This window comes from Flavobacterium sp. ov086 (assembly GCF_900187965.1).
Classification (GTDB): domain Bacteria; phylum Bacteroidota; class Bacteroidia; order Flavobacteriales; family Flavobacteriaceae; genus Flavobacterium.
In genome coordinates this window covers 368997-421735 of sequence record NZ_FZNL01000003.1, presented here as the reverse complement: position 1 = coordinate 421735, position 52739 = coordinate 368997, and the positions used below count along the sequence as shown (strand labels likewise).

The window sequence follows — 52739 nt, the reverse complement described above, 5'->3', positions numbered from 1 at the left end:
AAAAATACCAGATAATACAAATTTAATACTTCATTCAGACCAAGGCTGGCAATACCAAATGAATCATTACCAACTTTTATTAAAACAAAAAGGAATCAAACAAAGCATGTCAAGAAAAGGAAACTGCCTAGATAATGCAATTATTGAAAACTTCTTTGGAATATTAAAATCTGAAATGTTTTATACCCAAAAATTTAAATCAATAGAACAATTAAAAAAAGAAATTAATAAGTATATAATATATTACAATAACGAAAGAATTAAATCAAATTTAAACAAAATGAGCCCGATAAAATATCGAGCTCATTATTATCAAACTTAATTATAAATTTGTCTAAACTTTTGGGTGCAGTCTAATTTCTAAGATGGCTTTTGAAACTGTGTTTACTTGGAGAATTTTTTAGTTTTCATTCGTAGCAACTACAAACTTCGAATGAAAATGTACAATTATAATTAAATAATGATTCGAAGAACTTCTCCATTTTTATTTATCATTTCAAGACGTATACTTTGTCCTTCGTCTTTTTTACTTAAAAGTTTAGAAACGCTTTCAATATTTGTTGCTTTAACATTATCGATACTTAAAATAATATTGCCTTGTAATTCATTTTGATATTGCATCAGGTTTTCATTATTGATGTTTTTGATTTTTACACCATAATCAATTCTGAATTTCTTTTTATCGGTAGCATCGATATTTTCTAATTCGATTCCTTTAAATTCAGTACTATAAAACTCGTTTTTACTTAAAGTTACCGGAACTGTTTTAGTTTTCCCATCTTTAACATAAGTTACTTTAATAACATCATTTGGGCGTTTTGTATTAATGTATCCAGAAAGATCTGCATAAGTTGCGATATTTTGTTCATCAAGTTTTACAATAATATCTCCTTTGGCAAGACCTGCTTTTTCGGCCCCTGAATTTTTAGAAACTTTACTAATATAAAAACCTTGTGTTTCAGTAATTCCTAATTCTTTTGAAGCAGTACTGTTTAATTCACCACCTTCAACACCCAGAATTCCTCTCTGAACATTACCAAATTCCATAATATCTTCGATTATTTTTCGAGCGATATTAGAAGGAACAGCAAACGAATATCCAACATAAGAACCTGTCATTGACGAAATCATAGTATTAATACCGATTAATTCTCCCCTTGCATTTACCAAAGCACCACCACTGTTTCCAGGATTTACCGCAGCATCAGTTTGAATAAAAGACTGAATTCCCTTTGTGTCTAAATTTCTGGCTTTCGCCGAAACAATTCCCGCAGTTACAGTCGAAGTCAAATTGTATGGATTACCAACAGCCAAAACCCATTCGCCCACTTTTACGTTATCAGAATTGGCAAAAGCAGTGTAAGGAAGTTTTTCGTCGGCATTAATTTTTAGTAATGCAATATCCATTTTAGAATCTGTACCAATAAGTTTTGCCGGATATGATTTTTTATTGTTTAATGTAATTTCAATCTCGGTCGCATCCTTAATTACGTGATTATTGGTTACGATATATCCATCTTCAGAAATGATGACTCCAGATCCCGTACCAACCTGCTCTTGTTGTTGCGCACCTCCATAACCATAGAAAAATTCCATCATAGGATTACTGACTGTTCTGCGCGAAACATTTTTTACGTGAACAACCGTATGAACTGTTTTGTCTGCGGCAGCTGTAAAATCAACAGTTTCGGCAGCTAATCCAACATTTTTACTGAATGAATTGGGGGCAAGAGTAACAACAGAATTTCCTCTTCCAAAAAAAGAATTGTTGCTGTCAAATAATAACTTGTAAGCACCAAGGGTAGTTGCACCACTAAGGAGTGAAACTAAAAATAAGGTTGAAAATCTTTTCATGATTATAATTTATGTTTAAGTTATTTAAGGTAAAAATAATTCAAAAATTTAACAGGTAAAATGGTTTAACTCTCTTTAACATTGATTAACATTTCATTAATTATTTGTTCGTACTTTTGTGTTTCTTAATGTAAAAAAAATGCAAATAGAATTTTATAAATATCAAGGTACGGGAAACGATTTTGTAATGATTGATAATCGTTCAAATTTCTTTCCAAAAGAAGACATTAAATTAATTGAACGTCTATGTGACAGACGTTTCGGCATTGGAGCAGACGGACTTATTTTGCTGGAAAATGATACTGAAACAGACTTCAAAATGGTCTATTATAATTCAGATGGAAATCAGAGTTCGATGTGCGGAAATGGCGGTCGTTGTCTGGTTGCTTTTGCCAATCAATTGGGAGTAATTGAGAACAAAACTACCTTTATTGCAACAGATGGTTTGCATCATGCCTCAGTAGGAGGTGATGCTATAATTTCGTTGCAGATGATCGATGTTGATGAAGTACAAAAGAAAGATTCGTATACATTTTTAAATACCGGTTCACCACATCATGTTCAAATTGTTGAAGATTTAGAACATTATAATGTAAAAGATAATGGCGCCGCAATTCGTTATGGCGAATTATATGGTGAAAAAGGAAGTAATGTTAATTTTGTAAAAAAGATTGATGATAGCACTTTTTCACTTCGTACTTATGAAAGAGGTGTTGAAGACGAAACTCTGGCTTGCGGAACTGGCGCAACAGCGGTTGCGATCGCTATGAATGCAATTGGTGAAACGGATAAAACTTCAATTAATTTAAATGTTGAAGGAGGAAAACTTGTAGTTTCTTTTGATAAAATGGGAGATCATTTTACTAATGTTTTCCTGACTGGTCCTGCTAAATTTGTTTTTAAAGGAACAATAGAGATATAATGTTCAATTCTTAAATTGCTTCGCCTGTTCGCTAGTGCTCGAGTCCAAATTCCAAAAACTACGTTATAAAAACTAAAATTAAAAATGATAACACTCAAAGGTGATTCTGTTTATTTGCGTGCTTTAGAGCCCAATGATTTAGAGTTTGTCTATGCAATGGAAAATGACGAAAGTATTTGGGAGGTTAGTAACACTCAAACACCTTATAGTCGTTTTCTGGTTCGTCAATATCTCGAAAATGCGCAGCAGGATATTTATGAGGCCAAACAATTGCGTTTAGCGATTTGTCAGGATCAGGATTTTCCCGCCATTGGATTGATTGATTTATTTGAATTTGATCCTAAAAATAATAGGGCAGGTATTGGAATTGTTATTCAAAAAGAAGAAAATAAAAGGCAAAATGTAGGTTCTGAGGCATTAGAACTTCTAATTAAGTATTCTTTTCATAATTTAAATTTACATCAATTATATGCAAATATTGCTGTAGGAAATGTAGCAAGTATAGCTCTTTTTACTAAATTTGGCTTTGAGAAAATAGGAATTAAAAAAGATTGGATTTTGCTAAATAACCACTATCAAGACGAAGCAATATTTCAATTAATTAACAAACAAATTTAAACTTTATACTTTGAGCCTAAAAAAAATAATCACAATAACAGCTGTTGCCATAATTTCAGCTTTAATGGTTTACGGATTTGTTTTAATTAGCAAAATCTTCAGCGCAAATACTAAATTCGAAGAAAAAGAATTGTACGTATATGTTCCAACTGGAGCCAATTATACCGATGTTAAAAAGATATTAGAACCTTACATCAAGAATTTCGACAATTTTGAAATGGTGGCAAATAAAAGAGGCTATCCTGAAAATGTGAAATCTGGGCGTTTCTTACTTAAAAAAGATATGAATAATATCGATTTGGTTCGTGCAATGCGCTCAAATGTTCCTGTAAAATTAGCCTTTAACAATCAGGAGCGCTTAGAGAACTTTGCCGGAAGAGTTGGTTCAGAAATCGAAGCAGACAGTTTATCATTGATGAAAGCTATTAAAGATTCAACTTTCTTAAAAGAAAATGGTTTCAATGAAGACAATGTTTTTGCGATGTTTATTCCAAATACTTATGAGATTTATTGGAATACTTCTGCAGAGAAGTTTCGTGATAAAATGATCAAAGAATATCATAATTTCTGGACTCCTGAAAGAATTGAAAAAGCTAAAAAGCAAGGTTTAACACCAGTTCAGGCTACAATTTTGGCTTCTATTGTTCATAAAGAATCAGTAAAGAAAGATGAAAGACCTCGTATTGCCGGAGTTTATTTGAATCGTTTACGTTTAGAAATGCCATTACAAGCAGATCCAACAGTTATTTATGCTTTAAAATTAAGAGACAACAATTTTGATCAGGTTATTAAAAGAGTTTTTTATAATGATTTGATTATGAAATCTCCATATAACACTTACGTGAATGTTGGACTTCCTCCAGGACCAATTGCAATGCCTGATATCACAGCTGTGGATGCGGTTTTAAATCCTGAAAAAAACGATTATATTTATTTCTGTGCAAGTATCGATCGTTTTGGATATCATGAATTTGCATCAACTTATGAGCAACATCAAATAAATGCAAAAAAATATTCTGACTGGATCGCCACTCAAGGAGTGACAAGATGATTTTTTGAGTATTAATTGATTAAAATAGAACAAAAAAACCGAAGCTTTAAGCTTCGGTTTTTTTGTTCTATTTATTATTTTAATTTTCTACAAATTCGAAAGGATTATTTAATTGAATGTTTTACCCATTTTTCGTTCCCATTCTAAATAATAATCAAAAAAATACGTATTACAATTCTCTAATTTATTTCATCTGAAAAAATGAAATTTACAAAAGATTATATTTTAGTTTACATAAATTTAATGATAAAAACAAATTTTTACGACATAAATTTTGTTTAAAAATCTTGAACATTTGGTAGGTTTAATCCTGCTATTTTAACTAAATTGCTAAAAATTTGATAAAAATTGCATTTTTTAAATTTATATTTTGGTGGTTTTATAGTAAAATCAAAGTCTTTGATTACCGCTCGAAAACTGCATCAATAAAGGGATTGAAGCATATATTTGTAATCTTTAAATTATGTAAAGCGTTGATTTTCAGTGTTATTTTGTATTTCTTATCTTTGCACCGTAGAAATTTCAAGAGGGTGACAGCGTTTTGAAGAAAAACAATTTATGATAAAGAAATGGTATTTTTATGCGAGTTTGATCGTTATTATTACATTTTTAAGTTTGGGTTTTAAACCCTTTAATCTAGAAACCAAACCTTGGTTTTTAATAGAAAAAACAGATGGGTCTGAATACTTGTTTCCATCGCTCGAAGAGGATGATTATCCTACTTTACACAAGTTAAATGCCCCATTTACAGGAAAACGTCTTATAGGTTTTAAAGAAGCAGTTGCCTTTAAAGAATCACAAGGAAAATACCGATTGGTAAATTCACTTGGTTACATGGGAAAATATCAATTTGGGACTCAAGCCCTGAAATCTATTGGTATTCAAAATAAGAAAGCATTTTTAAAAGATCCTGCCTTACAAGAAAAAGCATTTATTGCGTTGTTATCCAAGAATAAATGGATTTTACGTAATGAAATTGAAAGGTATGAAGGAAAAGTTATCAATGGTATTGCAATTACCGAATCAGGAATTTTAGCCGCCGCACATCTTGGAGGCGCTGGTTCAGTTAAAAACTTTTTCAAAAACAAAGGAAGTAGACATTTTAGAGACGCTTATGGAACTTCATTAAAAAGTTACCTAAGAGCCTTTGGAGGTTATGATCTTTCTTATATTGTAGCAGACAGTAATGCTACGATACACGATTAAGTATCGAAAGAAAACAAAAAAAATCCCGATAATTCGGGATTTTTTTATGCTCTTTTTTAGTCAATTAGAATTTCAAGGATTTTAATAGCTGCTTCACTGATTTTAGTTCCGGGACCAAAAACGGCTACTGCTCCGGCATCAAATAGAAATTGATAGTCTTGCGCCGGAATAACACCACCTACAATAACCATAATATCTTCGCGACCGTGTTTTTTAAGTTCTTCAATAACTTGTGGGACTAATGTTTTATGTCCTGCCGCCAATGAAGAAACACCTAATATATGTACATCATTTTCAACAGCTTGTTTTGCTGCTTCTGCCGGAGTTTGAAAAAGTGGGCCGATATCTACATCAAAACCTACATCGGCATAACCGGTTGCGACTACTTTCGCACCACGATCATGTCCGTCTTGTCCCATTTTGGCAATCATAATTCTAGGACGTCTTCCTTCTTGTTTTGCAAAGGCGTCTGCTAATTGTTTTGCCTTTTCAAAGTTCTCGTCGTTTTTTATTGCTGCACTATACACACCGCTAAAGGATTTAATTTGCGCTTTGAATCTGCCAAAAATACTTTCCAGAGCATCACTAATTTCGCCTAATGTTGCTCTGTTTCGAGCGGCTTCAACAGCAATTTCAAGTAAGTTTCCTTGTCCGGTTTTTGCGCAAAGTATTAGTTTTTCCAGTGATTGATTTACTTTTTCAGTATCTCTTGTTGCTTTTATATGTTCAATTTGCTCTAATTGTTGCTTACGAACCATTTGGTTGTCAACATCTAAGATATGCAACGGATCTTCTTTTTCTAATCTAAATTGATTTACACCCACAATAATATCTTGCCCGCTATCAATACGGGCTTGTTTTCTTGCCGCAGCTTCTTCAATTCTTAATTTAGGAATTCCTGCTTCAATAGCTTTGGTCATTCCGCCTAATTCTTCAACTTCTTCGATCAGTTTCCAAGTGCTTTTAAGAATTTCATTCGTCAGGCTTTCAACATAATAACTTCCTCCCCAAGGATCAACAGTTTTAGTAATTTTAGTTTCTTCTTGTAAAAAGATTTGTGTATTACGTGCAATTCTTGCCGAAAAGTCTGTTGGTAAAGCAATAGCTTCGTCAAGTGCGTTGGTATGCAAAGATTGAGTTCCGCCAAAAGCTGCAGCAGTTGCTTCAATACAAGTTCTCGCTACATTATTGAACGGATCTTGTTCTGTTAAACTCCAGCCACTAGTTTGACAATGTGTTCTTAAAGCTAACGATTTATCACTTTTAGGATTGAATTGCTGTACTAATTTTGCCCAAATCATTCGACCTGCACGCATTTTAGCGATTTCCATAAAATGATTCATTCCAATTGCCCAAAAGAAAGAGAGACGAGGAGCAAATTCATCAATCGTCATTCCTGTAGAAAGTCCGGTTCTGATGTATTCTAAACCATCCGCCAAAGTATAAGCCAATTCAATATCGGCGGTTGCTCCGGCTTCCTGCATGTGATATCCTGAAATCGAGATAGAATTGAATTTTGGCATTTTCTTGCTCGTAAATTCAAAAATATCTGCAATGATTTTCATCGAAGGAGTTGGTGGATATATATAAGTATTACGAACCATAAACTCTTTCAGAATGTCATTTTGGATTGTTCCTGAGAGTTTTCCAATCGCAACACCTTGTTCTTCGGCTGCAACAATATAAAAAGCCATAATAGGTAAAACGGCACCGTTCATGGTCATTGAAACCGACATTTCATCTAATGGAATCTGATCGAACAATATTTTCATGTCTTCAACAGAATCTATTGCAACTCCGGCTTTTCCAACATCTCCAACAACTCTTTCATGATCAGAGTCGTAACCGCGATGCGTTGGTAAATCAAAAGCGATTGAAAGCCCTTTTTGTCCAGCAGCTAAATTTCTTCTGTAAAAGGCATTGCTTTCTTCTGCGGTAGAAAATCCTGCATATTGGCGAATTGTCCATGGACGTCTTACGTACATTGTGGCATAAGGTCCGCGTAAGTTTGGTGCAAATCCAGCTCCAAACTCAAGAAACTCCAAATCTTCAATATCTTTTTCAGAATAGGTTTCTTTTAATTCGATTCCTTCTGCTGTGAAGAAGTTTTGAGTTATAGGTTCAGAATTATTCATCAGTTCATCTGACGCTTCACTTTTAACTTCTAACTTTATATGTTTAAGGTCTTTTCTCAATTGTGAAAAATGTTATTTAAAATAAATTTAATTCGCTGTTTCTGGATGTGTGAAAAATGGATTTTATTACGATACAGTTTTCATAAATAGAATAATGTATTGCATATGGAAAAGTTTTAAAAAATATGATTCTAATAGTATCATATTTAATTTGGAATAATAATGGATCTTTCTTAATAATAGCTAAACTTTTTTTAAATGAATCATTAAACCTAATGGCTAATTTTGGATGTATATTTTTATAATAGAGAAGTGATTTTTTATAATCAATTTTAGCTTCTTCAACAATTACTATTTTATAAATCATTTTCGATTTCTTTTAAAAAATCATCAATGTCAGTAACATTTTTTGGATTTTTTAAATAAGTCTCTGTTCTTTCTCTAACTTGATCAATTTGCCATTGCGGAATTTTATATTCATCATTTTGAATAGGTAAAATAATTACTTCTACTTCATCTGCTGTAAAATCGTCTGGCAGAATAACTGTTACAGAGCGGTTTTTCACGGATATTATTTGTCTAATTGCTTCCATAATTATTTTAGATTTATATTTAAATATAGCTATTCGATATCAATATTATTCAAGTTCAAGCCTTTCCTGCTCCAGTTTTTCGGCTAATCTTTTTTCGATTATTGGTGTAATTAATGTTTTTCTTGGTTTGATTTTTACAAAAGGAAACAATTCTAAATCGTGTTTCATTTTGTCATCTTTGTTCGGATATTTATTCGTTCCTAATAAAACTTCTTTTCTTGAGTCAAATAGTTCCTGTTCTTTAGTGGCGCTTTCCTGGATTTTCTTTTTGATGGTTCCATCATTCAAAAGTTTCAGAAATCCGCCGTTGGCTTCAATATCTTTAAAAAGAGTCAAACTTTTTTCTGCCAATTGCATGGTCAGACTCTCAATATAATAACTTCCGTCAGCAGGATTGTTTACTTTATCAAAATAGCTCTCGTGTTTTAAAACCAACAATTGATTTCTTGCAATTCGGTCGCCAAATTCATTGTCTTTATGGTATAAAGCATCATAAGGCAAATTGGCAACAGCATCTGCACCACCTAAAATAGCTGACATACATTCGGTTGTGGTTCGAAGCATGTTTACGTTGTAATCGTATATTGTTTTATTGCGTTTGGTTGGCGTTACCAAAAAGTGACATTCTAAATCTGGATTATATTCTGAAGCTATTAATTTAAAAAGCATTCGTAAAGCACGAAGTTTTGCAATTTCAAAGAAATAATTGGTTCCAACCGAAATTTGAAAAACAATTGGTTTCGATATAGTTGGTAAACGATTCAAATATTCGTTTACATGACCTAAACTATACGCAATTTGTTGTGTAATATTGGCACCTGAATTTTGGTATAAACCTAAATCTACACTTAAAAGAGAAAGATTTGTGGTTGCTTTTGAAATGTTTTCTATCGTTTCAAAATTATTTTTGTCTGATGTTGGAAACCAATTTCCTTCTCTGGCAAAATGTCCAATTGGATCAATATTGCAATAAAAAACAGCTTTTTTCTGGATTGAAATGGTGTTTAATAGTTTTACGAAATCGATTGAAATGAAATTCAAATTAAAGTAAACGATTCTATTCTCTAAAGGAAGAGTTTCTAATAATTTTTGAGCATCTATTTTTTCGTTTTCAATAGTAAAACGTAAACTTTCTGCACCTCTTTCAATAGTATTTATCGCTCTTTGAACCGATTTTTCGATATCGTATACAAAGATGTTTTGACAAATTTTGAAATTTGAAGCGTTGGTTTTTACTGGTGCCGATTTTGAAAATTCGTCTATATGATAAAAAGGTTTTACCTGAATATCTTCTGGAGAGTTCCAGATTATGGTTTCGTTATAATCAGCGCCATCTAATTCAAACTGAATTTTTTGTTTCCATTGTTTGGATGAAATCGGATTAAAATCGTCGAATAGGGTAGTGGCCATTGGGTGCTTTTTTCTGATTATTCTTTAGTATCTTGAATGGTGTCTCCTTCAAATTGGATGATGTAAATATCTTCGCTGTCTTTTTTCATAAAGTACTTTTCGCGAGCATATTTTTCTATTTGTTCAGGATTTTTAAGTTGTTTGATCTGTTCTTGATCTTTTTTTATTTCGTCCTGATAATATTTTTTATTGTCTTGTAATTCTTCTATTTGATTGTCTAAAAAACGATGATCAAAATAGGAGTAATTGTCTAAAAATAACATCCATACTACGAAAAAGAGTAGTACCCAAACATATTTGTTGCTTAGGAGTTTAAACCATCTTTTGTCTTTATATGGGTTTTTCATTTTCATTTTTTATTTAACCGATTACTTCTTTTAATTTCGATTGGTGTTCTAGCCCCGATGGAGCCGGTATCCTTTTTATGTCTGCCGCGGCGGACATAAAAAGATAAAGGCGAGAGCGGGAAATAGCTCCTAATTTTAATGCAATAAATTTACGATAAAAATTATGAAATTCGTTGATTAATTACGGCACGAACTACATCAATTGCCACGGTATTATATTTGTCGTTAGGGATAATAATATCTGCAAAAGCTTTTGATGGCTCGATAAATTGCTCGTGCATAGGTTTTAAAGTGTTTTGATAACGTGTTAAAACCTCGTCGATATCACGTCCGCGTTCTGAAATATCTCTTTTTAAACGACGAATTAATCTTTCGTCAGAATCTGCGTGAACAAAAATTTTGATATCGCAAAGATCGCGTAGCTCTGGATTTGTTAAAATTAAGATTCCTTCAACAATCATAACTTTTCTTGGGTGTGTCGCCACAGTATCGTCAGTTCTGTTGTGCTGAATGAAAGAATATACAGGCTGATCTATCGTTTCGCCTTCTTTTAATGCTTTTAGGTGTTTTACCAATAGTTCAAAATCGATTGCACGTGGGTGATCAAAATTGATTAATGCTCTTTCGTCAAATGACAAATTGGTTGTTTCTTTATAGTACGAATCCTGAGAAATTACACCCACTTCAGTGTCTGGTAATTCGTTCATGATTTGGTGTACTACTGTCGTTTTTCCACTTCCTGTTCCTCCTGCAAGTCCAATAATGAGCATATATTTTTTGTTTGATATTTGTTTGGCAAAAATAATAATTTAAGTGGATTGATAATTGAATCCGAACTTTAAAATTGAATTTATAATAAGAAGTTTAAATAACATTCAAGATACAATAACAGAATTACGAATTGTTTAAACTTAAAGGATGAATTTTTACCATATAAGTTATGTAAGTTCATTTAATTTTTTACGTAAATAGTACGTACACTTATATTTACTTATACCACTTATATGGTAAAAAAATATTTGTATGTTAAAATAAAAAAAATCCCGACAGCTATGCTATCGGGATTGGTGCAATCAGTATAGTTTTAATAAAATATTCTGAATTTAGTAAGCACTTGTAATTATTTATTCTTTTTTGCTTTTATCATCATTTCAAGCTGATCCCAAAGTTCTTCCGGAATTGCTTCTAATAAGTTGAATTGTCCTGCACCTTTTAACCATTCACCACCATCAATTGTGATAACGTCTCCGTTTACATAAGCTGAAAAATCAGAAACCAAATAAGCCGCTAAATTGGCTAATTCCTGGTGATCACCAACACGTTTTAAAGGCACTTTTTTTGCCATATCAAATTTTTCGGCAAGATCTCCGGGTAACAATCTGTCCCAAGCACCTTTTGTTGGGAATGGTCCCGGTGCAATTGCGTTAGAACGAATTCCGTATTTTGCCCATTCTACAGCTAAACTGCGTGTCATAGCAAGAACTCCGGCTTTTGCAGTTGCACTTGGCACCACATAAGCAGATCCTGTCCAGGCATAAGTTGTTACAATATTTAAAATTGTTGCTGATGTTTGTTTGGTATCGATCCAGTGTTTTCCAAAAGCAAGCGTACAGTTTTTTGAACCTTTTAATACGATATCTATAACAGTATCAAATGCATTTGCAGATAAACGCTCTGTTGGAGAAATAAAATTTCCGGCAGCATTGTTCAAAAGAACATCCACTTTTCCAAAAGTTTTTAAAACTTCCTGAAGCATATTTTCTACTTCTTCATAATGACGAACGTCACATTGAAGTGGTAAACATTTTCCGCCGGTTTCAGCTTCAAGTTCTGTAGCAGTGTTTTTAAGTTTTTCTAAATCTCTTGAAGTAATTGCTACCTGAGCTCCTAATTCTAAGAAGTATTTGGTCATAGCTTTGCCTAAACCACTTCCACCACCTGTAACAACAATGACCTTACCTTTTAAAGCGTCATCTCTTAACATTTTATCTGTATAGCTCATATTTTTTTCTTTTTATTACAATATTAAATAAATAAATAGGATGCACGCATAATAATGTTATAAAATTTTGATAAACTTTATATATCACATAATTTTTTTGCTGCAGATTCTAATGTGAAGCCGTCTTTGGCGAAGCAAAAACGTATTAATTTTTGGTCTTTATGGTCAGAATAAAAGGTAGAAATAGGAATTGCAGCAACGCCATGATCTGTAATTAGTTTTTTGCAAAATGTCACGTCGTCGTCATCTGAAATATTAGCATAAGAAGCTACTTGAAAATAAGTTCCTTCGCAAGGTTTTAATTCGAATCGGCTGTTTTGAAGGAGTTTTTGAAAATAATCTCGTTTTTCCTGATAGAATTTTCCAAGTAGATTCACATCAACAACATTTAAATACTCGCTGATAGCAAATTGGGAGATACTATTTACACTAAAAACCAAAAACTGATGTACTTTTTTAATTTCTTTCATTAAATGTTCCGGTGCCACAGTATAACCAATTTTCCAACCGGTTATGTGAAATGATTTTCCAAAAGAAGAAACCATAATGCATCGGTCTAAAAGAAAATCTTTTGTGTGTGCCGAAATATGTTTTTCTTCGAAAGTGATGTATTCATAAACTTCATCAGATAAAACCAAAATGTCAGGATATTTTGAAAGTAATTTTTCCAGTTGAAGAAAATCGTCTTCCGTTAAAATTTTCCCAGTTGGATTATGCGGATTATTAATGATAATCATCTTGGTTTTTGATGAACACGCTTTTTCAATCGTTTCCCAATTTGGTGTATAATCGTCGTTTAAAGCAACGCGAATGGGTTTTGCATTACACAATAATACAGGAGATTCATACGAATCATAACTTGGATCCAGAATAATTACTTCGTCTGCCGTTTTTATTAAAGCTAAAATTGTGGTAAAAATTCCCTGAGTTGCTCCGGCAGTAACCAGAATTTCGGTTTCAGGAACAATTGTTCTATTGTAGGAACTTTGAACCAATTTTGCAATTTGATTCATCAATGGCGGAAAACCTGCCATTGGTGTATATTGGTGTACATTTTCTTTAGCTAATCTTGCAATAATATTAGTTAATCTTTCGTCAACGGGGAAATTTGGAAATCCTTGCGAAAGGTTAATCGCATTATATTCGGCTGCCATTTTTGACATTACCGTAAAGATGCTTGTTGTTATATTTGGAAGTTTACTCATATAAAAGTCTGATTTTGGGAAAACTTGTGAGTAATTATTTTGTAGAATTATTTACAGAAATTGGCATAGAAAAAAGAACCCTAACTAATTTGTTGTCTTTTTTTCCGGGTGTCCATTTCGGAGAAGTCTTTAAAACGCGAATAGCTTCCGCTCCCGTTTCATATCCAATATCTTTCAAAACTCTAAAGTCACTTAATGAGCCGTCTTTTTCAACTATAAAAACTACATAAATTTTTCCTTTTAATGCAGGATTGTTATTTGGAATTTTAAAATTCTTCTCAATAAATTTATCAAATACCAGCATACCTCCAGGAAACTCAGGTCTGACGTCTATTCCTGCTGTATTGTAAACACTATTATCATTATTAGGAATAGTGCCTTGTGGCGGAATTGTCTCATCGATACTAATAGTGGGGGTTGCATCTATGAGAAGTTTGTCACTTCCTTTGGTGGTTTCTGGAAATACATTTTGAGAGAAAATATTTTGTACCGAACAAATCAAAATCAGAATTAAAAACTTTTTCATTTTAGATGCTTTAGATGTTAGTTTTACATTTTATGAATAATGAAAATTGTCGGTCGATTATGAAGATCAACTTTCAATTTTTTCCAATCTGCAACACGCAATGTTTTAATAAATTCTGTTGGTAGTGTAATATCAGTTGCAATACAAAGATGTGTTGAAGGATTTACAATTTGCAGAATATCTTCGACCAATTTATTATTTCTATATGGAGTTTCAATAAAAATTTGAGATTGATTTTTATCCTGAGATAATTTCTCAAAATGTTTCAAAGCTGATTTCTTTTCGTCTTTATCAATTGGCAAATATCCGTTGAAAGTAAAACTTTGACCATTCATTCCCGAAGCCATCATGGCTAATAGGATAGAAGATGGACCAACCAAAGGTACAACCTGAATTCCTTTTTCGTGCGCCAATTTTACAATCACAGCACCTGGATCGGCAACGCCCGGACAACCGGCTTCGCTCATTAAACCTACATTTTTTCCTTCTAATAAAGGTTTTATAAAGTCTAAATGTTCACTTGGTTCAGTGCGTTTATTTAGTGTGAAAAGTATAAGTTCTGATTGTTTTTTTTCTGGAGAAACTGCTTTTATTGATTTTCTGGCTGTTTTTTCGTTTTCAACAATATAATGATCTATAAAATCAATACTTCTTTTTACTGTTTGCGGCAAAACATCCATTGGATCGCTTTCGCCCATTGTTGTTGGAATTAAATATAGTTTTCCTAGAAGTTTCATTTTATGATATTTTAGAGTTTAAACAAAAAAGTATTTTAATTATCAGTGAAGTAATTAAAATACAAATTAAGTTATGAATGTTTTTCGATAAGTTTTTGTGCAATGATATCAGCGACTTCATCCAGCATTTGATAAACAGTATCAAATCCATTTGTTGATCCGTAGTAAGGATCTGGAACATCTACATTTTCATCCGGAAATAATTCGTTTAAAATAAGATGAACTTTGTTTTTATGTTCTGAAGTTTTAGCCAGATGTATGACGTCGCGGTAATTGGAATTATCCATGACATAGATATAATCGAATTCATCAAAATCTGAAGTTTGAAATTGTCTTCCTTTTTGACCGTCAATACATAAACCGTTTTTTTGGGCAACATCAATAGAACGTTTGTCTGGTGCGTGACCAATATGCCAGGATCCTGTTCCGGCTGAATCAACCGTAAATTTGTCCTGAGGTAATTTTGAAGCTAAAATCCCTTCCGCTAAAGGTGATCTGCAAATATTTCCCAAGCAAACCATTAAAACTTTTACTGGCATGATGCGCGTTTATAGCGTTAATTTTTTGTTGATGTCCTCGACAAATTTCTTGAATTGTTTGTCTGTAGAAACTAAATTGTCTACAGTTTTACAAGCATGCAATACGGTTGCGTGATCGCGATCTCCAATTTGTGAACCAATGTTTGCCAAAGAAGCTTTAGTAAATTTCTTTGCAAAAAACATGGCCAATTGTCTCGCCTGAACAACATGCCTCTTTCTGGTTTTAGATTGAAGGGTTTCAATATCCAACTGAAAATAATCAGACACAATTTTTTGAATATAATCGATAGAGATTTCTCTCTTTACATTTTTAACAAATTTCTCTACAACGCTTTTTGCTAACTCAATTGTAACTTCTTTTTTGTTGAAAGAAGATTGTGCGATTAACGAAATAATAGCGCCTTCAAGTTCTCTTACATTAGATTTGATATTGCGGGCAACATATTCAATAATGTCGTCGGGCATTTCAACACCATCACGATACAGAATGTTTTTTAAGATCGAAATTCTGGTTTCGTAATCTGGCTGGTGTAATTCAGCAGATAATCCCCATTTAAAACGAGATAATAAACGTTGTTCAATATCCTGCATGTCAACTGGTGCTTTGTCCGAAGTCAAAATTACCTGTTTGCCATTTTGGTGTAAATAGTTAAAAATATGGAAAAATACGTCTTGAGTTCCTGATTTTCCAGATAAAAACTGAACGTCATCAATTATTAAAACATCGATCAATTGGTAAAAGTGAATGAAATCATTACGATTATTCTTTTTTACAGAATCGATATATTGTTGTGTGAAAATTTCGGCAGAAATATATAAAACCGTTTTTTCAGGATATTTATCTTTTACCTCTACACCAATAGCGTGTGCTAAGTGGGTTTTTCCTAAACCAACTCCACCAAAAATCAATAAAGGATTAAATGATGTTCCTCCAGGTTTATTAGCAACAGCCATACCTGCAGAACGAGCCAAACGATTTGAATCTCCTTCTAAGAAATTGTCAAAACTGTAATTTGCATTTAATTGCGATTCAATTTTTAGATTTCTAATTCCAGGAATTACAAAAGGATTTTTAAGTTCAGGATTTAAGTTTTTAAACGGAGCATCAACCTCTTGCGGTTTCATAGGCACTCTGTTGGCACTTGGCAACTGTTCGGTAAATGGTTGTTTATTGCCATAAGTGTTCTCCATTTTAATTTTATAGAGTAACTTTGCGTTTTTTCCCAGTTCTTTGGTAAGCGCAACTTTCAATAATTTTACGTAATGCTCTTCGAGCCATTCGTAGAAAAATTTACTTGGTACTTGAATATATAACGCGTTGTCGGTTAGCTCAACTGATTTGATTGGTTCGAACCAAGTTTTATATGCTTGATCTTGAATATTGTCCTTTATAAAAGACAAACAGTTTTCCCATACCGATTGAGCAGTTTTAGTCATAGATTCAGATAAATTTTTTATTATTGATAAAGATTCTCCTAATAAAAAAGGAGCAATTTTATTCCGTATTTCGGGATAACAAATATGTGAACAAATTTCTGTAAAAAAAAATATTTTGGACTCTAATTTTATAAAAAAAAGTTGTAAGTAAACTTTTTGAAGTTAATTTTTTTTAATCAATAAATAATGAAAAATCATCAAACGCAAGTGCGTGTTCGTTACTCAGAAACGGATCAAATGGGAGTTGTTTATCACGGGAATTATGTCCCGTATTTTGAGATAGGACGCGTGGAATGGCTTAGGAACAAAGGGATTTCGTATAAAAGTATGGAAGAAAGCGGAATCGGATTGCCAATTGTTTCTATGCAAATAAATTATAAAAAATCAGCGCGTTACGATGAGCTGTTAACGATTCATACAACTTTCAAAAGTCAATCATCTGTTAAGATCGAATTTGACTGCGAGATCTATAACGAGGCAAATGAGTTATTAACAACTGCAGTGTTTATTTTAGTATTTATTTCGTTAAAAACGGGTCGACCAACAGCACCTCCGGATTATATTTTAGAATTGTTTAAAACTCTTGTATAATTGTTAAAACGAGGTACGTTTTAATGTTAATTCATATAATTTTAATATCGATTTCAAACATTAAATCAAAAATGTCGAATATAGATTCGGCATTTTTTTTGCGTGTTTTTGTCGATATTTTACCAATCGGAAGACCGGAATCTTCATTAATTTCCATTTCCTGAGACGTAATTTCTAGTTTTTTTTCTTTAATAACCCTCATTACTTTATTCATGTTTTTATAATCAAAAGAGATTAAAAACTGAATATCAATTGTTTTTTCGACAATTTCGCAAATTTCAAGAGTCATTTGCGCAGTAGTTTTGTAAGCGGCAATCAAACCGCCAACGCCAAGTTTAACGCCTCCAAAAATACGAACTACAACAACTAAGACATTTGTTAGGCCAAAAGATTGAATTTGCCCATAGATTGGTGCACCTGCAGTATTGCTGGGTTCGCCGTCGTCGTTAGCTCGATAAGAGATTTTTGGAGCTGTGCCTAATTGATAAGCATAGCAAAAATGTACCGCATGCGGATGTTGCTTCTTTAGATTTTCGATGATAGGTTTTACTTCCTCTTCATTTTCTATAGGAAAGGCATAGCCGAAGAACTTGCTTCCTTTTTCCTTAAAAAGCACTTCTTCAGATTCAAAAGCAATGGTTTGATACGTATCGTTATATTCCAAAAGTAAATTTCTAAATTATGATTAATGTTTTCTTTGATACAGATTAAAAAGATTAATGTGATTTTTTTTGCCACGAATTTCACGAATCTACACGAATTATTTTATTTTATCACAAAGCTTTGGAATATTGCATCCTTTATAAAAGGTAACAGCTTTGCGTAAACCTTTGCGCTCTTTGCGGTTAAAATACGCCACAATTATAAAATCATTTTAATCTGTGAATCCCGATAGCTATCGGGAGTGGCAGAAACATGCGTTAGTTACAATATTTTTTTATCAAATAAATCAACAACATCTTCCTGACCAACTTGCAAATTCCAAACATGAAGACCTAAAGCAGCGGCAGCATCTGTGTTTTCTTTTTTATCATCCACAAATAAAGTTCGTTTTGGAGATAATTCGTGTTTGTTTATTACATATTGAAAAACATCAGCGTTTGGCTTTCTCATTCCTATCTCAAATGAAAAATATACTTTTTCAAAACATTGATAAAAATCGCTGTAAAATGAAATTCCGCTTTTATTCTCGAAAGTTTCAATATGAATCGAATCGGTATTACTCAATAAAAACAATCGGTATTTTTGAGAAAGCAATTGTAAAAACTCTAATCGATACAACGGGAAATCTGCTAAAATAGCATTCCAGGCTTCAAGGATTTCTTCGATAGAAGCGTTTGGAAGCTCTTTCTGGAAACCTGCCAAAAAATCAGCATGCGAAATATCTCCGGTTTCAAACAAAAGGTTCAAACGATCAAATTCTGAATTCCATTCTGTCATTCCTAATTTCTGCAATCCAGACATAGTTGCTTGTTTGTCTAAATTGATAAAAATATCTCCAAAGTCAAAAATTATAGTATCAATCATGATTTCTAACATTTATTAATTCATCATTTTGAATGTAGGTTTTTGTTACATTTTTCATTTGAAGAATTGGTGCTTTTGTTCCGTTTCCGAAAATTGTTTTTCCAACAAAAATCCGGGCTTCGTCCCAAATATTCTGATCTATAAAAGATTGTAAAGTTTGTAAGCCGCCTTCTATAATAATAGACTGAATCTGATTTTGATATAAAACTGCTAAAATCTGCGGTATTATATTTTCATTAAAATCAATTACTTCAAAGGTAGTGTTTTCTGCTGAAAGGCTAATTTCAGATTTCGTAAATATGATGGTTTTAATGCTGTCATCAAAAATAAAACTGTCTTTTGAGATTCGGTTGTTTTGGTCTAAAACAACTCTCACAGGATTATTTCCGGACCAATCCCTAACATTTAATTTAGGATTGTCGTCAATAACAGTTTTTGTTCCAACTAAAATTGCCTGCTCTTCACTGCGCCATTTATGAACCAATTGTCTGGAATATTGATTGGTAATCCAAACCGGTTTTCGATCCTGATTAGTCTCTTTTTCGGGAGACAAAAAGTCGTCCTGACTTTGAGCCCATTTTAATATGATATAAGGTCTTTTTTGCTGATGAAAAGTAAAGAAGCGTTTGTTGAGTTCATAGCATTCTTTTTCTAAAACACCAACAACAACATTTGCTCCTGAAGCAATTAATTTTTTGATTCCGTTTCCGGCTACTTTTTCATTAGGATCAACGGTTCCAACAACTATATTCGGAATTTTGTGCTCTATAATTAAATCGCAGCAAGGAGGTGTTTTTCCAAAATGACTACACGGTTCTAAACTCACATAAATTGTAGCTTTTTTTAAAAGCGATTTGTCTTTTACAGATCGAACAGCATTGACTTCGGCATGTGGTTCACCGGCTTTCTTGTGCCAGCCTTCACCAATGATTTTGTCTTCATAAACAATTACACTTCCAACCATCGGATTTGGATATGTAGTTCCAAACCCATTTTGTGCCAATTCGATGCAGCGTTTTATATATTTTTCATGTATATTCACGGTACAAAAGTAGTTATTTTTGTTTAGTTCATAATTGTTATTGGAGTAGTTAAGGAACTATCAAAAAAGTATTTTTACTTTTGTATATAAGTCGCACGAATAAAGAAATATGGAAAATTGGATTATTAGAACAATTAAAAAAGAAGACAATCAAGCAGTTGCGAAATTAATACGATCGGTTTTTGACGAAATGGAAATTCCGAAAGTTGGTACAGCATACGAAGATCCGTGTTTAGATTTAATGTTTGAAGAATATTGCAAGCCAAAATCGGCTTATTTTGTAGTAGAAAGCGAAGGTAAAATTGTAGGTTGTGCCGGAATTGCGCCTTTAGAGAATGGAGATCCTAAAATTAGTGAGTTGCAAAAAATGTATTTTTTACCGGAAACCCGCGGTTTAGGAATTGGAAGTAAAATGATGGAAAAATGTTTAGATGAAGCAAGAAATTTTGGTTTCGAAAAATGTTATATCGAAACAATGCCTTTTATGCACGCCGCTCAAAAATTATATAAAAAATCAGGTTTCGAATATTTAGATGCGCCATTAGGAAATACGGGACATTGTTCTTGCCCGGTTTGGATGTTGAAATTGTTGTAAAAGAAAGTGTAACAAACTTGGTTTTATGATACTTATTGGAAATAAATTAACTTTTGCTCAAAAGTAATACTCAAACACACGGAATGAAAATCAAACAATACCGTACTCAATTTATAAAAGAATTATCGCCTTTTTACGATGCATACGAAGCAGAAAGTTTTTTCTATTTAATTTTAGAAGACAAACATCAATTACGACAAATTGATTTGGCTCTAAATCATGAACTGAGTTTTTCTGAAGATGATTTTGTGGTTTGGGATTCATTTTTAGCGCAATTAAAACAAGAAGTTCCGATTCAGTATTTACTTGGGAAAACTAATTTTTATGGATTGGATTTTGAAGTAAATGAGAATGTTTTAATTCCTCGTCCGGAAACAGAAGAATTAGTAGAATGGATTATCAAGGAGAATACCATAAATGATCAATCAAAAAAAATAAAAATTCTGGATATTGGAACGGGTAGTGGATGTATAGCAATTTCATTGGCTAAAAACCTTCCAAATGCTGAAGTTTATGGTTTTGATGTTTCTAAAAAAGCGATCGAAACAGCCAAAAAAAATGCAATAAACAATAAAGTAGATGTTACTTTTATGATTCAGGATATTTTAGAGTTAGAACAATTGAAATATAATTTTGATATTATTGTTTCGAATCCACCTTATGTTCGCAATTTAGAGAAAGAAGAAATCAAAAAGAATGTTCTGGAATATGAGCCACATTTGGCACTTTTTGTAGATGATAATGACGCTCTGATTTTTTATCGAAAAATTGCCGAATTGGCTAAAAATAATTTTGTAGAAAACGGACAATTGTATTTTGAAATTAATCAGTATTTAGGCAAGGAAACAATTGATTTACTTGAAAATATGGATTTCAAAAACATCGAATTAAGAAAAGATATCTACGATAACGACCGTATGATTTCCTGCAAGGTTTAAAAACAATACATTTAAGGAAATTTGAAAAAGCATTTTTGCATTCCGATTTCCTGTGATCCTATTAATTTTTTTTAGGAGCTAATCCCGCACCCGAGCCTGAAAGTGCGAACTGGCGAAGCAATCCGTTTCAATCTTTTATGCCTCCCGAAGCCTCGGGGGGCATAAAAGATTGTAGCGAATAGCAGGAATAAAGTTCTTTATAAATGATTAAGTTCTGCTTCAAATATTTACGATTAAACACTGATAACTGTAACTGAAAACTAAAAATTATTCATAACGTAAAGCTTCAATAGGATCAAGTTTTGAAGCTTTTATTGCAGGATATAATCCAGAAACCAAGGCTACTATAAAACTGGTCGCGAAGGCGGCAAAAATTGCTACCCACGGAATCACAAAAGCAAAATTCATTACTGCTGCAAAAGCTGAACCTACAAGAATTCCAAATACAATTCCGACCAAACCGCCAATTTGTCCAATCAATAAAGTTTCTATAAAAAACTGGACTGAAATCGTGATTTTTGTAGCTCCCAAAGCTTTACGAACACCAATTTCTCTGGTACGTTCCGTTACCGAAACAATCATAATATTCATTAAAGCAATCGATGATCCTAAAATTGTAATAACACTGATGATCCATGCAGCCCAGCCTAAATATTGCGTAATTCCAAGGATTCTGTTAATTAAATCATCGCTTCGGCCAATGCCAAAATTATTATCGCGAACAGGACTCAGTTTACGAACTCTTCGCATGGTACTCGTTGCATTATCAACGGCTTCATCCAAGAGTTCTTTTTTAGAAACCATCACACTCATCGTATAATTGATGTTTGGTGCTGTAAATAAAGATCTTGCTACCTGAATAGGAATCAAAACTCGTAAATCCTGACTGTGACCAAACGTTGAACCTTTTTCTTTAAGAACGCCAATTACTTTAAAACGGGCACCGCGAATCGAAATTATTTTATCAATTGGGTTGACGTCTTTCAGTAAGCCTTTTTCAAAATCAGAACCAACAACACAAGAATAGGTGTTATTGTCAATGTCAAACTGATTGAAGGAACGGCCAGATGTAGTTTCTAAACCTGAGTTTGAAATATAATGTTCGTCGACTCCAAGAATTGTAATTTCCGGATCTGTTTTTTGATCTAAATATTTTACTTCTGCGGTTGATGTTGCAGTAAATGAAAGTGAAGTTTGCGTAAACGGATATTTGTATTTGTTTTTGAAAGCTACAGCTTCAGGATATGAAATGATTGGATTAATGACTTCACGCTCATTTCCGCCACGATTTTTAACCGTATTTTCGTATTGATTGATATTGAAAGTGTTGGCTCCCATTGAAGCAAAATTGGTCGAAACAGTGTTTTCAAGCGCCGTTACAACCGTAAGGATTCCTACCAAAGCAGTAATCCCAATTGCGATAATTAATACGGTAAGAATGGTTCGTAATAATTGTGTTTTGATTGAACCAAAAGCAATTCGAATATTTTCTCTTAATAATTTTAGCATCATGACCAATTTGTCACGAAAATACGTTTTTTGTTACAAGTTTGTTTTCGAACTGGCATTATTTATTTTAAAAAATAAGATATTTGCAGACGATTTACGGTTTTTTACAAAATCAATAATCAATAAGAAATTAATGTTATGATTTTTTGAGATAAAGATTGGAAAATAATCTAAAATCAGAAATCTAAAATCTAAAATAAGAAAAATGGCTTCAAAACCAAGTATTCCACAAGGAACAAGAGATTTTTCACCTGCAGAGGTGTCAAAACGTCAATATATTATTCAGACCATAAAAAATAATTTTGAAAGGTTTGGTTTTCAGCCAATTGAAACGCCATCTTTTGAAAATTCAGATACTTTAATGGGGAAATATGGGGAAGAAGGTGATCGTTTGATTTTTAAAATATTAAACTCAGGCAATTTTTTCTTCAATAAAAATAAAATTGAATTACCGGAATCTATCGAATCTTTACAAGTTAATTCGGCTGAAACAATTGACCTTAATCAAAGAATTGAGCTGAATAAGTTTACAGGGAAAATTTCTGAAAAAGCTTTGCGTTACGACTTAACAGTTCCGTTTGCGAGATACGTGGTACAGCACCAAAATGAAATTGAATTTCCATTTAAAAGATATCAAATTCAGCCGGTTTGGAGAGCTGACAGACCGCAAAGAGGGCGTTACAGAGAGTTTTATCAATGTGATGCTGATGTTGTGGGTTCAAAATCATTGTGGCAGGAAGTAGAATTGGTTCAATTGTATGATACTGTTTTTACATCTTTAGGATTAGAAGGTGTTACAATTAAAATCAATAATAGAAAGATATTATCAGGAATTGCAGAAGTAATTGGCGCTTCTGATAAATTGATCGATTTTACGGTGGCTCTTGATAAACTGGATAAAATTGGTGAAGACGGAGTTAAAAAAGAAATGATCGAAAAAGGTATTGCCGAAGAAGCTTTGGTTAAAGTTCAGCCGCTTTTTAATTTTACCGGAACTTTTGCAGACAAAATAAATCAGCTTTCAGAATTATTAGCTGAATCTGAAGAAGGAATGAAGGGAGTTGAAGAACTGAAATTTATTTGTGACAATGTGGCAACTTTAGGTCTGGCAACTGCGACATTGGATCTTGATGTGACTCTCGCGCGTGGATTGAATTATTATACAGGAGCTATTTTTGAAGTAGCTGCTCCAAAAACTGTTTCAATGGGTTCTATTGGGGGCGGTGGAAGATACGATGATCTGACAGGGATTTTTGGTTTAAAAAACATGAGCGGTGTTGGAATTTCTTTTGGTTTAGACCGAATTTATCTGGTTTTGGAAGAATTGCAATTATTCCCGGAAACTGTTGCTGCAACATCAAAAGCATTGTTTATTAATTATGGAGATGCAGAAGCTTTATACGCTTCGCAAGCGATTCAGAAATTAAGAAAAGAAAATATAAAAGTAGAATTGTACCCAGATAATGTAAAAGTTGGGAAACAATTTCAATACGCAGATAAGCGTTTGATTCCTTTTGCGGTGATTGCAGGTGATCAGGAAATTGCTTCAAATTCGTACTCTCTTAAGAATTTAGTTTCAGGAGAACAAATTTCAGTTGATTTTGAAGGATTGAAAAATGCTTTATTGGCTTAAGATTTTTAAAGCAAAGCTTAAATTTGTGACGAAATTAACCGCAAAGTACGCTAAGATTTAATTTTACTTCACGTATAGAAAACCCAAAGTTCGCAAAGCTAGATTAACACAAAGCTTTGCGAACTTTTTGTTTTTATAAAACTATACTATTAAAAATCTTAGTGCACTTTGTGGTTATTTGACAAAGTTTTTGTTTTGATAGAAAAATGTGAAATTCGCAAAGCTTTGGGCGTGATTGTGTTAGTGAAATATTGGCCTTTTTGAGCTTAAATCTTTTTTAAATTTGCTTGAAATAATTGCTAGGAAAGAAAAAAAGCTTTTAATTTGTGGCCTTGATACGGGCGTAGTTCAAGGGTAGAATAGCGGTCTCCAAAACCGTTGATGGGGGTTCGAATCCCTCCGCCCGTGCAATATTTTTACCGCAAAGACCGCAAAGATTTCTATCTAAGGTGCTTTCAAAAAAAAAACAAAGTTCGCAAAGCTAAATCAATACAAAGCTTTGCGAACTTTGTCTTTTTATAAAAGCTGAGAGTAAAAAAACTTAGCGTTCTTTGCGGTAATTTTTTTGCTTTACAATTTTTTAGCATTGATTTTTTTAGAGGTAAAAAAGCATAAAAAAAAGCTTCGTCTGAAATAGGCGAAGCTTTTTTTAATATAAGGTAAAGTTGAATTAATAATTATTTATAAAGCCTAGGCTAACCCTTAAATTCAATTTTGATAGGTAATAATTTAGATTCTAATTTTAGTATCTCAAATATAGTATAAACTATAACGTAATAGTCTTAAAATTATACTAAATTTTGTAAAGGCTATTTCGGTTTTTAAAATGCTCATTGTTAATAAAGTGACAATTTGACATTTTAGAAGATTTGGCAGTACTTTTGCAATCCAAAAGAAAGAATAAAAAATGAAGTTTAAGAATATTTTTAAAAATAAAAGTAATATGACTACGGAAAATACAGAATTCGATCAGGAATTAGATGAAGTAACGTTAGAGAACAATGCCAACGGAGAGCAATTGATTGTTGAAGAATTAAGTGTTGAAGAGCAATTGGCTCAAGACTTGGCAAAAGAAAAAGATAAGTTTTTGAGATTATTTGCCGAATTTGAAAATTACAAAAAAAGAACTTCAAAGGAACGTATCGATTTGTTTAAAACAGCAAACCAAGAAGTTTTGTTAGCAATGCTTCCTGTTTTGGATGATTTTGACAGAGCGACTGTAGAAATCAACAAGTCTGACGATGAAAATTTGAAAAAAGGAGTTGAGTTGATTTACGAAAAATTAAAAAGCACTTTGGTTTCTAAAGGTTTAGAGCAAGTTGAAGTAAGAGCAGGTGATGCTTTTAATGCTGATTTTGCTGAGGCAATTACCCAAATTCCAGCTCCGTCTGATAAATTAAAAGGGAAAATTGTTGATGTTATTGAAAAAGGATACAAATTAGGAGACAAAATTATCCGTTTCCCTAAAGTTGTTATCGGAAACTAAAAAATGCAAATAAATATTCTGAAAGTCAATTTTTTAAGTATTGGAATTTGGAATTTTAGATTTGGAATTTAACCTAAATTATGAAAAAAGATTTTTACGAAATACTAGGCATTTCAAAAAATGCTGACGCTGCCGAAATTAAAAAAGCTTATCGAAAAAGTGCTTTAAAATACCACCCGGACAAAAATCCAGGCGACAAAGAGGCAGAAGAAAACTTTAAATTAGCGGCAGAAGCTTACGAAGTACTAAGCGATCCTAACAAAAAAGCGAAATACGATCAATACGGACACCAGGCTTTTGACGGTTCTGGAGGTTTTGGTGGTGGCCATGGCGGTATGAATATGGATGACATTTTCAGCCAGTTTGGTGATATTTTTGGAGGAGGATTTGGTGGTTTCGGCGGAGGCGGAGGTGGCCCTCGTCGTGCTAAAGGAAGCAATCTTCGAATTAAAGTTAAATTGACATTAGAAGAAATTGCAAATGGTGTTGAGAAAAAAGTAAAAGTAAAACGTAAAGTTCAGGCTAAAGGTGTAACATACAAAACGTGTTCGACTTGTAATGGTCAAGGGCAGGTAATGCGTGTGACAAATACTATTTTAGGAAGAATGCAATCTGCGTCAACTTGTCCTACTTGTGGAGGGTCTGGTCAGATTTTAGATAAAAGACCTTCTGAAGCAGATTCGCAAGGAATGGTTCAGGAAGATGAAACGGTATCAATCAAAATTCCTGCTGGAGTTGTTGATGGTATGCAATTGAAAGTTTCTAACAAAGGAAACGACGCTCCTGGAAATAGTATTCCTGGTGATTTAATTGTGGCTATCGAAGAGTTAGAGCATGAATTCTTAAAACGTGAAGGCGAAAACATTCACTTTGATTTGTATATCAGTTTCCCGGAAGCAGTCTTAGGAGTTTCTAAAGATATTGAAGCAATCAACGGAAAAGTTCGTATTAAGCTGGAAGAAGGTATTCAATCCGGAAAAATCTTGAGATTAAAAGGAAAAGGAATTCCAAGTATCAACGGTTACGGAAGTGGTGATTTACTAGTTCATGTTAATGTTTGGACGCCAAAAACGTTGAATAAAGAGCAAAAACAATTTTTTGAAAATGCTTTAGCAGACGAACACTTTGTGCCAAGTCCTGAAAAATCAGAAAAATCATTTTTCGAAAAAGTAAAAGACATGTTTTCATAAACGGAATTTTTTCTGAAATGTTGAAATAATAAATATAAAAACCCATTCTAGTGTAAATTAGAATGGGTTTTTTGCATTAATAATGTAAAGTTTCGCTACGAATTATTTACTTTTACAGGCGCAATACCACAAAGGTCAAACTGACGCAGAAAATCTTAAAAACAGCATGAGCAACTTACTCGAAGTACATAAAGTCGTAAAACAATACGGTGATTATGTAGCGCTTAACGAAGTTTCATTAAATGTGCCAAAAGGTAGTATTTACGGACTATTAGGTCCAAATGGGGCCGGAAAAACTTCTCTAATCCGAATTATAAATCAAATTACCTTGCCAGATAGCGGCGAAGTGATTTTGGATGGAGAAAGATTACATCCAAAACACGTGCAGACTATTGGATATCTTCCTGAAGAAAGAGGATTGTATACTTCTATGAAAGTGGGTGAGCAATGTTTGTATTTGGCGCAAATGAAAGGACTTTCTAAAGCGGAAGCTAAAATACAACTGGAATATTGGTTTGATCGTTTAGGAATTCAGGGTTGGTGGAACAAGAAAATTCAGGAACTGTCAAAAGGAATGGCGCAAAAAATTCAGTTTGTAGTTTGCGTATTGCATAAACCTAAATTGCTGATTTTTGATGAACCATTTTCAGGATTTGATCCAGTAAATGCAAATGTCATAAAAGATGAAATTTTGGCATTAAAAGAACAAGGAGCAACAATTATATTTTCGACACATCGAATGGAAAGTGTTGAAGAACTTTGTGATCATATCGCCTTAATTCATAAATCGAATAAATTAATTGAAGGTAAACTAAGTGATGTAAAGCGTCAATTTAGAACTAATAGTTTTGAGGTGGGAATTTTGACAAGCAATGTAGAAGGTTTGATGTATGATATTACACAAAAGTTTACTGTTTCTCCGGCTAGTTTTAAATCGCTAAATGATGACTTGAAATTAAATATCCAAATTGGAGATGCAACACCAAATGAGTTATTAAATATGCTGACACAAAGAGGGCAAGTAACCCATTTCGTCGAAAAAATTCCAAGTGTAAACGATATATTTATTCAAACAGTTACTGGATAGATTTTTAGATCGTTAGACTTCTTAGATTCGTAGACTGAATCTGGAAATCTAAAAAAAAATCTGATAATCTAAGAAGTCTAAAAATCTAATTAATCTAAAAAATGAGTATTATTTCGTTGATTATAAAAAGAGAGTTTATTGCAAAAGTTCGCAATAAATCTTTTGTTGTCATGACTTTTTTGAGTCCGTTATTGTTTGTAGCAATTGCTGGATTTATTGGTTATTTGAGTTCGATGAAAGCCGAAACCAAACAAATTGCTATTCATGACGAAACGGGTTTGTTTGTAAATGATTTTGTAAAGGAGAATAAAAGTCAAGCAGAGTTTAAATATCTAAATTTATCTGAAATTGATGTTACTGCTTTAAAAGACAGTATTACCAAAGAAAGTTTTGACGGTTTAATTATTATTCCAAAAACAAGTAATTTAAAAGAATTAGAAAGCAAAATTGAGTTTATTTCGAACAACAGTCCGAGTATTTCTTTTATCGAAAAAACACAAGATGTAATTGCAGAAAAAATTACGAAGATAAATCTCGAAACTGCAAAATTGGATACTTTGGCAATCCAAAAAGCACAATCTGCCGTTAATATTCATTTGGTAAAAGCTTCGGGAGAAGAAAGTTTGAAAGGATTAAATGAAATAAAAATTGGAATTGGCGGCGCATTTGGATACCTGATTATGATGTTTATAATCATTTACGGAAATATGGTAATGCGAAGTGTGATCGAAGAAAAAACGAATCGTATTATCGAAATCATTATTTCGTCAGTAAAACCATTTCAATTGATGATTGGTAAAATTATCGGAACTTCGCTTGCGGGATTATTGCAATTTTTGATTTGGGCGATAATTGGTTTAGGATTAATGTTTGCAGCTTCAGCATTTTTTGGTGTAAACGTTGGTCCAACAGCTAGGATTTCGCCAGAATTGATGCAATCAGCTCAACATGAAATGTCAGGAACGGCACAAATGTATATTAGCGAATTATGGAATTTGCCTATTGCAAGTATCTTAATTGGTTTTGTGATTTATTTCATTGGAGGATACTTTTTATACAGTTCATTTTATGCTGCAATTGGAGCTGCGGTTGACAATCAAACCGATTCTCAACAGTTTCTTTTGCCAATTATTATGCCGCTTATTTTAAGTGTTTATATAGGATTTTTTACAGTTGTAAATGATCCACACGGAACAATTGCCGTGGTATTTTCGATGATTCCGCTTACGTCGCCAATTGTAATGTTAATGCGACTTCCGTTTGGCGTGCCGTGGTGGCAAATCGCAATTTCGGTATCATTATTGTTTGCTACCTTTTTCCTTGTAGTCTGGTTCGCTGCCAAAATTTACCGAATTGGTATTTTGATGTATGGCAAGAAACCAACCTGGAAAGAATTGTATAAATGGTTGAAGTATTAGTTTTGAAGTTGCAGAGGTTCAGAGGTTCAAAGTTGCAAAGGTTTTATTTGTAGCTTAGAATAAATATCTTTAAGTCTATGCAAAACAATATAAGAAATGATAATAATAAAGGTTAAAAGGTACAAAGCGGCAAAGATTTTAAACTTTGTATCTTTGTGCCTTTGCAACTTTGAACCTTAAGAAAAAAGAATGAGTAAAATACTAATTATAGAAGACGAAGCATCGATCAGAAGAGTTTTGGTGAAAATTTTATCAGAAGAAAATGATACGTATCAGGTAGATGAAGCAGAAGATGGCGTTGCGGGTCTTGAGAAAATAAAAAACAACGATTACGATTTGGTTTTGTGTGATATCAAAATGCCAAAAATGGACGGTGTTGAGGTTTTAGAAGAAGTAAAAAAAATAAAGCCAGAAATTCCGATGGTGATGATCTCTGGTCATGGCGATATGGAAACTGCAATTCATACGATGCGTTTGGGAGCTTTTGATTATATATCAAAACCACCAGATTTGAATCGTTTATTGAATACGGTTCGTAATGCTTTAGATAAAAAACAACTTGTAGTCGAGAATAAAATTCTAAAGAAAAAGGTAAGTAAAAACTACGAAATGGTAGGTGAGAGCGAAGCTATTAATCATATTAAAGTGATGATTGAGAAAGTTGCGCAAACAGAAGCGAGAGTTTTGATTACCGGGCCAAACGGGACCGGAAAAGAATTAGTGGCGCATCAATTGCATGAAAGAAGCGAACGCGCTAATTTTCCAATGATTGAAGTAAACTGTGCTGCAATTCCGAGTGAATTGATCGAAAGTGAATTGTTTGGTCACGTAAAAGGAGCCTTTACATCAGCAGTAAAAGATCGTGCAGGAAAGTTTGAAGCGGCTGATAAAGGAACTATTTTCCTGGATGAAATTGGAGACATGAGTCTTTCGGCGCAAGCCAAAGTTTTACGAGCTTTGCAAGAAAGTATGATTACCAGAGTGGGAGCCGAGAAAGATATCAAAGTTGATGTGCGTGTTGTGGCTGCAACTAATAAAGATTTAAAAACAGAAATTGCCGAAGGTCGTTTCCGTGAAGATTTATACCATCGTTTGGCTGTGATTTTGATTAAAGTTCCGCCATTGAATGAAAGACGTGATGATATTCCGGCGTTAATTACTCATTTTACAGAGAAAATAGCTTCGGAGCAAGGAAATGCTGTGAAAGTATTTTCGGCGCAAGCCATAAAATTATTGCAAGAATACGATTGGACAGGAAACATCCGTGAACTTCGAAATGTTGTCGAAAGATTAATCATTTTAGGAGGAAACGAAATTTCTGAAACTGACGTGAAAATGTTTGCAAGTAAATAATGATTTTAATTTTCAATCTGAATTCTAAAATCTAAATTCTAAAATTAGAAGATGAAACTAAAAAAAATAAACGAGAAATTACAAGACGCTTTAATTGAAAATGGTTTAACAGAAGCAAATATCTTGCAGCAAGAAACTTTTTCGACGATAAAAAGTGGTGCAGATTGTATTATTCTTTCTCCGGCAGGAACCGGAAAATCGACAACAATTGTATTAAATGTGATTCAGCAATTAGCTGGTCATACAGAAGAATCTCCACGTGCTTTGATTTTTGTAGAAGATAAAGCTAAGGTATTAGAAATGGAAGCGCTTTTTGAGAAATACGGGAAATATTCTAAACTGGAAGTTTATGGCGTGCATGACAAAGGTGATATGGATTATGATAAAAACTATATTTCTACAGGAATTGATGTTTTGATTGGTACGCCAAATAAACTAAGCGACATGTTTACAACGGCAGGCTATAATGTAAACCGTTTAAAAATGTTCATTCTGGATGATACTGATCCTATATTGAAACTACGTAATGAAACTAAAATTATGCGTATTTCAAACAGTATCACAAAAACACAGCGTATTATTTTTGCTGAAACATTGACAGAACGTATTGAAATTCTGGCAGACAAAATGTTGTTGGAACCTTATTTGTTTGATATGGACGAAGAAGGTGAAGAAGAGCTTGACGAAGAAGAGGATCAAATCGAAGAGGAAGAATAATTGATTTAAAAAGCATTTATGGAGATATTGAAAACCTTTAAATTTTTAACGATTGTTCTTTTAGCATTTTTCGTTGTAATTTATGTGGTTATTGTTTCCTATGTTTATTTCAATCAGGTTGGAATGGTTTTTCAGAGTGCAGCTCTTTCGAAAGATTATCAATTTGAGTATCAGCAAAAGTTTGAAGAATTAAATATAAAGTCATTTGATGGAATAAACCTGAATGGACTTTTGTTTAAATCGGAAAAATCTAAAGGCCTTGTTTTTTATCTTCATGGAAATGCGGGAACACTAGAAACCTGGGGTAAAATAGCAAAAACATATACCAGTTTAGGGTATGATATTTTTATTTTAGATTATCGAAGCTTCGGAAAAAGTGAAGGTATAATTGAAAATGAAGAGCAGTTAAATAAGGATATTTCTATTGTCTATAAAATATTAGTAAAGCGATATCCTGAAAATAAAATCATTATTGCGGGTTATTCGATTGGTTCGGGACTCGCAGCAATATTGGCTTCAGAGAATAAGCCGAAAGCTTTAATTCTGCAGTCTCCGTATTATAGTTTTGCAGAATTATCGAGTACAAAAGTTCCTTTTTTTCCTGATTTCATGAAAAAATTTGATTTAGAAACGTATAAATATTTGCCCAAAATTAAAATGCCAATTTATATTTTCCATGGAATGGAAGATCAATTGATTCCTTATGAAAATTCAGTTCGATTGAGTAAAGAATTAAAATCAAACGGGCATTTTTATCCTTTAAAAGCGCAGGGACATATGGGAATGAATGAAAATAGTGATTTCCAAAAGCAGTTAAAAATAATTTTAGAATAAGAATTAAATAATTATAAAAAATAGAATGTCATGGGATTAATGAAGGTGTATTCAGGAAGCGAAGTTTTAGCACTTGCATTGCAAGAAAGATTAGAAGAAGCTGGAGTAGAGACAGTAAAAAAAGATAATATCCAATCTGCACGTTTAGGTGGTTATGGAGGATCAGATTTAGCGGTTGAAGTATTTATTCAGGAAACAGATTTTGCAAAAGCAAATCCGGTTATTGAGGATTTCAGAATGAGTATTTAAGCTCTGTTTTTTAATTAGAAAAAAATATAATGCAATATAAAATGCTGGTGCTCGACATGGATGATACCCTGTTGACAGACGATCATAAAATTTCGGAGCTTAATAAAAAAGTGATTCTTGAAGCTCAGGCAAAAGGGGTTTATGTGGTTTTAGCTTCAGGCCGACCAACATCGGCAATGACTGCTTATGCTAAAGAATTAGAACTGGACTTGAACAATTCTTATATAATTTCGTTTAACGGTGCTATAATTAGTAGTGCTAAAGACGACACTGTTTTGTTTGAACAGAAATTAACGCTAGAGCAAATTCGTGATTTATACGATTATAGTGTAAAAACGAAAACGCATATTATCACGTATGTAGATGGTGAAATCATAAGTGAAACAGATTCTGAGTATATCGAAATCGAAAAAGAAATTACGGGATTACCACACAATAAAGTGTCAAGCTTTAGAGATGCAGTAACAGAACCTACAGTGAAATGTATTTTATTAGCTGAGCCTTCTTATCTAAAAGAATTAGAGAGCGATTTAAAACAAGCAATGCCATATTTGAGTATTGCAATGTCAAAACCTTTTTTCTTAGAAGCGGCACAAAATGGAATCGATAAAGCAGCAAGTATAAAAATCTTAGCAGAGAAATTAAACATTCATCAAAGTGAAATTATTGCCGTAGGAAACGCAGGAAATGATTTAACAATGATAGAATATGCCGGACTTGGAGTTTGGGTTGATAATGTAACGCCTGAATTGCGTGACCGAGCTGATATAATTGTAGCGTCAAACAATGACGATGGAGTTGCTGAGGTTGTACAACGCTATATTTTAAATTAATTTTTATGAAAGGACCAATAGAAACAGAACGTTTATTATTAAGAGAATTTCTCCTGACAGACGATATAGGACTATTTGAATTAGAATCTAATCCGAATGTGCATCTTTTTGTAGGGAAGAAGCCGATCACGCATATTGACCAAAGTCGGGCTTATATTGACTTTTTACATAAACAATATGCAGATTTTGGTACTGGTCGTTGGGCTGTTATTCTAAAAGAAACTGGTGAGTTTATTGGCTGGTCCGGAATAAAATTTATTACAAATGAAATCAATAATCATAAAGATTTTTATGAAATAGGATATCGTTTTATCGAAAGACATTGGGGAAAAGGTTATGCGACTGAAGCAGGAAAAGCCTTTATAGATCAAGCTTTCAATGTAATGAAAGTAGATGCGGTTTACGCTTACGCGGATCCAGGAAACGAAAACTCAAGAAAAATTTTAGAAAAGCTAGGTTTACAGTATGTAAATGCTTTTGAATATGAAGAAGAATTAGAAGTTTGGTATGAAATGAGAAATCCAAACTTATAAGTAACTAAGAAATGCGTTCCAAATCTTTGTAAACTTAATCTCGTTTAAGATTTACAAAGATTTGGAAAACAGCTCGTAGTTTTAATACTTAAATATAATTTAGGTATTGGATATTATTTTTTAGCTACAGAAACAAAATATTTATTTCCGTCACCCATTGTCAATTTTACACGCTCGTCGCAAAGATCGATTGCAAAATTTGCACTTTCATAACAGCTGCAAGTTGTGTTTTTGTCTTTAGACATTTCAGTTTTACAATTGTTATTTTTGAAAGTTGCCAATTGCGGAGTGTACAAACTTACTAAATCAGTCGAAGCAGTTACCAATGAAATAATACTTGCCGAATTATTACTGGTAATTCTGTAAACGATTCTATCCGTATAATTTACTTCATTTACCGTTACTTTACGAATATAAGTGTAAGCAGTTGAGCCTTCACCCGGTTCTTTTACTTCAAATTTAAATCCAACCGCACGAATTGCAATATCAAATTGAGATTGAGAGTTTAAGCTCGCCCAGTTTGTCAATGTGCTAATAGATGGAAATGGATTAGCAGCTGGAGCAGCAGTTTGCGCCTGAGAGCTAAAAATGGTTAAGAACATCAAGCAGATTGTGGGTAAAAATGCTTTCATATGGAGTTTTAATTTATAATTTTTGCCTACTCTTTCTGGTTTTCGGCTTGCCCATTTTTTCTAATAACAAAACAACAACATAACGAGGGAAAATCAAAATTGTTATGCGTGAATTATTATTTAAAATAATATAATTTTAGTTAACCGTTTTTGAGAAGTGAAATTACTTCGAAAAACTAACTTAGCAAAGTTAAATGTAAGAAAATTTGAATTTAAAACTCGGAAAAATGCGTTTTATCGATATTATTTGCGTTTTATCGATTATTTTGTCGTTTTATTCTTATTGAAACAATGTTACATTTTCGTGAATATTGAATTTATGAATAAGCTGTTTACTATAATTTATGATTTTTTATGATGACTTGAAATACTGGTTTAGTGCAAAATGTTGATATATAGTGCATTATTGATTTTATTTTAAAGAATATTGTACGTAAATTTGCAAACTCTTCAAAAGAGATGTAAATATAATATCTTACTACTTAAAACGTAGTTTATTCCCATGGAAAATAGAAAAAAAGTTGCCTTTTATACGCTTGGATGCAAATTGAATTTCTCAGAGACTTCTACAATTGCCAGAAACTTCAATGATGAAGGTTTTGATCGTGTTGATTTTGAAGAAGTAGCTGATATTTATGTAATCAATACCTGTTCTGTCACAGAGAATGCTGATAAGCAATTTAAGCAGGTTGTAAAAAAAGCAATGAAACTTAATGATAAAGCTTTTGTCGCTGCCGTGGGTTGTTATGCACAATTGAAACCTGAGGAATTAGCAGCAGTTGATGGTGTTGATTTGGTTCTTGGAGCTACAGAAAAGTTTAAAATTACCGACTACATTAATGATTTAAGCAAAAACGATATGGGTGAAGTTCACTCTTGCGAAATTGCCGAAGCTGATTTTTACGTTGGAAGTTATTCTATTGGAGACAGAACTCGTGCTTTCCTGAAGGTTCAGGATGGTTGCGATTATAAATGTACCTATTGTACAATTCCCTTAGCAAGAGGAATTTCGAGAAGTGATGCTTTAGAAAATGTATTGCAAAATGCTAAAGAAATTTCGGCTCAAAACATTAAAGAGATTGTTTTAACGGGAGTAAATATTGGTGATTACGGAAAAGGAGAATTTGGAAATAAAAAACACGAACATACATTTCTTGATTTAGTTCAGGCTTTGGATAAGGTGGAAGGAATTGAGCGTTTGAGAATTTCATCAATTGAGCCTAATTTATTGAAGAATGAAACTATAGAGTTTGTTTCTAAGAGCAGAACTTTTGTTCCTCATTTTCATATTCCGCTACAATCAGGAAGTAATGATATTTTAAAATTAATGAAACGTCGTTACTTACGTGAAGTTTACACCGAAAGAGTAAACAAGATTCGCAAAGTAATGCCACACGCTTGTATTGGTGTTGATGTTATTGTTGGTTTCCCTGGAGAAACTGACGAACATTTCTTAGAGACGTATCATTTCCTGAATGAAATGGATATTTCTTATTTGCACGTTTTTACTTATTCTGAAAGAGATAATACAGAAGCTGCAGATATGGTGGGAATTGTTCCTGCAAATGTCCGAGCAAAACGTAGTAAAATGTTACGTGGTTTATCAGTTAAAAAACGTCGTGCTTTTTACGAAAGTCAATTAGGATCTAATAGAACGGTTTTGTTCGAAAGTGAAAATAAAGAAGGATACATTCACGGTTTTACAGAGAATTACGTAAAAGTAAAAACTCCTTGGAATCCGGAATTGGTAAATACATTACAAGAAATCAATTTGACAAAAATCGACGAAGACGGAAGCGTTCGTTTAGAGTTTTTAAATAAATTGACAGAAGCATAGATTTAGATCTTGCCAAAGTTTTAAACTTTGACAAAGATTGACAGTAAAGACAAAAAATAGAAAAGCCCTCTGTAAAAAGGGCTTTTCTGTTTTTTAAATAATTATTTCTGATCCTCAGGAATCACCAATTTCAAAGAGTTGATATAATCTGTATCAAATTCGATAACTCTAATTTTCTGCGGATTAAAGCTTAATTCTCCTCCAAATTGACCTCTTATGTCCAGGAAATCAATTGTAAGTTCTTCATCGTTTAATTCAATCAATTTTCCTAGATAAGCTGATTTTGCTGATTTTTTTGAAATTTGAAAAATACCGTATTTGCTATTTACATAATTGAGAATCGAATTCAAATCCCGAATCGGAATAATGTCTTCGGCATTTGTCTTTAAACCTTTTAGGCGAATTACTTTTTCGGTAAATTCCAAATCGTGATCTCTGTGAACCGCTTCGATGTTTTTGTTTTTCAGAATCACAAAACCATCCAAAATAAAATCTTCAGGATTGTTTCGTAATAAAATCCAGTCATCAGAGTAATCAATCAGAAATCCCGTAAAAAGTTCTTTTTTATCTGTAAATTCTATTGAAATTAATTGTCTTAAATATTGTTCCATCATGTGTTTTTTGAAATTCCAAAAATTAAATTGCTTCGCCAGTTCGCTGACGCTCGTGTCCAAATACCAATTCAAAAAACACTTGGAATTTGGGATTTTAAAAGATTGGAGTTTATTTTTTGTTTTTAAGGATTCGTAGACCAGATACTACTGTTTTTAATAAAGACCCTACGGCTTAATTTCAGTTGCGCAATGATTAATTCAGCAATATCTTCAGATTGCATTACTTTATCCGGATTACCATCTGTCAGGTTTAGATCTTTTGCCATATCAGTCGCAACCGTACTTGGTGTAAGCGCTGTAACGCGAATATTATATTTACGAACTTCCTGCATTAAAGAATCTGTTAATCCTAGAACCGCAAATTTAGAAGCACTGTAAGCACTTGTTAATGCGTTTCCGTTTAATCCTGCAGTCGAAGAAATATTGATGATATCACCTGTTTGTCTTTCGATCATATTAGGTAAAACAGCACGGGTTGTATAATATGTTCCCATTAAATTTACCTGAATAATTTTTTCCCAAGCAGAAGGTTCTAGTGCAAGGAAATTTCCAAAAGCGGCAATACCGGCATTATTAATTAAAATATCGATAGTTTTAAATTCGGCGAAAGCTTTTTCTACAGCACTATTTATCGAATTAATATCAGAAACATCGGCAGCCAAAGCCAAAGATTTTACTCCTAAATTGCTGGTTTGATCCGCAAGCTGATCAACGTCTGCCTGAGTTCTTGAAACTAAAATTACGTTTACACCTTCTTTAGCCAGTGCAATGGCAATGGCTTTTCCAATTCCTTTTCCAGCACCTGTAATTAGGGCATTTTTATTTTTTAAGTCTGTCATGATTTATTTTTTAGAAATGCAAAAGCATCATTTTAGTAACACAAAAATACAGTTTTTGCTTCCTAAAATGATGCTTTCAGCTATTTTCTTAATCTAAGTTTAACAAACTTATTATTCTTTCAGAACCATATCGATACACATTACAGCAGCAAGAATTAATTGTCTAAGCGGACTATCCTGTGCTACATTTTCTTCAATTTGAAGAACATAATTGTCTGCACTTGTAAAAAACTCTTTGCCCATTCCGGCCCATTTTTTACTAACCTGAGCAAGTTGTTTATTTTCATGGCTGAATTTAAAATCCCAACCTGTCCATTTTCCTTGTAATGTAGCAACAGGTTTTTCGTTCTTATCCAGAATTTCAAATTTACCGCCAATCGAAAAGAATTTTTGTTTGAATGTTCCAACAAGACGATCTTTTTCGTCAAAAATTTCAACCGTCGAGCGGAAGATTGCAACTCCTCTTTTTACAGAAATTATTTTCTCGCCAGAAGCAGTTGTGATTTCGATATCAAAAGGTGTGGCTCTTTTATAATCTGTAAAACGGAGAATCTTGGTGAAAAATCCCAGATTATTTTCTCTGCAATTCATTATAATCTGATTGCTTTCAGGATTATAAATATCATAATTGTTTGCGGCTTTAAACATTCCAATGTGTTCTTTGACAAGAAATAGATTCTGATTTAAAATAGGATTCATGAAAATTTGTTTGAAAATTGATTTATATAGGGCTTTTAAATTATTCTAATAAAAATTTGGACTGAACAGAACTTGAAATTTTTATTTTTTCAAATTCCATAGTAGGTTCGTAATTTTCTGCTACAGATTCTTTTGAAGAAATTCCTCTTATTGCTATACCACTAACCATTCCTGCCAATTGATTTGACATAATTTCAAAGTTACTTATTTGTATGGCATTTCCAATTTTTTGATTTAAAGGTTTTGCAAAACTTTCGGCAATTTGTTTTGCATTTAATATTGCTTTTGCATTTATTAAAAGTTTAATCTTTTTTTCTTCCGTATTTTCTAGTTTACTAATTTGAACATTAGAAATTCCGATTTCTTCTAACCTTATAAAAACTTTTGCAGTAGTATTTGCATCAGAAACCAGAATAGAATATGATTTTGATTTGAAAATATCAGTTTGTTTCAAAAGATAATTCCTGAAATTACTAGACATATAGTTTAGACTTAGATCCTTTTCAGTATTAATGCCAATTGATTGTAATTTCTGGATCATATCTTTTTCTAATTCTTCGACAGATTTTTTTCCTTTAGAATCTTTTTCCATTAAAATTACGTTGATCCAGATTTTATTCGGTAAAACTAATGTATCGGCTTGACCAGAAACTTCAATAAAGGGTTTTTCAGTTGTACTTTTGTTTTGAGAAAAAGTATTTGTTGTTATGAATATCAATAGCGCAAAAAGTAAATTTTTCATTGTATAAAAATTAAGTAGTATCTAAATGTGTTAAGTAATCGATTAAAGCACGTTTTTAGCACTTTCAACAAGACGAATAAATTCAGCCTTATAACCTTCAGAATCTCGTGATAATCCTTGTTTTGCTAATTTTAAAATATCAGTAGTTGATTTATTAGAAATTAGTTTTGAATCTCTCAATTTCAATCCAAACCACGCAACAGCTGTACTGAATTTAAAATCGTCTGAAGCTTTGTTTAAAGCAACAGTTTTGTTCGGGATTACATTTACCATTTCGATACTTTTGTCGCCATCAGGTTTTTTGTAACGGAATTTTATTGTGGCGAGTTCATCATTATAATTATTTGCAGTTTCCTGTACTTTGGTATATTTTAAAGCATCTGGCTGTTGGTTCAGATAATCGCTTTCAACACCCGCCGGAATAATCTCGTATAATGCTGTCACAGTGTGATTACTTCCTAATTCTCCCGCATCAATTGCATCATTTTTAAAATCTTCCGGACGTAGTTTTCGGTTTTCATAGCCAATCAATCGATACGCCTGAACTTGTTTTGGATTAAACTCGATTTGGATTTTTACATCTTTGGCAATTGCAAACATCGAACCTTTGAATTCTTTTCCTAAAAAACGATTCGCTTCCTGAATATTATCAATGTAAGCATAGTTTCCGTTTCCTTTATCGGCTAAAGTTTCCATTTTACTGTCTTTATAATTTCCCATTCCATATCCTAAACAAGTTAAGAAAACGCCGGTTTTTCTTTTTTGCTCAATCAATTTTTCCATATCTGAATTAGATGAACTCCCAACATTAAAATCACCATCAGTTGCCAGAATTACTCTGTTGTTTCCATCTTTAATAAAATTTTCAGCAGCGATTTTGTATGCTAATTCAATTCCGGCGCCACCGGCAGTACTTCCTCCGGCTTGTAAACTTTCTAAAGCGTCATTTATAGTTTCTTTTTCATCACCCGAAGTTGGAGGTAAAACCAAACCAGCTGCGCCCGCATAAACTACAATTGCAACGTTATCTTTTGCTCTTAATTCGTTTACCAAAATTTTCATGGATTGTATCAATAATGGCAATTTATTATCGTCTTCCATAGAACCGGAAACATCAATCAAGAAAACCATATTGGATGCCGGTAAATTCTCTGTTGCGATATTTTTTCCCTGCAAACCAATTCTAAGAATTTGATTTTTGGTATTCCAGGGAGAATCACTTAATTCTGTATTGATCGAAAAAGGATGCTGATCTTTTGGCTGTGGATAATTGTATTTAAAGAAGTTTACCATTTCTTCGACACGAACAGCATCTTTAGGAACCGCTTGTCCATTATTGATAAAACGTCTGATATTAGTGTAAGAAGCATTGTCAACATCGATTGAAAAAGTAGAAAGTGGTGCTGTTTTAGGGCTTTCGAATGCATTTTCTACAAAAGCATCATAATCTTCCTGATTTGGTGTTGGAGCAGGATGTACAATGTTCAATTTAGCATCAAGCTCTTTCTCTGTAAGATTTTTGTAAATTCCGTTTTTAGTATCGATAACAACAACTCCATTTGAAGCTTTACTTCCGTAAGTTGATGTAGCATCTTTATCTTTTAGAACTTTTACATCCTGAATATCATTTGGATTGATTTTAGCAAATTGGTCAGATTTTACAGGAACGCCATCGAGAATATATAAAGGTTCATTTTTAGGAGAAAGAGATACAACGTCTCTCACTACTATACTTTGACTTGGAGCATACTGAACATATCCAGACGAAATAGCGACTCCGGCAACTTTGCCTTGTACCATTTGTGTGGAGGATTTAGTTGCTTTTCTTTTTTTTGATGCCATTGCGGTTGTAACAACTACTTCTTGGAGTGATTGATTGTCTTCTTGTAATACAACATTGATAATGTTTTCGTCACCAATAGTTTTTGTTTGATTTTGATATCCAATAAAGGTGATCAATATAACATCGCCTTTTTGAGCCTGAATGTTATATTTCCCATCAAAATCTGTAGTTGCTGATTTTTTGGTTTTCTGAATCTGAACGTTTACACCCGGAAGTGCCTGACCACTTTTATCTGAAATAGTTCCTGTAATTGTTCTTTCCTGTGCTGATACTACGAAACATATAAGCATAGAAAGGGCTAATGAAATAAGTTTTACGTTTTTCATGATAGTAATTTTTAAGTAAATGTTAGAGATTATCTATGTCAAAATTTAAAACTTTGACATAGATTCCTGAAATTAAGTTTTAGATTTTAATCTAGTTTTTACCGGCTGGTTTTCCTGTTTTAGTAGTAATAATTACGACTCCTTTTTTGCCTTTTTCGCCATATTTTGATGTGGCTTCCAGATCTTGAAGTACAGTTATGGTTTTAATTTCCTGTTTATTCAAAGGTGCATAAGGACTTGTAGGGTTTGGACCAAATAAGTCATTTTCTGAGTAATAAATGCCGTCTATTATATATAAAGGCTGCTCTAATACAACCAGAGAATCTACATTTTCGGGTTGTAAATTAGGAATTTCCTTTTGCATCATTTTATCTCTTTTCTGATCGTCGCTGTGAGATAGAGGATTTCCGTTTATAACAATCAAAGGAGCACTTTTTTTAGCCAATGAAGTTTGTTTATCAGCATAAGTAACTTTGGCAGATTCTCTTTGTACAGTTCTTCCGTAACCAAAATTTTGTACATCTTTATCTTTTTCAACGGTGGTTTCTTCCTCCATATTAGAAAATCCGGATTGTTCAGCTATTGGTGCAGCAATTTGACCGGCAACTGGCGCAGGGCTTGCTTCAGCCGCCATAGCATCATTTGTGGCGATTTGAACTTCTTGTAATACTACTTGCGGCTGCTCTTTAATTTGTTGATCTATAATTTTTGTTGCTTCTGTTTTGGAAACTATTTCTGAATCTGAAGAAACTAAAGCTTTGTTCTTTTCTAAATTAGAATTCGGATTTGCATTTTTTTCTTTTTCATTTACTACAACTTTAGATGTTGGGGTTGTAGAAATTTTATCAGATTTTAAGAACTGAGCTCCTAAAGAGATTAATAATAGTAGAGAAGCAGCAATTGCAATTTTCTTCCATAATGTAATTGCTTTTTTGTCTTCTTTTTTGTCGAGTTTGTCTTCGACGCGCGACCAGACTTTTTCCATTCCAGGAAAATCTTTTGACTCCGAGTTGTGCGCGGCTTCTTTAAATTTATCGAATATTTTATCTTGATTGTCCATGACTACTTTGCTTTTTGGTAATACAATTTATTTACTAATTCCTTTAGCTTGGTTTTTGCGGCATTCAATTGTGATTTCGATGTGCCTTCAGAAATGTTTAGCATTGCGGCTATTTCTTTATGTCCAAAACCTTCTATAACAAAAAGGTTAAAAACAGTTTTACAGCCGTCTGGAATATGGTTTAGTAAATTCAGTAAATCTTCTTCTTCTAAAGCGTTAACTTCTTCGGTAAAAGGTTGTGAAAGCAATTTGACATCATCAAGATACATATTAAAATTGGTGTTTTTCTTGATGGTTGCCAAACAATGATTGACGGTTATTTTTCGCGCCCAAGCTTCAAAAGCCAGAATTTCTTTGAGTTGTTCCAGTTTTGTAAATATGGTATAGAAAGCGTCAGCCATAGCTTCTTCAATTTCTTCTTCCTTTTTTAGGTATCGTTTGCAAACGCGATACAATTTTGGAGCCATATGCTCATAAACCTGACGCTGAGCATCGCGGTTCATTTTTTTGCAGTTAGAAATTAGAGTTTCGTTTATCACAATTGTTGTCTTTATACTAAAGAGAGATAAAAAGATAAAAAGGTTGGGAAGGCAATGAAAAAAAGTTTAAAAAAGGCGTTTATTTTTTTTAATAGATGTTTTTAAAGGTACGATTTTCTGGGTAAAAACACATTTTGTAGAGATGTAATACATTGAGTCTTTATATTGTTGTATTTATAAATAGAATGTTTTATTCTCCTAAACAAATATCATTATAAAATTCAACGATTTCTCTAAGATCTTCAAAAACCCATTTATCCCCTTTTAGATTTTTGACAATAAAATCGCAATCTGCGAAAAACTTAGAAGTGTTTTTTCTCCATGTACTAATAACCCCGCAATTTAAACACGTTGGATATTTATCTTTTTCTTTTTTAAGATAGTAAAATTCGGGAACCTCTCTTGCTTGAGGATATTGACCTGGAAATTGCGAGTTAAATTGTGAGTTAAGTTGTGAATTAATATTTGGATTATTAGAAGGCAGTTCATCATATGGATTTGATATAAGATCAAAAAGACTGTAATCTGAACCTAGTTTTTTATACAAAGAAACTTCGCCTTTAGTAATCGTCTCGACCAGTTTAGGTTTGTCTAGCGAGTTTAAAGTAACATATTCAAAAGTTCTTCTCATTTCAAAACCAATGAACGTAATTTTTTTTACGTATTCATAATCCCATGTGTCAGTTTTATCATCAGGAGATATTTTAAATTTTATTTTATTGAATTTTAGAGCAGCAAGACCTTCAATAGAATCACCGTCTTTAAAGAAAATTATTGCTTCTTGTGTTTGAGAGTAACTTTGAAAAGTTATAAATAGTAGTATAATGATAGTTCTTTGGTAGATTTGTTTCATATTTAAAAGCAGATAAGAAATTTATTTTTTATGAAGTTTTCGACTATATTTTGTAAAAATCCTGTCATTCCGAGGAACGAGGAATCTCCACAAGTAGCTCTATAAAGATTGGCGATTTTCATTGTAGAGTTTCTTGTGGAGATTCCTCGTTCCTCGGAATGACAAAATACGAGCAAGTTTTACTTAACCGGCAAACTCAATTTAAAAATCTTCGTTTCCAGCAATTCAGTATCATTATCCTCGCAAAGCAAAAACTCTATTTTGTCATTTTCTTTTTTGTAGAATGTCAAACCTTCGAATTTATTGGTTGAAGTTATTTTTTGTGTGAAATCAATTTTCATGGTTTTAAGATCAATTCTTCCAATGAAGCTTCCAAGGATTTCGCCATCGTCGTAGGTTGATTTGGTGTCTTCGGCAGTGGAAAGGAAATAGATTTTGTCTTCGACCAAAATGGCATCGGTAAAACTGGAACGAACTCCTTTTATTTTTGGAAGTTTATAATTGGTAGCTACAAGCGCAAATTCTTCTCCCAGATTTTTGGCGTGAATAGTAAAAATGGTGTTTTTGTTTGAAACTCCATTTCCACGATTGAATAAATACCAGTTTTCTCCATCGAAAATCGCTCCTTCAAGATTGAAATCTTCAGGTTTTATAGCACCAAAACTTTGCATTACGGCATATAAATCTACCAGATTGTTTTTTTGTAAAATGGTTTTATTCTTTAAATCGAATTCAATCATTTTATTTCGGTTTTCGGTTGAGCCGGAACCAAAAACATATAATGTATCGTTGTGATGTGTCAGCGATTCGAAATCGGGTTTTAAGTTTTTGGGAATATTTTGCGTTGGATTGTCAATTAAAGGATGTTGGTTTAATTGCTGATTCGTCATATTATATTCATATAAAAATCCGCTGTTATCGCCAATGATATAAAGGGAATTGTTATTAAAAAATAATCCTGATGCTGATCCGATTCCGATGATTTGAAATAATATTTCTAATGTGAATTTTTCCATGAATTTTGTATTGTAGATCTTAAATTATCTTGACTTTATCTTTTTAAATGTATTATTTTTTTCTGCTTCTGAAGTTACTTTTTCAAGAAGGTCTATCAATCGTTTACTTTTTAAATTGGTATTGTGATTGTAATTAATATTTACTTTTGCATCTTCTTCTTTTATCAAATTGAAAAAATCGAAACGTTTTTCAATAATTTGGTTGCCTATTATAAATTTTAAATTTTGATGACATGAGTGATCTCGCATCATTGTGTAGATTTCTTTTTTAGAAGTTTTATACTGAAAACGCTTAATTTCTTCTTTTTTAATGATGTCTTTGTTTGGGAAATACATATGCCAAAAAATGTTGTCATCATCTAAACTTTCAGCGTATTCAGAACATATACTTATTTTTGTCATTTTTTTTCTTCCATTATCAATCCAAAAAATATAAACTGGATCATTTGGAAAATCTTCCATGCAAAAATCTTTACTATCAAGTAAGCTAGCTTCATATATTTTTATGCTTCCTACACAATAATTCTCGTAAACACACATTGTATCTATTTTTCTAGAGTTAAGCTGTTTTATATAATTAGAAACTAAATCTTCTACATTAACTTTAACTTCGGGATTGTTTTGTGCTTTTCCAAGAAGTGTTAAGAAGAAGAAAAATAAAAATAGAATTCTTTTTGTCATTATGAATTTTGAAATTGCTGTTTTGAAAACCAATGCCTAGCCCTGATAGCAATGAAAATACTTTGAGAAGAAATTGTGGTTTTTTCTTGACAGAACAAAGCGACCAGCGGAAGCTCTTGGTATGTTTTAGAAAAATACAATTTATTGAAAAAGTATTGTAATGGATAGCAGGAATATGCTTCGTAAAATTAGTATATTTATATTACAAAACTAAGGTATATGAAATCGCCATGTTAAGAGTTGTACTAAAACATCAATGTGTAAAAGGCGATAACATATATGACCAATAAAAAATAAAATCAACATATATGAAATCGATAGATCCGAAAAATTTTAAAGTTACAGATAAAATAAAATTATCAAAGATTCCTACTTTGCTTGATATTGATGCTGACAGCGACGAAAAAGAAGCCAAACTGGATAAAGTACAGGCGAAACTGAGTGATTTGCAGGATGTAATGTATGCACATAATAAATATGGTGTTTTGATTTGCCTGCAAGGAATGGATACTTCGGGAAAGGATAGTTTAATTAGGGAAGTTTTCAAGGAATTTAATCCGCGTGGGGTTGTGGTGCACAGTTTTAAAACGCCAAATTCGACAGAATTGGAACATGATTATTTATGGAGACATTATCTTGCTTTGCCGGAAAAAGGGAAGTTTGCGATTTTTAACCGTACGCATTACGAGAATGTTTTGGTAACGCGTGTGCATCCGGAATATATTTTGGGAGAGAATTTACCGGGAGTTAATTCAGTTGATGATATTACACCGACTTTCTGGGAAAACAGAATTAAGCAAATCAATAATTTTGAAAAACATATTTCGCAAAACGGAACTATTGTACTTAAATTCTATCTTCATTTGAGTAAAGAGGAGCAAAGGGAACGTTTGTTACGCCGTTTGGAGGAAGGAAAACACAATTGGAAGTTTTCGCCCGGTGATTTGAAAGAACGTGAACACTGGAACGAATATCAGCAGTATTATGAAGAGGCAATAAACAAAACCTCAACAGATTATGCGCCTTGGTATGTCGTGCCTGCTGATGATAAAGAAATGGCTCGCTATATTGTAGCTAAAATTATTTGGGAAGAAATGCAAAAACATACTGATATAAAGGTTCCGGAACTGGACGAAAAGATTAAAGCCAATATCGAAATGTATAAACAACAGTTGAAGAGAGAGCCTTAAAAGTAGGGCTCTTTTTTTATGGGTATGTTACTGGTACTTTATGAATGTTTTGTATTACTAATTTAATGTTAATTTTTTTTGGGTTTTAAGTAGCTTTTTGGTCAGACTCTTGTTTTTTTGTTAATATCGAAGTGATTTTAAGTTAAAGAGTAAGGGGTTACTTTGTAAAAAAATAAAATTAAACATTAAAGTGAGATGAAAAGAATTATTTTACCCCTATTTATTCTTGGATCATTGATTACATCATGTAATAATGACTCTAAAGATCAGGATGAAACAAAAACAACAAGTGTTGTATTAAAAGACCAGTCTGTAACGCCAAGTTTATTGAAGGCAAAACCAGGTTTTGAAAATTTAAAAATTTATTCTCTTTTTGGCTCAGATGATGTTCTTATAGAGACTCCTAAATTTGTTTTTGGAGGTTCTGCTGACGGTTCTGGTTTATTAAAAAATACTAACGGAACTTTTACTTTTTTAGTAAATAATGAAGATAATTTTTCGGTTGCAAGAATTACATTAGACAAAACATTCAAGCCTACTAAAGGGGAGTATTTGTTAAATTCAAGCGGAGGAACATGGAGACTTTGTGGTGCTACTATGGCAACACCGGCTGAACATGGTTTTGGACCTGTTTATTTGACTTGTGGAGAATCTGGAGAAGAATCTCGTACACATGCTTTGGATCCTTACGGAAGCGCAGGTTCTGCATCTGTGTCTAAAGAATTATCAGGATTTGGCCGTTTAAGTGCTGAGAATGCTTTGCCATTACGCTCTTCTGCTTATAAAGGTAAAACCGTTGTCGTAATTGGTGATGACGATTCTGGAACTTATGGAGGTCAGGTTTTTATGTATGTATCTAATACAGTTGGTGATTTAACTAACGGTTCTTTGTACATGCTAAAAAGAAATGATGACAATCAAAGAGAAAAAGATATGGAAGTTAGTAAAACTTATCCTGTATCTTTTGTAAAAATTGACAATCATACTACTTTAACAGGAGCACAAATTAATGCGTCTGTAAATACTTTGAAAGCGATTAAATTTGGTCGTGTAGAAGATTTAGATTACCGTAAAGGTGGTAATACTGCAGATCGCGAAGTATATTTTAATGCAACTGGACAAAATACAACCGGAACAAATGCTGATGGTTCAAGAACTAAATATGGTAGAGTTTACAGATTAAATCTTGATGCTGCTGACCCATTAAAAGGAACTCTTGAGGTGATTCTTGACGGAGATAACCGTTCTGGAATTGCTGGTAAATTTCAAAATCCGGATAATATTTGTGTGACTAAAAACTACGTTTACGTTGAGGAAGATGCTAACGGATACGGAGATGAAACTCATGATGCTTACATTTATCAATACAATATTGCTACAAAAGAATTAAAAGTTGTTGTAGAATTAGATCACCGTCGTACTGCAACAGATGCTGCAAAATATAACGTAGGTGGAATATCTAAATTTGGAGATTGGGAATATGGTGCTTTAATCGATGTTTCTGAGCAAGTTGGTATTCCTGATACTTTTATGCTAAGCGTTCAGCCACATACTTGGACTGGTGCAAAATATAAAAGTCCTGACGGAGGAACAAACCGTCCGAATGAGCAACAAGCAAGTCAAATCGTAGTAATTAAAGGTTTAGCAAGATAAATTTTTAAAATAGTACAAAACAGCAATCCACTACTTCAGTTTGAGGTGGTGGTTTCTGTTTTTCTAAATATTCCTCTTTATAATTGGTATTAAATCATGAAAAAAATATATTGTTTGTTGTTCTTGGTAACGTTTGTTGCTTGTCAGAAAAAAAACAAACATCAGGAGATCAATAAATTGTTTCAGGACGATATTACTTTATTGATCGAAAAAGTAGCTAAACTTAAATATTCGGTGCAAGAAGATTCTACTGAAGCACAAATCCAGAGACAATTTCTCGAAGCACATCAGAGTTACAAAAAGGTCGAAATGATAAGTGAGTATTATTCGCCTACAGTTTCTAAATCAATCAACGGACCTGCAATACCTGAGTTCGAAGAAAATGATAAAGTTACGGTTGCGCCTGAAGGTTTTCAGGTTGTTGAGGAATTGGTTTTTCCGAAATATAACAAAACGAGTAAAAAAGAACTAATTCAGGAATTAGGCGTTTTGTCGGCAAATTTAACCCGATTAGAAAAAGTGTCAAGTTCGAATGAATTGACTGATGCGCATGTTTTTGACGCCATGCGATTAGAAGTTTATAGAATTATTACTTTAGGAATTACCGGTTTTGATTCGCCTGTGGTGCTAAATTCACTTCCTGAAGCATTGGTCTCTCTAGAAACAATCGAAAAATATTATCAGGTTTACACCGAGAAGAATTCGGTTTCGAATGCTAAACAAGTACTTGCGGTTTTAGAAAAAGGAAAGAAGTATTTGCATACAAACACAAATTTTAATGCTTTTGATCGCGCTTATTTTATCAGAGAAATAGCGAATCCTTTAAGTAAAGGACTTTTTAAAACCCAATCAGAATTAGGAATTTCACTTATGAAAGAGCAAAGAGGTCTCAAAGTAACATCGCAAACTTTATTTGACAAAGATGCTTTTGATGCTGAAGCTTTTTCGGGTTTCCCCGATTATGAAACAACGCCTGAAAAAATTGCTTTGGGCAAAAAGTTATTCAATGATCCTATCTTATCCGGAAACAATACTCGTTCTTGCGCTTCTTGTCATCATGCCGATAAAGCTTTTACAGACGGATTAGAAAGAGCAGTTTCATTAGACGGAAAATCAATGATTCATCGCAATACGCCAACATTAAATAATATCGCTTTTCAGCGTGTGTTTTTTGATGATTCGCGTGTGAGTTATCTCGAAGATCAAGCGGTAGCGGTTATTAAAAATGAAAACGAAATGCATGGTTCTTTAGAGAAATCAGCTTTGGCAATTCAAAAAAAGGCTGATTATGTTAAGGAATTCAAGAAAGCTTTCCCGAAAGGAGAAATAAATGAATTTGCAATCAAAAATGCTTTAGCTTCTTATATTCGTTCGTTAAGTCATTACGATTCAAAATTTGACGGCTATATGCAAAACAAAACAACGTTTACAGCAGATGAAAAAGCAGGATTTAATCTATTTGCAGGAAAAGCCAAATGTGCCACTTGTCATTTCATTCCGCTAACAAATGGAACAGTTCCGCCAAATTTTGACAGATCTGAAAGTGAGATTTTAGGTGTTCCGAATAAAAACAAAAAACTCGATGGCGATTTAGGAAAGTTTGTAATTACGGGAGCGGCAATTCATAAATATTCGTTCAAAACTCCAACCATTAGAAACATAGAACTTACAGCTCCTTATATGCATAATGGTGTTTATAAAACTTTAGAAGAAGTAATAGATTTCTATAATGAAGGAGGAGGTTTGGGTTTAGGATTCAGTCTTGATAATCAAACATTGCCAGAAGACAAATTAAACTTATCCGATAAAGAAAAAAAGCAGCTCATTGCGTTTATGAGAACTTTGACGGATAGTAAGTATGTGGAAAATGTGCCAATTAGAAAATGAGTTAATTAGATAATTTTTTCGCCACGAATTTTTGCAAATTTTTAATTTTTTCGCATCGCTTTGTGAACTTCGCATTCTTTTCAAAAGTTAAGAACTTTGCGAATCCTTTGTGAACTTTGCGGTTAATTTTTCAGTCACTCCCGATAGCTATCGGGATTCAGAGATAAAAAAGATTTTTTGCAACGAATTTCACGAATTTTCGCAAATTTTATTTGTATTAATTCGTGGCTAAAAAAACTAAAAATTCCCGTTGGTCAAAAGCCTAATGCAGTTCATCAAACTAATTTTAATAGCGTTTTAGGTTTGTGCTTCTTTGTATCAAATTAATAAAAACTATTATCATGAACATGTACAAATTAGTATTACTGACTACTATTTTCTTAGTAAGTTTAATTTCTTCAAAAGTTAATGCGCAATCCCCACTTCCAATTCATGTAGGTATTAAAGGAGGTTCCAATTATTCTGAATTACCGGTTACAGATGGCTTTAGTTCCAAATATGCAGCAGGATATTTTGCCGGAGCGATGGCGCGATTTGATTTCAAAAGATTCTATATTCAGAATGAAATCTTATATAGTGAGAAATCTTCAAAAATTGAAAAGACTTCATTATCAACTTCTAAAAATGCAAAATGGAGAAGTCTCGAAATGCCTTTGCTTATTGGTTATAAAGTAATTGATCTTTCGACTTTAAATGTGAGAGTTTTTGGAGGAGGAGTTTATTCGTATGTTCTGGATGAAAATATTTCGTCATTAAATCAGCTTAAAAACTCCTATAAGAAATTTGATAAATCCAATATAAGTTATCAGGTTGGAGCAGGAGTTGAGATGTGGAAATTTACCCTGGATTTCACTTACCAAGGCGGATTAAACAATGTCAGTAAAGAGTTTAGTTCTAAACCAAATTCCTTTAATATTGGAGTTGGATATTTTATTTTCTAGCCTTTATTTTTCGTCTAACCTTTATAAACAGCAAAGAATCTTTTTGGTTCTTTGCTGTTCTTTTAGAAATATAAGGTTATTTTTGAATACAAAATTTCTCACAAATCACTTATTCTTTTTTTAGATGATTATAAAAAATAAAAACCGGCATTGGATATTTTTAATCTTTTTCTGGTTCATACTTGGTATTACGATTTGGGCACAACTGATAGCCGATTATGGAATAATTTCGGCTGTACGCCAGTCAGCTTTAATATTATTAAGCTCCATTGTTTTGGCGCATTTTCTTAGTGATGTGATGCTTCCTAAGGCATTACGCAAAAACAAAATGACATTATTTGCGGTACAGGCTTTTGCAGTAGTGCTGCTTTTGTCACTTTGTCTGGCTGTGATTTATGCCGTTTTCTCCGATTCGCGCACACGTAACCGATTGTATCCGGACGAAGCTAATATGGCTACGATAGAGTTTTTATGGGCTCGGTTTTGTGGAAGTATTCCCGCTGCACTTTTGATTTGTGGCACCGCTTGCGGACTTCGTTTTTATCAGGAACATAATGTCATTGAACAAAATCATGCTCGATTGCAGCAAGTGCATTTAGAAGCCCAAATAAAAATTCTGCAAGATCAGATTAATCCGCATTTGATGTTTAATGTGCTCAATCATATTCATATTTTAATGCAAAGCAATGTTGAATTAGCATCGGTGTTATTAGTTCAGTTCTCGGATATTTTAAGGTATCAATTGTATGAATGTAATAAAGAATATGTTCCGTTGCATCTCGAAATTAAATACTTGAAAGATTTAATCGCGGTTGAAGAAACCCGTTGGGGAAATGAATTAGAAGTAAAAAGCAAATGGAATATCGAGGACGGTCGGCTTCAGATTGTACCGTTGCTTTTGGTTCCTTTAATCGAAAATGCCTTTAAACATGTATCAAGACTTCCAAACCAAAAAGGATATGTGCATTTGTCCTGCAAGCAAGTCAATAAACAATTGATTTTCGAAATAGAAAACTCTTATACCGAACAATATAAAATTCCATCAAAAAGTCAGGGATTAGGACTTGAAAACGTCAAGAAAAGACTGGCGATTCAATATCCTGAAAAACATCAATTAAGTATCAATAAAACCGATTCAGATTTTACAGTGAAAGTAGTCTTAGATTTGAAATAGAATTTTTTTGCCACGAATTGCACGAATTAACGCGAATTTTTAGTCTGCTAAATTTTAGCATACTGCTTTGTGATCTTTGCATCCTTTCAAGAGTTA

Annotated in this window: 53 protein-coding genes and 1 tRNA gene; 26 read left to right on the top strand and 28 right to left on the bottom strand. The window is 32.9% G+C overall.

The features are described from left to right. The coding region (locus CHB81_RS05520; RefSeq protein WP_141130361.1) for an IS3 family transposase at positions 1 to 322 on the top strand (322 nt) is incomplete at its 5' end. 131 nt (positions 323 to 453) lie between these two features. Here CHB81_RS05520 and CHB81_RS05515 read toward each other — a convergent pair. After that, the gene (locus CHB81_RS05515) at positions 454 to 1854 is read right to left on the bottom strand and encodes a trypsin-like peptidase domain-containing protein (RefSeq protein ID WP_089350885.1); all 1401 of its coding nucleotides are present in this window, start codon (positions 1852 to 1854) and stop codon (positions 454 to 456) included. Between the two features lie 139 nt (positions 1855 to 1993). On the opposite strand from CHB81_RS05515, the gene dapF reads away from it, so the two are divergent. The 4 genes from dapF to CHB81_RS05495 all read left to right on the top strand — a co-directional run bounded on the left by dapF (position 1994) and on the right by CHB81_RS05495 (position 5651). Then, complete coding sequence (gene dapF / locus CHB81_RS05510; RefSeq protein ID WP_089350884.1) at positions 1994 to 2776, top strand: diaminopimelate epimerase; 783 nt, start codon at positions 1994 to 1996, stop codon at positions 2774 to 2776. A gap of 84 nt (positions 2777 to 2860) precedes the next feature. Beyond that, positions 2861 to 3394 carry a GNAT family N-acetyltransferase gene (locus CHB81_RS05505; protein WP_089350883.1) on the top strand — a complete coding sequence of 178 codons (534 nt, stop codon included), beginning with the start codon at positions 2861 to 2863 and terminating at the stop codon, positions 3392 to 3394. 10 nt (positions 3395 to 3404) lie between these two features. After that, positions 3405 to 4445: an endolytic transglycosylase MltG gene (gene mltG, locus CHB81_RS05500; RefSeq protein ID WP_089350882.1), complete on the top strand. Its 1041-nt coding sequence runs from the start codon at positions 3405 to 3407 to the stop codon at positions 4443 to 4445. Positions 4446 to 5003: 558 nt separating this feature from the next. After that, a complete protein-coding gene (locus CHB81_RS05495; protein WP_089350881.1) occupies positions 5004 to 5651 on the top strand; it encodes a peptidoglycan-binding protein LysM in 648 nt (215 codons plus the stop codon). 56 nt (positions 5652 to 5707) lie between these two features. Here the strand turns inward: CHB81_RS05495 and scpA are convergent, their stop codons facing one another. From scpA to dnaA, 12 genes are all read right to left on the bottom strand, one after another. Beyond that, positions 5708 to 7846 carry a methylmalonyl-CoA mutase gene (gene scpA, locus CHB81_RS05490; protein WP_176427492.1) on the bottom strand — a complete coding sequence of 713 codons (2139 nt, stop codon included), beginning with the start codon at positions 7844 to 7846 and terminating at the stop codon, positions 5708 to 5710. A gap of 16 nt (positions 7847 to 7862) precedes the next feature. Further along, on the bottom strand, positions 7863 to 8153 hold the full coding sequence (locus CHB81_RS05485) for a hypothetical protein (RefSeq protein ID WP_089350880.1): 291 nt from the start codon (positions 8151 to 8153) through the stop codon (positions 7863 to 7865). Continuing rightward, entirely contained in the window at positions 8143 to 8379 is a 237-nt protein-coding gene (locus tag CHB81_RS05480) for a hypothetical protein (RefSeq protein WP_089350879.1), read from the bottom strand. Before CHB81_RS05480 ends, CHB81_RS05485 begins: the two co-directional genes overlap by 11 nt. A gap of 45 nt (positions 8380 to 8424) precedes the next feature. Beyond that, entirely contained in the window at positions 8425 to 9789 is a 1365-nt protein-coding gene (locus CHB81_RS05475; RefSeq protein ID WP_089350878.1) for a methylmalonyl-CoA mutase subunit beta, read from the bottom strand. Positions 9790 to 9806: 17 nt separating this feature from the next. Further along, positions 9807 to 10142: a septum formation initiator family protein gene (locus CHB81_RS05470; protein WP_089350877.1), complete on the bottom strand. Its 336-nt coding sequence runs from the start codon at positions 10140 to 10142 to the stop codon at positions 9807 to 9809. Positions 10143 to 10297: 155 nt separating this feature from the next. After that, positions 10298 to 10906, bottom strand: coding sequence for a uridine kinase (gene udk, locus CHB81_RS05465; RefSeq protein ID WP_089350876.1), 609 nt, complete (start codon positions 10904 to 10906; stop codon positions 10298 to 10300). Between the two features lie 350 nt (positions 10907 to 11256). After that, positions 11257 to 12138, bottom strand: a complete 882-nt coding sequence (locus tag CHB81_RS05460) for an SDR family oxidoreductase (protein WP_165902280.1) — start codon at positions 12136 to 12138, stop codon at positions 11257 to 11259. A gap of 77 nt (positions 12139 to 12215) precedes the next feature. Further along, the gene (locus CHB81_RS05455; protein ID WP_089350875.1) at positions 12216 to 13343 is read right to left on the bottom strand and encodes a methionine aminotransferase; all 1128 of its coding nucleotides are present in this window, start codon (positions 13341 to 13343) and stop codon (positions 12216 to 12218) included. A 34-nt stretch (positions 13344 to 13377) separates the two neighbouring features. Next, positions 13378 to 13869 carry an energy transducer TonB gene (locus CHB81_RS05450; protein ID WP_089350874.1) on the bottom strand — a complete coding sequence of 164 codons (492 nt, stop codon included), beginning with the start codon at positions 13867 to 13869 and terminating at the stop codon, positions 13378 to 13380. Between the two features lie 23 nt (positions 13870 to 13892). Next, positions 13893 to 14606, bottom strand: a complete 714-nt coding sequence (locus tag CHB81_RS05445; RefSeq protein ID WP_059116421.1) for an SAM-dependent methyltransferase — start codon at positions 14604 to 14606, stop codon at positions 13893 to 13895. Between the two features lie 71 nt (positions 14607 to 14677). Then, the gene (locus CHB81_RS05440) at positions 14678 to 15145 is read right to left on the bottom strand and encodes a low molecular weight protein-tyrosine-phosphatase (RefSeq protein WP_089350873.1); all 468 of its coding nucleotides are present in this window, start codon (positions 15143 to 15145) and stop codon (positions 14678 to 14680) included. A gap of 9 nt (positions 15146 to 15154) precedes the next feature. Further along, positions 15155 to 16582, bottom strand: coding sequence for a chromosomal replication initiator protein DnaA (gene dnaA, locus CHB81_RS05435; protein ID WP_026984957.1), 1428 nt, complete (start codon positions 16580 to 16582; stop codon positions 15155 to 15157). A 186-nt stretch (positions 16583 to 16768) separates the two neighbouring features. On the opposite strand from dnaA, the gene CHB81_RS05430 reads away from it, so the two are divergent. Further along, positions 16769 to 17173 carry a thioesterase family protein gene (locus CHB81_RS05430; protein WP_089350872.1) on the top strand — a complete coding sequence of 135 codons (405 nt, stop codon included), beginning with the start codon at positions 16769 to 16771 and terminating at the stop codon, positions 17171 to 17173. A 31-nt stretch (positions 17174 to 17204) separates the two neighbouring features. Here CHB81_RS05430 and CHB81_RS05425 read toward each other — a convergent pair whose 3' ends face one another. The 3 genes from CHB81_RS05425 to ribD form a co-directional block, all read right to left on the bottom strand. Further along, on the bottom strand, positions 17205 to 17837 hold the full coding sequence (locus CHB81_RS05425; RefSeq protein WP_089350871.1) for a YigZ family protein: 633 nt from the start codon (positions 17835 to 17837) through the stop codon (positions 17205 to 17207). A gap of 260 nt (positions 17838 to 18097) precedes the next feature. Further along, a complete protein-coding gene (locus CHB81_RS05420; RefSeq protein WP_089350900.1) occupies positions 18098 to 18700 on the bottom strand; it encodes an HAD family phosphatase in 603 nt (200 codons plus the stop codon). Beyond that, positions 18693 to 19742, bottom strand: coding sequence for a bifunctional diaminohydroxyphosphoribosylaminopyrimidine deaminase/5-amino-6-(5-phosphoribosylamino)uracil reductase RibD (gene ribD, locus CHB81_RS05415; RefSeq protein WP_089350870.1), 1050 nt, complete (start codon positions 19740 to 19742; stop codon positions 18693 to 18695). Before ribD ends, CHB81_RS05420 begins: the two co-directional genes overlap by 8 nt. Positions 19743 to 19851: 109 nt before the next feature. On the opposite strand from ribD, the gene CHB81_RS05410 reads away from it, so the two are divergent. Then, positions 19852 to 20337: a GNAT family N-acetyltransferase gene (locus CHB81_RS05410; RefSeq protein ID WP_089350869.1), complete on the top strand. Its 486-nt coding sequence runs from the start codon at positions 19852 to 19854 to the stop codon at positions 20335 to 20337. A gap of 83 nt (positions 20338 to 20420) precedes the next feature. Further along, positions 20421 to 21275 carry a peptide chain release factor N(5)-glutamine methyltransferase gene (prmC, locus tag CHB81_RS05405; protein ID WP_089350868.1) on the top strand — a complete coding sequence of 285 codons (855 nt, stop codon included), beginning with the start codon at positions 20421 to 20423 and terminating at the stop codon, positions 21273 to 21275. A gap of 267 nt (positions 21276 to 21542) precedes the next feature. Here prmC and CHB81_RS05400 read toward each other — a convergent pair whose 3' ends face one another. Then, complete coding sequence (locus CHB81_RS05400; RefSeq protein ID WP_089350867.1) at positions 21543 to 22787, bottom strand: ABC transporter permease; 1245 nt, start codon at positions 22785 to 22787, stop codon at positions 21543 to 21545. A 202-nt stretch (positions 22788 to 22989) separates the two neighbouring features. Here CHB81_RS05400 and hisS point away from each other — a divergent pair, with 202 nt between their 5' ends. From hisS to CHB81_RS05340, 12 genes are all read left to right on the top strand, one after another. Beyond that, the gene (gene hisS / locus CHB81_RS05395; protein ID WP_089350866.1) at positions 22990 to 24417 is read left to right on the top strand and encodes a histidine--tRNA ligase; all 1428 of its coding nucleotides are present in this window, start codon (positions 22990 to 22992) and stop codon (positions 24415 to 24417) included. A 337-nt stretch (positions 24418 to 24754) separates the two neighbouring features. Further along, positions 24755 to 24825 (top strand) — tRNA-Trp (locus tag CHB81_RS05390). A gap of 499 nt (positions 24826 to 25324) precedes the next feature. Further along, on the top strand, positions 25325 to 25903 hold the full coding sequence (locus CHB81_RS05385) for a nucleotide exchange factor GrpE (protein WP_089350865.1): 579 nt from the start codon (positions 25325 to 25327) through the stop codon (positions 25901 to 25903). 80 nt (positions 25904 to 25983) lie between these two features. Then, entirely contained in the window at positions 25984 to 27093 is a 1110-nt protein-coding gene (gene dnaJ / locus CHB81_RS05380) for a molecular chaperone DnaJ (protein ID WP_089350864.1), read from the top strand. A 166-nt stretch (positions 27094 to 27259) separates the two neighbouring features. Beyond that, complete coding sequence (locus CHB81_RS05375; protein WP_089350863.1) at positions 27260 to 28180, top strand: ABC transporter ATP-binding protein; 921 nt, start codon at positions 27260 to 27262, stop codon at positions 28178 to 28180. A gap of 101 nt (positions 28181 to 28281) precedes the next feature. Next, complete coding sequence (locus CHB81_RS05370; RefSeq protein ID WP_089350862.1) at positions 28282 to 29598, top strand: ABC transporter permease; 1317 nt, start codon at positions 28282 to 28284, stop codon at positions 29596 to 29598. Between the two features lie 189 nt (positions 29599 to 29787). Continuing rightward, the gene (locus CHB81_RS05365) at positions 29788 to 30951 is read left to right on the top strand and encodes a sigma-54 dependent transcriptional regulator (RefSeq protein ID WP_089350861.1); all 1164 of its coding nucleotides are present in this window, start codon (positions 29788 to 29790) and stop codon (positions 30949 to 30951) included. Between the two features lie 51 nt (positions 30952 to 31002). Continuing rightward, on the top strand, positions 31003 to 31668 hold the full coding sequence (locus tag CHB81_RS05360) for a DEAD/DEAH box helicase (RefSeq protein ID WP_089350860.1): 666 nt from the start codon (positions 31003 to 31005) through the stop codon (positions 31666 to 31668). Positions 31669 to 31686: 18 nt separating this feature from the next. After that, positions 31687 to 32502, top strand: coding sequence for an alpha/beta hydrolase (locus CHB81_RS05355; RefSeq protein ID WP_089350859.1), 816 nt, complete (start codon positions 31687 to 31689; stop codon positions 32500 to 32502). Positions 32503 to 32532: 30 nt separating this feature from the next. Beyond that, positions 32533 to 32751: a DUF2007 domain-containing protein gene (locus tag CHB81_RS05350; RefSeq protein WP_089350858.1), complete on the top strand. Its 219-nt coding sequence runs from the start codon at positions 32533 to 32535 to the stop codon at positions 32749 to 32751. A gap of 29 nt (positions 32752 to 32780) precedes the next feature. Beyond that, the gene (locus tag CHB81_RS05345) at positions 32781 to 33584 is read left to right on the top strand and encodes a Cof-type HAD-IIB family hydrolase (RefSeq protein WP_089350857.1); all 804 of its coding nucleotides are present in this window, start codon (positions 32781 to 32783) and stop codon (positions 33582 to 33584) included. Positions 33585 to 33589: 5 nt separating this feature from the next. Beyond that, a complete protein-coding gene (locus tag CHB81_RS05340; protein WP_089350856.1) occupies positions 33590 to 34117 on the top strand; it encodes a GNAT family N-acetyltransferase in 528 nt (175 codons plus the stop codon). 113 nt (positions 34118 to 34230) lie between these two features. Here CHB81_RS05340 and CHB81_RS05335 read toward each other — a convergent pair whose 3' ends face one another. Then, positions 34231 to 34749, bottom strand: a complete 519-nt coding sequence (locus CHB81_RS05335; protein WP_089350855.1) for a hypothetical protein — start codon at positions 34747 to 34749, stop codon at positions 34231 to 34233. Between the two features lie 502 nt (positions 34750 to 35251). Here CHB81_RS05335 and mtaB point away from each other — a divergent pair. Further along, positions 35252 to 36586 carry a tRNA (N(6)-L-threonylcarbamoyladenosine(37)-C(2))-methylthiotransferase MtaB gene (mtaB, locus tag CHB81_RS05330; RefSeq protein WP_089350854.1) on the top strand — a complete coding sequence of 445 codons (1335 nt, stop codon included), beginning with the start codon at positions 35252 to 35254 and terminating at the stop codon, positions 36584 to 36586. A 101-nt stretch (positions 36587 to 36687) separates the two neighbouring features. Here the strand turns inward: mtaB and CHB81_RS05325 are convergent, their stop codons facing one another. The 10 genes from CHB81_RS05325 to CHB81_RS05280 form a co-directional block, all read right to left on the bottom strand. Beyond that, positions 36688 to 37197: a hypothetical protein gene (locus CHB81_RS05325; protein ID WP_089350853.1), complete on the bottom strand. Its 510-nt coding sequence runs from the start codon at positions 37195 to 37197 to the stop codon at positions 36688 to 36690. A 125-nt stretch (positions 37198 to 37322) separates the two neighbouring features. Next, a complete protein-coding gene (locus CHB81_RS05320; RefSeq protein WP_089350852.1) occupies positions 37323 to 38039 on the bottom strand; it encodes a 3-ketoacyl-ACP reductase in 717 nt (238 codons plus the stop codon). 111 nt (positions 38040 to 38150) lie between these two features. Beyond that, entirely contained in the window at positions 38151 to 38738 is a 588-nt protein-coding gene (locus CHB81_RS05315; RefSeq protein WP_089350851.1) for an LURP-one-related/scramblase family protein, read from the bottom strand. A 40-nt stretch (positions 38739 to 38778) separates the two neighbouring features. Next, positions 38779 to 39480, bottom strand: coding sequence for an SIMPL domain-containing protein (locus tag CHB81_RS05310; protein WP_089350850.1), 702 nt, complete (start codon positions 39478 to 39480; stop codon positions 38779 to 38781). A gap of 42 nt (positions 39481 to 39522) precedes the next feature. Then, positions 39523 to 41649, bottom strand: a complete 2127-nt coding sequence (locus CHB81_RS05305; RefSeq protein WP_089350849.1) for a VWA domain-containing protein — start codon at positions 41647 to 41649, stop codon at positions 39523 to 39525. A 91-nt stretch (positions 41650 to 41740) separates the two neighbouring features. Then, entirely contained in the window at positions 41741 to 42709 is a 969-nt protein-coding gene (locus CHB81_RS05300) for a hypothetical protein (RefSeq protein WP_089350848.1), read from the bottom strand. A 2-nt stretch (positions 42710 to 42711) separates the two neighbouring features. Further along, complete coding sequence (locus CHB81_RS05295) at positions 42712 to 43212, bottom strand: RNA polymerase sigma factor (RefSeq protein WP_089350847.1); 501 nt, start codon at positions 43210 to 43212, stop codon at positions 42712 to 42714. Between the two features lie 226 nt (positions 43213 to 43438). After that, positions 43439 to 44101, bottom strand: coding sequence for a hypothetical protein (locus tag CHB81_RS05290; RefSeq protein ID WP_089350846.1), 663 nt, complete (start codon positions 44099 to 44101; stop codon positions 43439 to 43441). A gap of 179 nt (positions 44102 to 44280) precedes the next feature. Next, complete coding sequence (locus tag CHB81_RS05285) at positions 44281 to 45117, bottom strand: hypothetical protein (RefSeq protein WP_089350845.1); 837 nt, start codon at positions 45115 to 45117, stop codon at positions 44281 to 44283. A 24-nt stretch (positions 45118 to 45141) separates the two neighbouring features. Then, positions 45142 to 45798, bottom strand: coding sequence for a hypothetical protein (locus CHB81_RS05280; RefSeq protein ID WP_089350844.1), 657 nt, complete (start codon positions 45796 to 45798; stop codon positions 45142 to 45144). Between the two features lie 308 nt (positions 45799 to 46106). Here CHB81_RS05280 and CHB81_RS05275 point away from each other — a divergent pair, with 308 nt between their 5' ends. The 5 genes from CHB81_RS05275 (at position 46107) to CHB81_RS05255 (ending at position 52643) form a co-directional block, all read left to right on the top strand. Further along, positions 46107 to 46988: a PPK2 family polyphosphate kinase gene (locus tag CHB81_RS05275; RefSeq protein WP_089350843.1), complete on the top strand. Its 882-nt coding sequence runs from the start codon at positions 46107 to 46109 to the stop codon at positions 46986 to 46988. A 195-nt stretch (positions 46989 to 47183) separates the two neighbouring features. Next, positions 47184 to 48641: a DUF839 domain-containing protein gene (locus CHB81_RS05270; RefSeq protein WP_089350842.1), complete on the top strand. Its 1458-nt coding sequence runs from the start codon at positions 47184 to 47186 to the stop codon at positions 48639 to 48641. A gap of 96 nt (positions 48642 to 48737) precedes the next feature. Further along, on the top strand, positions 48738 to 50528 hold the full coding sequence (locus CHB81_RS05265) for a cytochrome-c peroxidase (protein WP_089350841.1): 1791 nt from the start codon (positions 48738 to 48740) through the stop codon (positions 50526 to 50528). A gap of 341 nt (positions 50529 to 50869) precedes the next feature. Next, entirely contained in the window at positions 50870 to 51469 is a 600-nt protein-coding gene (locus CHB81_RS05260) for a porin family protein (protein WP_254920974.1), read from the top strand. Positions 51470 to 51593: 124 nt separating this feature from the next. After that, complete coding sequence (locus CHB81_RS05255) at positions 51594 to 52643, top strand: sensor histidine kinase (protein ID WP_089350839.1); 1050 nt, start codon at positions 51594 to 51596, stop codon at positions 52641 to 52643. The last annotated feature ends 96 nt before the right edge of the window (positions 52644 to 52739 follow it).

Bases quoted from the DNA above. Each gene is read 5' to 3' on its own strand.
- CHB81_RS05515 (WP_089350885.1), bottom strand. From the start codon at position 1,854: ATGAAAAGATTTTCAACCTTATTTTTAGTTTCACTCCTTAGTGGTGCA.
- dapF (WP_089350884.1), top strand. From the start codon at position 1,994: ATGCAAATAGAATTTTATAAATATCAAGGTACGGGAAACGATTTTGTA.
- CHB81_RS05505 (WP_089350883.1), top strand. From the start codon at position 2,861: ATGATAACACTCAAAGGTGATTCTGTTTATTTGCGTGCTTTAGAGCCC.
- CHB81_RS05495 (WP_089350881.1), top strand. From the start codon at position 5,004: ATGATAAAGAAATGGTATTTTTATGCGAGTTTGATCGTTATTATTACA.
- CHB81_RS05485 (WP_089350880.1), bottom strand. From the start codon at position 8,153: ATGATTTATAAAATAGTAATTGTTGAAGAAGCTAAAATTGATTATAAA.
- CHB81_RS05480 (WP_089350879.1), bottom strand. From the start codon at position 8,379: ATGGAAGCAATTAGACAAATAATATCCGTGAAAAACCGCTCTGTAACA.
- CHB81_RS05475 (WP_089350878.1), bottom strand. From the start codon at position 9,789: ATGGCCACTACCCTATTCGACGATTTTAATCCGATTTCATCCAAACAA.
- CHB81_RS05470 (WP_089350877.1), bottom strand. From the start codon at position 10,142: ATGAAAATGAAAAACCCATATAAAGACAAAAGATGGTTTAAACTCCTA.
- udk (WP_089350876.1), bottom strand. From the start codon at position 10,906: ATGCTCATTATTGGACTTGCAGGAGGAACAGGAAGTGGAAAAACGACA.
- CHB81_RS05460 (WP_165902280.1), bottom strand. From the start codon at position 12,138: ATGAGCTATACAGATAAAATGTTAAGAGATGACGCTTTAAAAGGTAAG.
- CHB81_RS05455 (WP_089350875.1), bottom strand. From the start codon at position 13,343: ATGAGTAAACTTCCAAATATAACAACAAGCATCTTTACGGTAATGTCA.
- CHB81_RS05450 (WP_089350874.1), bottom strand. From the start codon at position 13,869: ATGAAAAAGTTTTTAATTCTGATTTTGATTTGTTCGGTACAAAATATT.
- CHB81_RS05445 (WP_059116421.1), bottom strand. From the start codon at position 14,606: ATGAAACTTCTAGGAAAACTATATTTAATTCCAACAACAATGGGCGAA.
- CHB81_RS05440 (WP_089350873.1), bottom strand. From the start codon at position 15,145: ATGCCAGTAAAAGTTTTAATGGTTTGCTTGGGAAATATTTGCAGATCA.
- dnaA (WP_026984957.1), bottom strand. From the start codon at position 16,582: ATGACTAAAACTGCTCAATCGGTATGGGAAAACTGTTTGTCTTTTATA.
- CHB81_RS05430 (WP_089350872.1), top strand. From the start codon at position 16,769: ATGAAAAATCATCAAACGCAAGTGCGTGTTCGTTACTCAGAAACGGAT.
- CHB81_RS05420 (WP_089350900.1), bottom strand. From the start codon at position 18,700: ATGATTGATACTATAATTTTTGACTTTGGAGATATTTTTATCAATTTA.
- CHB81_RS05410 (WP_089350869.1), top strand. From the start codon at position 19,852: ATGGAAAATTGGATTATTAGAACAATTAAAAAAGAAGACAATCAAGCA.
- prmC (WP_089350868.1), top strand. From the start codon at position 20,421: ATGAAAATCAAACAATACCGTACTCAATTTATAAAAGAATTATCGCCT.
- CHB81_RS05400 (WP_089350867.1), bottom strand. From the start codon at position 22,787: ATGATGCTAAAATTATTAAGAGAAAATATTCGAATTGCTTTTGGTTCA.
- hisS (WP_089350866.1), top strand. From the start codon at position 22,990: ATGGCTTCAAAACCAAGTATTCCACAAGGAACAAGAGATTTTTCACCT.
- CHB81_RS05385 (WP_089350865.1), top strand. From the start codon at position 25,325: ATGAAGTTTAAGAATATTTTTAAAAATAAAAGTAATATGACTACGGAA.
- dnaJ (WP_089350864.1), top strand. From the start codon at position 25,984: ATGAAAAAAGATTTTTACGAAATACTAGGCATTTCAAAAAATGCTGAC.
- CHB81_RS05375 (WP_089350863.1), top strand. From the start codon at position 27,260: ATGAGCAACTTACTCGAAGTACATAAAGTCGTAAAACAATACGGTGAT.
- CHB81_RS05370 (WP_089350862.1), top strand. From the start codon at position 28,282: ATGAGTATTATTTCGTTGATTATAAAAAGAGAGTTTATTGCAAAAGTT.
- CHB81_RS05365 (WP_089350861.1), top strand. From the start codon at position 29,788: ATGAGTAAAATACTAATTATAGAAGACGAAGCATCGATCAGAAGAGTT.
- CHB81_RS05360 (WP_089350860.1), top strand. From the start codon at position 31,003: ATGAAACTAAAAAAAATAAACGAGAAATTACAAGACGCTTTAATTGAA.
- CHB81_RS05355 (WP_089350859.1), top strand. From the start codon at position 31,687: ATGGAGATATTGAAAACCTTTAAATTTTTAACGATTGTTCTTTTAGCA.
- CHB81_RS05350 (WP_089350858.1), top strand. From the start codon at position 32,533: ATGGGATTAATGAAGGTGTATTCAGGAAGCGAAGTTTTAGCACTTGCA.
- CHB81_RS05345 (WP_089350857.1), top strand. From the start codon at position 32,781: ATGCAATATAAAATGCTGGTGCTCGACATGGATGATACCCTGTTGACA.
- CHB81_RS05340 (WP_089350856.1), top strand. From the start codon at position 33,590: ATGAAAGGACCAATAGAAACAGAACGTTTATTATTAAGAGAATTTCTC.
- CHB81_RS05335 (WP_089350855.1), bottom strand. From the start codon at position 34,749: ATGAAAGCATTTTTACCCACAATCTGCTTGATGTTCTTAACCATTTTT.
- mtaB (WP_089350854.1), top strand. From the start codon at position 35,252: ATGGAAAATAGAAAAAAAGTTGCCTTTTATACGCTTGGATGCAAATTG.
- CHB81_RS05325 (WP_089350853.1), bottom strand. From the start codon at position 37,197: ATGGAACAATATTTAAGACAATTAATTTCAATAGAATTTACAGATAAA.
- CHB81_RS05320 (WP_089350852.1), bottom strand. From the start codon at position 38,039: ATGACAGACTTAAAAAATAAAAATGCCCTAATTACAGGTGCTGGAAAA.
- CHB81_RS05315 (WP_089350851.1), bottom strand. From the start codon at position 38,738: ATGAATCCTATTTTAAATCAGAATCTATTTCTTGTCAAAGAACACATT.
- CHB81_RS05310 (WP_089350850.1), bottom strand. From the start codon at position 39,480: ATGAAAAATTTACTTTTTGCGCTATTGATATTCATAACAACAAATACT.
- CHB81_RS05305 (WP_089350849.1), bottom strand. From the start codon at position 41,649: ATGAAAAACGTAAAACTTATTTCATTAGCCCTTTCTATGCTTATATGT.
- CHB81_RS05300 (WP_089350848.1), bottom strand. From the start codon at position 42,709: ATGGACAATCAAGATAAAATATTCGATAAATTTAAAGAAGCCGCGCAC.
- CHB81_RS05295 (WP_089350847.1), bottom strand. From the start codon at position 43,212: ATGAACCGCGATGCTCAGCGTCAGGTTTATGAGCATATGGCTCCAAAA.
- CHB81_RS05290 (WP_089350846.1), bottom strand. From the start codon at position 44,101: ATGAAACAAATCTACCAAAGAACTATCATTATACTACTATTTATAACT.
- CHB81_RS05285 (WP_089350845.1), bottom strand. From the start codon at position 45,117: ATGGAAAAATTCACATTAGAAATATTATTTCAAATCATCGGAATCGGA.
- CHB81_RS05280 (WP_089350844.1), bottom strand. From the start codon at position 45,798: ATGACAAAAAGAATTCTATTTTTATTTTTCTTCTTCTTAACACTTCTT.
- CHB81_RS05275 (WP_089350843.1), top strand. From the start codon at position 46,107: ATGAAATCGATAGATCCGAAAAATTTTAAAGTTACAGATAAAATAAAA.
- CHB81_RS05270 (WP_089350842.1), top strand. From the start codon at position 47,184: ATGAAAAGAATTATTTTACCCCTATTTATTCTTGGATCATTGATTACA.
- CHB81_RS05265 (WP_089350841.1), top strand. From the start codon at position 48,738: ATGAAAAAAATATATTGTTTGTTGTTCTTGGTAACGTTTGTTGCTTGT.
- CHB81_RS05260 (WP_254920974.1), top strand. From the start codon at position 50,870: ATGAACATGTACAAATTAGTATTACTGACTACTATTTTCTTAGTAAGT.
- CHB81_RS05255 (WP_089350839.1), top strand. From the start codon at position 51,594: ATGATTATAAAAAATAAAAACCGGCATTGGATATTTTTAATCTTTTTC.